The 42,760-nt window shown below is 48.6% G+C and carries 37 protein-coding genes, 1 tRNA gene and 3 pseudogenes; 14 read left to right on the plus strand and 27 right to left on the minus strand.

Annotated features, from left to right (window positions below; all coding sequences use genetic code 11):
* Window positions 1-79: 79 nt before the first annotated feature.
* From mnmA to gshB, 4 genes are all read right to left on the minus strand, one after another.
* Window positions 80-1,195 carry a tRNA 2-thiouridine(34) synthase MnmA gene (mnmA, locus tag ACFPVS_RS08710; RefSeq protein ID WP_096295399.1) on the minus strand — a complete coding sequence of 372 codons (1,116 nt, stop codon included), beginning with the start codon at window positions 1,193-1,195 and terminating at the stop codon, window positions 80-82.
* Between the two features lie 133 nt (window positions 1,196-1,328).
* Window positions 1,329-1,802, minus strand: a complete 474-nt coding sequence (locus ACFPVS_RS08715; RefSeq protein WP_096295398.1) for a copper chaperone PCu(A)C — start codon at window positions 1,800-1,802, stop codon at window positions 1,329-1,331.
* Between the two features lie 85 nt (window positions 1,803-1,887).
* Window positions 1,888-2,292 (minus strand): diacylglycerol kinase, encoded by a 405-nt coding sequence (locus ACFPVS_RS08720; protein WP_096295397.1) that lies wholly within the window; start codon window positions 2,290-2,292, stop codon window positions 1,888-1,890.
* A 79-nt stretch (window positions 2,293-2,371) separates the two neighbouring features.
* Window positions 2,372-3,328, minus strand: a complete 957-nt coding sequence (gene gshB, locus ACFPVS_RS08725) for a glutathione synthase (RefSeq protein WP_096295396.1) — start codon at window positions 3,326-3,328, stop codon at window positions 2,372-2,374.
* A 143-nt stretch (window positions 3,329-3,471) separates the two neighbouring features.
* Between gshB and ACFPVS_RS08730 the strand changes: the two genes are divergently transcribed.
* Entirely contained in the window at window positions 3,472-3,657 is a 186-nt protein-coding gene (locus tag ACFPVS_RS08730) for a hypothetical protein (protein WP_096295395.1), read from the plus strand.
* Window positions 3,658-3,746: 89 nt separating this feature from the next.
* Here the strand turns inward: ACFPVS_RS08730 and recN are convergent, their stop codons facing one another.
* From recN to gudD, 3 genes are all read right to left on the minus strand, one after another.
* Window positions 3,747-5,408 carry a DNA repair protein RecN gene (gene recN / locus ACFPVS_RS08735; protein WP_378595646.1) on the minus strand — a complete coding sequence of 554 codons (1,662 nt, stop codon included), beginning with the start codon at window positions 5,406-5,408 and terminating at the stop codon, window positions 3,747-3,749.
* Window positions 5,409-5,618: 210 nt separating this feature from the next.
* Complete coding sequence (locus ACFPVS_RS08740; protein ID WP_096295394.1) at window positions 5,619-7,004, minus strand: GntP family permease; 1,386 nt, start codon at window positions 7,002-7,004, stop codon at window positions 5,619-5,621.
* 131 nt (window positions 7,005-7,135) lie between these two features.
* Window positions 7,136-8,464 carry a glucarate dehydratase gene (gudD, locus tag ACFPVS_RS08745; RefSeq protein WP_123804507.1) on the minus strand — a complete coding sequence of 443 codons (1,329 nt, stop codon included), beginning with the start codon at window positions 8,462-8,464 and terminating at the stop codon, window positions 7,136-7,138.
* 665 nt (window positions 8,465-9,129) lie between these two features.
* Here gudD and garL point away from each other — a divergent pair.
* The 4 genes from garL to ACFPVS_RS08765 all read left to right on the plus strand — a co-directional run bounded on the left by garL (window position 9,130) and on the right by ACFPVS_RS08765 (window position 13,361).
* Complete coding sequence (garL, locus tag ACFPVS_RS08750) at window positions 9,130-9,900, plus strand: 2-dehydro-3-deoxyglucarate aldolase (RefSeq protein ID WP_096295393.1); 771 nt, start codon at window positions 9,130-9,132, stop codon at window positions 9,898-9,900.
* A 96-nt stretch (window positions 9,901-9,996) separates the two neighbouring features.
* Window positions 9,997-10,887: a 2-hydroxy-3-oxopropionate reductase gene (gene garR, locus ACFPVS_RS08755; protein WP_123804506.1), complete on the plus strand. Its 891-nt coding sequence runs from the start codon at window positions 9,997-9,999 to the stop codon at window positions 10,885-10,887.
* A gap of 156 nt (window positions 10,888-11,043) precedes the next feature.
* Complete coding sequence (locus ACFPVS_RS08760) at window positions 11,044-12,186, plus strand: glycerate kinase (RefSeq protein ID WP_096295392.1); 1,143 nt, start codon at window positions 11,044-11,046, stop codon at window positions 12,184-12,186.
* Between the two features lie 14 nt (window positions 12,187-12,200).
* A complete protein-coding gene (locus ACFPVS_RS08765; RefSeq protein WP_378595647.1) occupies window positions 12,201-13,361 on the plus strand; it encodes a CdaR family transcriptional regulator in 1,161 nt (386 codons plus the stop codon).
* A 62-nt stretch (window positions 13,362-13,423) separates the two neighbouring features.
* Here ACFPVS_RS08765 and ACFPVS_RS08770 read toward each other — a convergent pair whose 3' ends face one another.
* The 8 genes and pseudogenes from ACFPVS_RS08770 to ACFPVS_RS08805 all read right to left on the minus strand — a co-directional run bounded on the left by ACFPVS_RS08770 (window position 13,424) and on the right by ACFPVS_RS08805 (window position 22,245).
* Complete coding sequence (locus ACFPVS_RS08770; protein ID WP_123804503.1) at window positions 13,424-14,314, minus strand: NAD(+) kinase; 891 nt, start codon at window positions 14,312-14,314, stop codon at window positions 13,424-13,426.
* Between the two features lie 33 nt (window positions 14,315-14,347).
* Window positions 14,348-14,917, minus strand: a complete 570-nt coding sequence (locus tag ACFPVS_RS08775) for a ubiquinone biosynthesis accessory factor UbiJ (protein WP_096295391.1) — start codon at window positions 14,915-14,917, stop codon at window positions 14,348-14,350.
* Window positions 14,918-14,958: 41 nt separating this feature from the next.
* Window positions 14,959-15,732: an SDR family oxidoreductase gene (locus ACFPVS_RS08780; protein ID WP_096295390.1), complete on the minus strand. Its 774-nt coding sequence runs from the start codon at window positions 15,730-15,732 to the stop codon at window positions 14,959-14,961.
* Window positions 15,733-15,745: 13 nt separating this feature from the next.
* A pseudogene (locus ACFPVS_RS08785) lies at window positions 15,746-16,338 on the minus strand (LOG family protein).
* A gap of 69 nt (window positions 16,339-16,407) precedes the next feature.
* Entirely contained in the window at window positions 16,408-17,052 is a 645-nt protein-coding gene (locus ACFPVS_RS08790; RefSeq protein WP_096295389.1) for a TetR/AcrR family transcriptional regulator, read from the minus strand.
* A gap of 24 nt (window positions 17,053-17,076) precedes the next feature.
* Complete coding sequence (gene murB / locus ACFPVS_RS08795; RefSeq protein ID WP_378595648.1) at window positions 17,077-18,114, minus strand: UDP-N-acetylmuramate dehydrogenase; 1,038 nt, start codon at window positions 18,112-18,114, stop codon at window positions 17,077-17,079.
* 102 nt (window positions 18,115-18,216) lie between these two features.
* Window positions 18,217-19,593 carry an MATE family efflux transporter gene (locus ACFPVS_RS08800; protein ID WP_096295387.1) on the minus strand — a complete coding sequence of 459 codons (1,377 nt, stop codon included), beginning with the start codon at window positions 19,591-19,593 and terminating at the stop codon, window positions 18,217-18,219.
* 426 nt (window positions 19,594-20,019) lie between these two features.
* On the minus strand, window positions 20,020-22,245 hold the full coding sequence (locus ACFPVS_RS08805; RefSeq protein ID WP_096295385.1) for an NADP-dependent isocitrate dehydrogenase: 2,226 nt from the start codon (window positions 22,243-22,245) through the stop codon (window positions 20,020-20,022).
* A 323-nt stretch (window positions 22,246-22,568) separates the two neighbouring features.
* On the opposite strand from ACFPVS_RS08805, the gene ACFPVS_RS08810 reads away from it, so the two are divergent.
* Window positions 22,569-22,661 (plus strand) — tRNA-Ser (locus ACFPVS_RS08810).
* Between the two features lie 146 nt (window positions 22,662-22,807).
* Window positions 22,808-23,368, plus strand: coding sequence for a pseudouridine synthase (locus ACFPVS_RS08815; RefSeq protein WP_096295384.1), 561 nt, complete (start codon window positions 22,808-22,810; stop codon window positions 23,366-23,368).
* 95 nt (window positions 23,369-23,463) lie between these two features.
* On the opposite strand, the gene ACFPVS_RS08820 is transcribed toward ACFPVS_RS08815, so the two are convergent.
* The 4 genes from ACFPVS_RS08820 to grxD form a co-directional block, all read right to left on the minus strand.
* Window positions 23,464-24,267 (minus strand): DUF4198 domain-containing protein, encoded by an 804-nt coding sequence (locus tag ACFPVS_RS08820; protein ID WP_096295383.1) that lies wholly within the window; start codon window positions 24,265-24,267, stop codon window positions 23,464-23,466.
* A 140-nt stretch (window positions 24,268-24,407) separates the two neighbouring features.
* Window positions 24,408-24,725, minus strand: coding sequence for a DUF2322 family protein (locus ACFPVS_RS08825; protein WP_096295382.1), 318 nt, complete (start codon window positions 24,723-24,725; stop codon window positions 24,408-24,410).
* 233 nt (window positions 24,726-24,958) lie between these two features.
* Window positions 24,959-25,585 (minus strand): uracil phosphoribosyltransferase, encoded by a 627-nt coding sequence (upp, locus tag ACFPVS_RS08830; RefSeq protein ID WP_096295381.1) that lies wholly within the window; start codon window positions 25,583-25,585, stop codon window positions 24,959-24,961.
* Window positions 25,586-25,704: 119 nt separating this feature from the next.
* Window positions 25,705-26,013, minus strand: a complete 309-nt coding sequence (gene grxD / locus ACFPVS_RS08835; protein WP_096295380.1) for a Grx4 family monothiol glutaredoxin — start codon at window positions 26,011-26,013, stop codon at window positions 25,705-25,707.
* A gap of 116 nt (window positions 26,014-26,129) precedes the next feature.
* On the opposite strand from grxD, the gene ACFPVS_RS08840 reads away from it, so the two are divergent.
* Window positions 26,130-26,342, plus strand: a complete 213-nt coding sequence (locus ACFPVS_RS08840) for a hypothetical protein (RefSeq protein ID WP_096295379.1) — start codon at window positions 26,130-26,132, stop codon at window positions 26,340-26,342.
* Between the two features lie 48 nt (window positions 26,343-26,390).
* On the opposite strand, the gene ACFPVS_RS08845 is transcribed toward ACFPVS_RS08840, so the two are convergent.
* The 3 genes from ACFPVS_RS08845 to ACFPVS_RS08855 form a co-directional block, all read right to left on the minus strand.
* Window positions 26,391-27,647 (minus strand): RsmB/NOP family class I SAM-dependent RNA methyltransferase, encoded by a 1,257-nt coding sequence (locus tag ACFPVS_RS08845; RefSeq protein WP_096295378.1) that lies wholly within the window; start codon window positions 27,645-27,647, stop codon window positions 26,391-26,393.
* Window positions 27,648-27,754: 107 nt separating this feature from the next.
* Window positions 27,755-28,609, minus strand: a complete 855-nt coding sequence (locus ACFPVS_RS08850) for a DUF1853 family protein (RefSeq protein ID WP_378595649.1) — start codon at window positions 28,607-28,609, stop codon at window positions 27,755-27,757.
* Window positions 28,610-28,662: 53 nt separating this feature from the next.
* Window positions 28,663-29,469, minus strand: coding sequence for an RNA methyltransferase (locus ACFPVS_RS08855; protein WP_096295377.1), 807 nt, complete (start codon window positions 29,467-29,469; stop codon window positions 28,663-28,665).
* Window positions 29,470-29,668: 199 nt separating this feature from the next.
* Between ACFPVS_RS08855 and ACFPVS_RS08860 the strand changes: the two genes are divergently transcribed.
* The 4 genes from ACFPVS_RS08860 to ACFPVS_RS08875 all read left to right on the plus strand — a co-directional run bounded on the left by ACFPVS_RS08860 (window position 29,669) and on the right by ACFPVS_RS08875 (window position 35,597).
* Complete coding sequence (locus ACFPVS_RS08860) at window positions 29,669-30,454, plus strand: inositol monophosphatase family protein (RefSeq protein WP_123804494.1); 786 nt, start codon at window positions 29,669-29,671, stop codon at window positions 30,452-30,454.
* Window positions 30,455-30,845: 391 nt separating this feature from the next.
* Complete coding sequence (locus tag ACFPVS_RS08865) at window positions 30,846-32,039, plus strand: TolC family protein (protein ID WP_096296131.1); 1,194 nt, start codon at window positions 30,846-30,848, stop codon at window positions 32,037-32,039.
* A 39-nt stretch (window positions 32,040-32,078) separates the two neighbouring features.
* Window positions 32,079-34,298, plus strand: coding sequence for a type I secretion system permease/ATPase (locus ACFPVS_RS08870; RefSeq protein ID WP_232507397.1), 2,220 nt, complete (start codon window positions 32,079-32,081; stop codon window positions 34,296-34,298).
* A gap of 69 nt (window positions 34,299-34,367) precedes the next feature.
* Window positions 34,368-35,597, plus strand: a complete 1,230-nt coding sequence (locus ACFPVS_RS08875; protein WP_096295376.1) for an HlyD family type I secretion periplasmic adaptor subunit — start codon at window positions 34,368-34,370, stop codon at window positions 35,595-35,597.
* Window positions 35,598-35,823: 226 nt separating this feature from the next.
* On the opposite strand, the pseudogene ACFPVS_RS08880 reads toward ACFPVS_RS08875, so the two are convergent.
* A pseudogene (locus ACFPVS_RS08880) lies at window positions 35,824-36,880 on the minus strand (S-(hydroxymethyl)glutathione dehydrogenase/class III alcohol dehydrogenase).
* 184 nt (window positions 36,881-37,064) lie between these two features.
* On the opposite strand from ACFPVS_RS08880, the gene mpl reads away from it, so the two are divergent.
* The gene (mpl, locus tag ACFPVS_RS08885; protein WP_096296130.1) at window positions 37,065-38,444 is read left to right on the plus strand and encodes a UDP-N-acetylmuramate:L-alanyl-gamma-D-glutamyl-meso-diaminopimelate ligase; all 1,380 of its coding nucleotides are present in this window, start codon (window positions 37,065-37,067) and stop codon (window positions 38,442-38,444) included.
* 374 nt (window positions 38,445-38,818) lie between these two features.
* Here the strand turns inward: mpl and ACFPVS_RS08890 are convergent, their stop codons facing one another.
* From ACFPVS_RS08890 to gloA2, 4 genes are all read right to left on the minus strand, one after another.
* On the minus strand, window positions 38,819-39,214 hold the full coding sequence (locus ACFPVS_RS08890; protein WP_198345249.1) for a Dps family protein: 396 nt from the start codon (window positions 39,212-39,214) through the stop codon (window positions 38,819-38,821).
* On the minus strand, window positions 39,174-39,341 hold the full coding sequence (locus ACFPVS_RS08895) for a hypothetical protein (RefSeq protein WP_198345248.1): 168 nt from the start codon (window positions 39,339-39,341) through the stop codon (window positions 39,174-39,176). Before ACFPVS_RS08895 ends, ACFPVS_RS08890 begins: the two co-directional genes overlap by 41 nt.
* Window positions 39,342-40,017: 676 nt before the next feature.
* Window positions 40,018-41,922, minus strand: coding sequence for an ATP-binding cassette domain-containing protein (locus ACFPVS_RS08900; protein WP_096295374.1), 1,905 nt, complete (start codon window positions 41,920-41,922; stop codon window positions 40,018-40,020).
* Window positions 41,923-42,069: 147 nt separating this feature from the next.
* Complete coding sequence (gloA2, locus tag ACFPVS_RS08905) at window positions 42,070-42,447, minus strand: SMU1112c/YaeR family gloxylase I-like metalloprotein (RefSeq protein WP_096295373.1); 378 nt, start codon at window positions 42,445-42,447, stop codon at window positions 42,070-42,072.
* 99 nt (window positions 42,448-42,546) lie between these two features.
* Between gloA2 and ACFPVS_RS08910 the strand changes: the two are divergent.
* Window positions 42,547-42,699: pseudogene (locus tag ACFPVS_RS08910) on the plus strand (helix-turn-helix domain-containing protein); the annotation flags it as partial.
* Between the last annotated feature and the right edge of the window lie 61 nt (window positions 42,700-42,760).

Here is a 42,760-nt window from a genome sequence, read left to right on the forward strand (position 1 = left end):
TTGTGCGATTAGTTCCTGAGCCTGTTGCAAAAAAGCGTGGTCCTTACAAGAAGAAAAGCGAATCACAAAAAATAAAATTTTAAAGTGAGACACTACCTTTGATGATAACCGGTTTATCCGTTGACATAATAATCCCGCCGCCCAAGCAAACATCGCCGTCGTAAAGCACGGCAGATTGGCCGGGAGTCACCGCCCATTGCGGTTCATCAAACACCAATTCGATGGTGTCATCATCGAGATAACGTAATTGGCAGGCGGCATCGGCCATACGGTAGCGGGTTTTGCAACTGTAGCGGCCCGGTTGCGGACGCTCGGGCAGGGTAAAGCTTAGATCGTTCATGATCAGGCTGTTGGTGTAAAGCAGCGGATGTTCGTGGCCTTGCACCACGATTAATTCGTTTTTGCTCAGATCCTTGGCGGCAACAAACCACGGCTCCCCCGCGCCACCGATACCCAAGCCTTTGCGTTGGCCTAAGGTGTAAAACATCAAGCCGACATGTTCGCCGACTACTTTGCCTTCAGGAGTAACCATTTTGCCGTTGTTGGCCGGTAGGTATTTTTGCAGAAATTCGCGAAAAGGGCGCTCACCGATAAAGCAGATGCCGGTGCTGTCTTTTTTCGCAGCGATCGGCAGCTCAAATTCGGTAGCCAAGCGACGTACTTCGGGCTTTTCCAAATCGCCCAACGGGAAAATGGCACGCTTGAGTTGATGTGGCTTTAAGCGGTAAAGGAAATAGCTTTGATCTTTGTTCTGGTCAAGGCCTTTGAGCAGGTAATGCACGCCGTTGCGCACTTCCTTGCGCGCGTAGTGGCCGGTGGCAATGGTGTCCGCACCTTGCCCGATGGCGTAATCCAAAAAACATTTGAATTTGATTTCGGCATTGCACAATACATCGGGATTAGGTGTGCGGCCGGCACTGTATTCTTTTAAGAAATAGGCAAATACATTGTCTTTGTATTGTTCGGCAAAATTCACAATATCAATGTCGATGCCGATAATATCGGCCACGGCAATGGCATCGAATGAATCTTGCTTGATGCTGCAATATTCGTCGTTGTCGTCGTCTTCCCAGTTTTGCATAAATACGCCGTTGACTTGATGACCTTGTTTTTTCAACAAAGCAGCAGTCACGGACGAATCGACGCCGCCGGACAGGCCGACGGTGATGTTTTGCGGGGTGTGTTGAGTATTCATGCAGGTAGATATAGGGTAGAAACGGAAAATTTAAAGCGGAATTATAGCATATTTAGTAGTGTTAATTAAAAACAGGCCGCCTGAAAACCATGATTTTCAGACGGCCTGTTTTCAATCATCAACACATTGCAAATTAGTGTTTGTGTGCGCCTTCGCCGTGGTTGTGTTTATCTGCGGCAGGCATAGGGGCGGTTTTTACCGGCACATTAATGGTCTGCGCTTTCTCGTTTTTGAATTTCAGCGTTACCGGAATGGTTTCACCGTCTTTCAGCGCGCGTTTCAAACCCATAAACATAATATGGTAGCTGCCTGGTTTCAATTCTGTGTTGGCTTTGCTTGGCAATGGCACACCGCCTTTGACTTCGCGCATACGCATCACACCGTTGTCGTTGATGTGGGTATGCACTTCAACACGATCCGCCACTTCACTGCTGCCACCAATTAGGAAATCTTGCTTGGCATTGTCATTGTGGATGGTCATGAATGCACCACTTATGTGCATGCCTTCTACGGTGGCACGAGCCCATGCATCTTTAACCTGAATGCCTGCGGCTGAAGCGGAGGTTGCCAAACCGGCGATGATTAAGGTTGCTAAAAGTTTTTTCATATCATATTCCTTGGTGAATGATGGTAATAGAATAATGTTACAAGAAAAGGCTGGCTGAATACTTTGATATGGGTTAAAACGCAGGTTAAAACAGGTTAAACCCGTATTCGCGCCACAGTGACATCAGCCAGGCCAGCGCCAGCAGGGTTAAAGCCAGAAGCTGAGCGGCCGAACCGGCATCTTTGGCGCGCTTGGCCAGTTCGTGTTTTTCGGTGGAGGTATGGTCAACCGCGGCTTCGATAGCGGTGTTGAACAATTCGGTAATCAAAGAAATAAACGAAGCCATAATCAGCAAAATACGCGTGGCGGGGCCGAAGTTCAGCAAAAAGGCGGTGATAATCAAAATGGCGTTGAGCAACACCAATTGGCGGAACGCGCTTTCAAAGCGGTAAGCGGCTTTCAGGCCGTCTTTGGAATAGCCGAACGCATTGATAATGCGTTGCAGGCCGGTTTTGCCTTTTTTGGCGGCGGCGTAAGAGTCGTTTTTCATGGTGATATGGATTTGTTGTCAGCAAGATAAATAGGCCGTCTGAAAAGGGGAAATAATTTCAGGCGGCCTTGATGGTTGGTTAAGCTTTCGACCAATATTCAACCGCGTCGGCAAACATTGCTGCCACATCAAAGCCTTTTTGCTTCATGATTTCTTGGAAACCGGTCGGGCTGGTGACGTTGACTTCGGTCAGGTTGCTGCCGATCACATCCAAACCGGCCAGCAGAATGCCGCGGCGTTTGAGTTCGGGTGCAAGCGTTTCGGCGATTTCACGATCTTTCTCGCTCAATTCTTGCGCCACACCACGGCCACCGGCAGCCAAGTTGCCGCGTGTTTCGCCGTTTTGCGGAATACGTGCCAAAGCGTAAGGCACAACTTCTCCGCCGATAATCAGAATGCGTTTGTCGCCATCGGCGATTTCAGGAATGTAGCGTTGCGCCATAATGGTGCGTGAATCCAGCTGCATTAAGGTTTCCAAAATGCTGCCGATATTGGGGTCTTGCCAGGTTAAGCGGAAAATGCCCATGCCGCCCATGCCGTCGAGCGGTTTGACGATGATGTCGCCGTGTTCTTTCAAAAAGGCGCGCACGTCTGCCGAGCGGGTAGTGACCAAAGTCGGCGCGGTAAACCGGCTGAAATTCAAAATCGCCAGTTTTTCATTGAAATCGCGCATGGCTTGACCGCTGTTGAAAACCTTTGCGCCTTGCTCAGCGGCCAAGGTCAGAAATTGGGTGGCATAAAGGTATTGCATGTCAAACGGCGGGTCGGTGCGCATAATCACGGCATCGAAATCTTTTAAGGCCGTCTGAATTTTATCGCCGTTTTGAAACCATGAATGATCGTGATCGTCTTTCGCGCCCAAAAATTCAAACGGTGCCGCTTGTGCCACCACCAAACCTTGCTGCACCGACAATTCGCCGCTTAAAGTATGAGCAAGCTGCCAGCCGCGTTTGGCCATTTCGCGCATCATGACGTAAGTAGTGTCTTTGTAGGTTTTGAAAGCAGACATCGGGTCGGCGATAAACAGAACGTTCATGGGGATTCCTTAAGATGAGATAGTACCATCATACACTTATTGAGACCGTCTGAAAATTTTCAAAGCAGGATTTATTTTTATATTTTAAGTAAGAGTAATGTTTGTTATTATATAAGAGGTTTAACCATGAAAAGGGAATAGAAATGAATAAAGTGATGTTTGCATTTTTGGCCTTTGGATTATTGTCGGCGCCGGTTTGGGCAAATGATTATGCCAACTATACCAATGAAGAATTACGTAAACTATGTGAGTTTCAAAAGCAGAGCCTGCAAAGAAAACACAACGGTACGCCTGCTTGCGAAGCTTTGAGAAAACGAGGCCGTAAATAAAGTAGGGGCATGGCGAAGATTAAATAGGCCGTCTGAACGCCGATAGATGTTCAGACGGTCTGCTTTTTGGTTGCCAAATTTAAAAGCGATCAAGCAGCGGCTAGTGTTAACAATTCAGCAGCGTGATGACGGGTGGTATCGGTGATGATTTCACCGCCCAGCATACGGGCAACTTCTTCCACGCGTTCTTGTTTGTCCAACACGCGGATTTCGCTGACGGTTTGCTCACCTTCGCTGTGTTTGCGCACTTGCCAATGGTGTTCGCCGCATGAGGCAACTTGCGGTAAATGGGTCACGGCCAAGACTTGGTGTTGTTTGCCTAAGGCGCGTAAGGCTTTGCCGACCATTTCGGCCACGCCGCCGCCGATGCCGGTATCAACTTCGTCAAAAATCAGGGTCGGTACATGGGTGTATTGGCTGGATACGACTTGAATGGCCAAGCTGATGCGCGCCAATTCGCCACCGGAGGCAACTTTGTTTAACGGACGCGATACACTGCCTTTGTTGGCGGCGACTTGGAATTGAACTTGCTCCAGGCCGTGTGCGGTTGGTGATGATGGCAGTAAAACGATGTCGAACCGCGCGCCTTTCATGGCCAAGTGCTGCATGTGTTCGGTAGTTTCTCCGCTCAATCGGCCGGCAGCTTGGTGGCGCATGGCCGAAAGTGTGTGCGCAGCTTCTTGGTATCCGGCAAATTGTTGCGCCACGGCCGCTTCCAAGGCTTTCAAATCGGCGGCTGCATGTAAGCTTTCCAATTGATCGGAGATTTCTGCTAATTTATCCGGCAGGGCTTCCGGCCCGATGCGGTATTTGCGCGCCATGCTCATGAGTTCGGCCATACGGCGTTCTTGTTCGGCCAATTCATCGGGATCAATGTCGGTGTGGCCGGCGACATCGCGCATATTGGCACTGATTTCGCCCAATTCGGCTTCGATGCTGGCGAGCATATTCAGGCTCTCGGCAAAGCGCGGTTCGATGTTTTGCAGGTTGCCGAGCAGTTTTTGGCATTGGTAGATTTGGCGCTGAATGCCGTTGTCGCCATCGATTTTTTCGCCGATTTGTTCGGCTGTTTGCAACAATTCGGCGGCATGCGCCAAGCTGTCGTGGTTATGGCTGAGGGTTTCCCATTCGCCGGCTTGCAGCTTGAGCTGGGTTAACTCGTTAAATTGCCATTCCAAACGTTCGCGCTCGATGGCGATATTTTCGGATTGCTCGTGCGCTTCTTGCAGCGATTTTTTGGCGGCAACCCAGCTTTGGTATTGCTGGCGCACGTTTTCCGCTTGCTCTGACGCACCGGCAAAGGCGTCCAAAAGCTGGCGTTGGGCGGATTCTTGATTTAAGGAATGATGGGCATTTTGGCCGTGAATATCGATTAATTGCTCGCCGATGGTTTTGAGCTGCGCCAAGGTGGCCGCTTGGTTGTTGATGTAGCTGCGGCTTTTGCCTTTGGCATCGATGATGCGGCGGATGTTGAGCTCTTCCGCGTCGTCTTCCAGCAAGCCTTGTTCGCGTAACTGGGCTTGCAGTTGCGGCAGGCTGCCGATATCAAATAAGGCGGAAAGTTGCGCTTCTTTGGCACCGTTGCGCACTTGGCTGTAATCGGCTTTGTCGCCTAAAAGCAGGCCGAGCGCGTCGAGTGTGATGGATTTGCCGGCACCGGTTTCGCCGGTTAAGACGGTAAAGCCGTTTTGGAAATCGAGATTGAGCTGTTCGACAATGACGAAGTCGCGCAATGAAAGTGCCATCAACATAAGTTTTCCTCACTGGGCGGTGTTAAATATGATTTGGTTTAGGTTTTTTGAATTATAACTAAGATTTTATATAGTTTGAATAAGTTTTTTTGTATTTTTATTTGATAGATATTGTGGTTTTGTTCATGGTTTTGAATTTATTGATTTTATTTTGTTGGAAAAAGGCCGTTTGAAAACATATTTTCAGACGGCCTTTGTGTAAAGTCAGGATTAGATAAAGATGTCAACAATCAGAACCAATGCCAGTGCGGAGAAGGCACCGATAAAGGAAACCATCGTTTTGGCCATGAATTGGTCTTTTACATCTTTGAGTCCGTAGAGGCCATTGAACACCCAGAAGCCGCTGTCGTTAAAGTAGCTGAAGGATACCGCACCTGCACAGGTGGACATTGCAACTAATACTGGATTCAAGCCCAATTGCGGTACCAAAGGAGCGGTAAGGGTGGCGGCGGTAATCAGTGCCACGGTCGCGCTACCTAAAGAGATACGCATCAGCGCTGCAATCACAAACGGAATGAGGATACCCGGGATACCGATGTTCAATACGGCTTCTCCTAAGGCGTTGCCGATGCCGGCATCGCGTACTACATAACCCAGCGCACCACCTGCACCGGTAATAAACAGAATCATGCCGGTTGATTTTACGCCGTCTTCGATAGCGTCGGCGGATTCTTTGGCGGTCAAACCTCGGCCTAAGCCGTAGAGTGCAATCAGGAGGCCGACAATCAGTGCAATCACCGGATGGCCGATCATTTTTAAGAATGAGGCAAATGTGCCTTCCATCTTCATGAAATCAACCGTGGTATTGCCCAAAATCAGGAGCAGCGGAATCAGAATTGGAGCAAAAGACAAACCGGCACCAGGTAGGTTTTTATCTTTGTAGATTTGTTCCATGTTTTCAATGGATTTGATGTACTCTTGTTTGAAGTCGGTACGGATAAAATCGGTACCGTCTTCTGTAGGGATTTGGTAGATTCTTTTACCCAGCCATTTGGAATAGAGTGTAGACATAATCAATACTGGTAAAGTCATGACCAAACCCCAGACAATCATCATACCCATATCGATTTCCAAGATGCCGGCCACAGCAAGCGGACCAGGAGTCGGCGGGATGAAAACGTGTGCCAGCTGCAAACCGGTAGCCATTGCTAAACCCAAGCCGATGACACTTTTACCGGTCATGCGTGACAGGGATTTGGCCAGCGGAGTCAGAATTACCAGGCCGGAATCGGCAAAGACGGGAATGGCCACTACATAGCCGGTAAGTGCCAGTGCCCATTCCTCTTTCGCCTTACCAATCAGTTTGATGATAGAAAAAGCCATTTGTTCTGCGGCGCCAGAACGTTCCAAGATCGCACCCATCATCACGCCCAAGCCAATGATGATACCGGTACTGCCCAAAGTGCTGCCGAAACCTTTGGTAATCGAACTGATGACGTCGGCGAAAGGCAGGCCGCCGATCAGGCCGGTTACCAAAGACGAGATAATCAGGGCGACAAATACGTGGATACGGGTTTTCATTGCTAAGATCAATAGCAGGATAATCCCCACGGCCAAGCCGATTAACATTTGGCCGCTGCTTACGGTGGCTTCCATAGTTTTTCCTTTATGTATAAAAGTAGCAAATGCAGTTAGTTGCTTATTAATTGGTCGGATAAGCTTGCTAAAGCGGCAGACCGCTTTTCAGACGGCCTGCATTACCGACCCGTCAAACAGGTATTGTTGTTTTAGCGCACCAAGCAAGGTTTTTTGTTGTCGAACTCCCAGCCCGGAATCAGGTATTGCATGGCCATCGCGTCGTTGCGCGCACCCAAGCTCATATTTTTGTACAACTCATGCGCTTTGGCCACTTGATCCATATCCAATTCCACGCCCAAGCCCGGTTTTTTCGGTACTTCAACCAAGCCGCCTTTGATTTGCAGTGGCTCTTTGGTTAAGCGTTGGTTGCCTTCCTGCCAAATCCAGTGGGTATCGATGGCGGTGATGTCGCCCGGTGCCGCCGCAGCAACGTGGGTAAACATCGCCAAAGAAACATCAAAGTGGTTGTTAGAGTGCGAACCCCAAGTCAAGCCCCATTCGTGACACATTTGTGCAACGCGAACGGAGCCTTGCATGGTCCAGAAATGCGGGTCAGCCAACGGAATATCTACGGATTGCAGCGAAATGGTGTGACCCATTTGACGCCAGTCGGTGGCAATCATGTTGGTGGCGGTCGGCAAACCGGTTGCGCGGCGGAATTCAGCCATGACTTCGCGGCCTGAGTAGCCTTGTTCGGCACCGCAAGGATCTTCCGCATAAGCCAATACGCCTTTCAATTCTTTACCGATTCGGATGGCTTGTTCCAAAGACCAAGCGCCGTTCGGGTCAAGGGTTATGCGTGCTTCAGGGAAACGTTTGGCCAAAGCTTTAATCGATTCGGCTTCTTCAAAACCATCCAACACGCCGCCTTTCAATTTGAAATCGTTGAAGCCGTATTTTTCGTAAGCCGCTTCAGCCAAGCGAACCACAGAATCAGGGGTCATCGCCATTTCGTGACGCACACGGTACCAATCGCAAGGGTCGTTTCCTTGGTTTTGGTATGGCAGGTCGGTTTTCTTGCGGTCACCGATGAAGAACAAATAGCCGAGCATTTCTACGGCATCACGTTGTTGGCCGTCACCCAGCAAAGAAGCCACGGTAACATTCAGGAATTTGCCTAATAAGTCCAACATGGCCGCTTCAATGGCGGTGACTACGTGGATGGTGGTGCGCAAGTCAAACGTTTGCAAACCGCGGCCGCCGGCATCGCGGTCGGCAAAGTTATTGCGCACGGCATTCATCACATTTTTGTATTCGCCTAAGGTTTTACCGATGACCAAAGGTTTGGCGTCTTCCAAAGTTTGGCGGATTTTTTCTCCGCCCGGCACTTCGCCGACACCGGTGTTGCCGCTGTTGTCTTTCAAAATCACGATATTACGGGTGAAATAAGGTGCGTGTGCACCGCTCAGGTTCAACAGCATGCTGTCGTGGCCGGCTACGGGAATCACGGTCATTTCGGTAATTACTGGGGTAGACATGGTACAACTCCTTAAACGAATGGGTTTGAAATCAGGGGTTTCAGACGGCCTTTCAGTGATTAAGCCGTCTGAAAGAAATACTGTGTCATTCAATTTGTTTATGGCTATTATAGGCAAATGCATTAGGCGGGGAACTGGCCGAATTCATCAATCTAGTTTGATGTAGTCGGTAATTTTTGTGCAAATGTACAAAACTTGACAAAAAGCAAAGTACTTTCTTTACAAAATATTAACGAACGGTATGAATAAAAGATAAGGGTTAATCAGGTTTTCTATAGGTGTTGAGATGATTTGAATACTTATCTTGGATATCGGCCGCCTGAAACTTTTATTGCAGACGAAATAGGGTATGTTGAGATTAAATTACGCTTAATGTTGCCAGTCAAAGTAATATTAATAGAATAAAAAGAAGGTATTGTGACCAAATGCTATTTTTAGGAAACAGGCCTTCTGAAGGAAATAGCGGTCGGATTGGTTGATCATGTATTGGTATATAAGTTGGCGGGAAAGATTGAAAGAAGCCTTATTCAGCATAATCAACAAAACCCGACCTGCCAATGCACATAATTTTGCCAAATCAGCCGCTGTTTTTTAGGCATTTGCACGATGATAAAACAGACGGAAAATTTTAGACTGTTTCAAATTTCAAAATAAGGAGCCGTAGCATGAATGAGAAATATTTTCCTAACCCGTTGCGTCAGCGTTTGCTGAACCATGAAAAATTAATCGGTTGCTGGAGCGCCTTGGGCAGCCCGATTACTACTGAAGTATTGGGTTTGGCCGGATTCGATTGGATTTTATTGGATGGCGAACATGCGCCGAATGATGTGTTGTCGTTTATCCCGCAATTGATGGCTTTAAAAGACGGCAACAGCATGCCGGTGGTGCGTCCGCCGCAAAACGACCCTGTGGTGATTAAGCGCCTGCTGGATATCGGCTTTTATAATATTCTCGTGCCTTATGTTGAAACAGAAGAAGACGCCGTTCAGGCGGTGGCTTCTACCCGTTATCCGCCGGTGGGTATCCGCGGTGTATCGGTCGGCCACCGTAACAACGGCTACGGCACCATCCCGGATTACTTCAATAAAATCAACGACAACATCGGCGTGCTGGTGCAAGTGGAAAGCCGCTTGGGTGTGGAAAATGTCGACGCGATTGCTGCGGTGGAAGGCATTGACTGTATCTTTGTCGGCCCGGGTGATTTGTCGGCGGCTTTGGGTTATCTCGGCCAGCCTAACCATCCGGAAGTGCAAAAAGTGATTCAGGATATTTTTGCGGCAGCCAAACGTCATGGCAAAGCCTGCGGTATCTTGGCACCGGTTGAAGAAGATGCCCGCCGTTATCTCGAATGGGGTGCAACTTTTGTCGGTGTCGGCAGCGATTTGGGCGTATTCCGCGGTGCGAGCCAAGCCTTGGCAGACAAGTTTTTAAAATAAGTTTCAGACGGCATTCAATCATGAATGTCTTGTTTCAGACGGCATTCATTAGGCCGTCTGAAAACCAATGAGTAAATGCGAACAGAAAGGAAGATTATGAAAATCGGTTTTATCGGCTTAGGTATTATGGGCAAACCCATGAGCAAAAATCTGTTGAAAGCAGGTTACGAACTGGTGGTATTGGATTTTAATCAAGAAGCCGTAGCTGAAGTAGTGGCTGCCGGAGCGAAAAGCGCAGCAACCCCGAAAGAAGTGGCAGAGCAAGTGGGTGTGGTGGTGACCATGTTGCCAAACTCGCCACACGTGAAAACGGTGGTATTGGGTGAAAACGGCGTGATTGAAGCCGCCCGCGAAGGCTTGGCCGTGATTGACATGAGCTCGGTTGCGCCTCTGGCCAGCCGTGAAATTGCCGAAGCTTTGGCAGAAAAAGGCGTGCAAATGTTGGATGCGCCGGTGAGCGGCGGCGAACCTAAAGCCATCGACGGCACGTTGTCGGTAATGGTGGGCGGCTGCAAAGATGTATTCGACAAATACTACGACGTCATGAAAGCCATGGCAGGCTCGGTGGTATACACCGGCGATATTGGCGCAGGTAACGTAACCAAATTGGCCAACCAGGTGATTGTGGCCTTGAACATCGCCGCCATGTCCGAAGCCTTGGTATTGGCGACCAAAGCCGGTGTGGATCCGGAATTGGTTTACCAAGCGATTCGCGGCGGTTTGGCCGGCAGCACCGTATTGGATGCCAAAGCCCCAATGGTACTCGACCGCAACTTCAAACCGGGTTTCCGTATTGATTTGCACATCAAAGACTTGGCCAATGCCCTGGATACGTCACACGGCGTGGGTGCCAGCCTGCCGCTGACCGCAGCGGTGATGGAAATGATGCAAGTGTTGAAACAAGACGGTCACGGCCAGTCAGACCACAGTGCATTAGCGCGCTATTATGAAAAATTGACCAATACCGAAGTTAAACGTTCAAATTAATCTCGGCACGATAAAAAGGGGGAAGAGATTAGCCCCCTTTTTTCAATCGTGGGGAAAGCGAAGCGACGGAATCATTTCGCCACTGCGGTATTTCGTTTGCGTTTCCCACTGTCTTTCAGACGGCCTGAGCCGGAACCAACAGAGAGAGCAGAGCAAATGAAAATTGTGATTGCACCGGATTCTTATAAAGAAAGTTTGTCTGCCATGCAGGTGGCCAACCTAATCGAACAAGGTTTTCAATCGGTTTTCCCTGAAGCCAAGTATGTAAAAGTACCGGTTGCCGACGGCGGCGAAGGCACAGTCGATACCATGATTGAAGCGACCGACGGCAAGAAAATCACCTGTGAAGTGGTCGGCGCATTGGGTGAAAAACAAAGCGCGTTTTGGGGCTTGTCCGGCGATGGCAAAATTGCTTTTATCGAAATCGCGTCAGCCAGCGGTTTAGAACAGGTGCCGTCTGAAAAACGCAATCCTTTAATCACCACGACATACGGCGTCGGCCAATTGATTTTGGAAGCGCTGGATCAGGGCGTGCGCCATTTTATCATCGGTTTGGGTGGCAGCGCGACCAATGATGGCGGAGCAGGTATGTTACAGGCATTGGGCGTCTCGTTAACCGATAAAGACGGTAAAGAGTTGGCTTATGGTGGTGCAGCATTGGCTGATTTAGACAAGATTGACGTGTCCAACCTTGATGGCCGTCTGAAAGAATGCCGCTTTGATGTGGCCTGTGATGTGACTAACCCTTTGGTTGGTGAAAAAGGCGCCTCTCATGTTTTTGGCCCGCAAAAAGGTGCCACGCCGGAAATAGTGGAAGAACTGGATGCCGCATTGAATCATTATGCCGATATTATCCAGCGCGATTTGAAGGTTGAAGTTAAAGAATTGCCGGGTGCCGGTGCGGCAGGTGGTTTGGGCGCGGCGTTTGCCGGTGTGCTGAAAGGCAGTTTGCAAAGCGGTATCGGCATTATTACCCGTTTGCTGGATTTGGAAGAAAAAATGCGCGGCGCATCTTTGGTGATTACCGGTGAAGGCCGTATCGACCATCAAAGCATTAACGGCAAAGTACCGGTAGGCGTGGCGCAATTGGCGAAGAAACAAAATATTCCGGTGATTGTGATTGCCGGCAGCTTGGGCAAAGACGTCGAAGTGGTGCATGATTACGGTATTGATGCGGTGTTCAGCATTCTTAATAAATGCTGCTCTTTCCCTGAAGCAGCTGCTGAAGCGCCTGAAAATTTAGTTCTTTCTGCGTGCAATATTGCTGCAATCCTGAAAATCAACCTGTCGGATACTTAAAGAAAGGGAGGCCTATGTCGGTTTATTCATTGGATAAAAATCTGGCCCAGCAAATTGTCGAACGCACGATGGACATCATCGGCTGCAACATCAATATTATGGATGCCAAAGGCAGAATCATTGCCAGCGGCGATGAAGAACGCATAGGTGAAACCCACGACGGTGCGCTGTTGGCACTCTCGCAAGAGCGTACCGTCGATATTGACGAGCAGATTACCAAAAACCTGCATGGTGTTCGCCCGGGCATTAATTTACCCTTGCGCTTAGATGGCGAAACGGTCGGCGTAATCGGTTTAACCGGTGAGCCGGATAATTTACGCGAATTCGGTCGTTTGGTGTGTATGACTGCCGAAATGATGCTGGAGCAGGCACAGTTGTTTGAAATGCTGGCGCAGGATGCGCGTTTGAAAGAAGAGCTGATTCTTAACCTGGTTTCAACGGAGAAAATCAGTCCGTCAATGAACGAATGGGCGAAACGCTTGGGTGTAGATTTAGCGACACCGCGCGTGGTGTGTATCATTGAAGTCGATACCGGCCATCTGGATATCGAAGCCATCAGCAACGAATTACATAATCTGCAAAACCTGCTGCATTACCCCGAACGCGATAATTTAGTGGCGATTTTGTCGCTAACGCAAATCGTGATTCTCAAACCTGCCCTAGATTCGCTTGGCCGCTGGGATGTACACAATCACATGGAGCGGGTGAAGTTACTGGTGTCGCGCATGAGTGAACAAACGTCATTAAACGTGCGCATCGCCTTGGGTAACTATTTCCCCGATTGTGAGGAAGAGACCAACAGTATCGCCTTGTCTTACCAGACGGCCAATACGACTTTGCAGGTGGGAAAAAATCGGTTTCCCAAGCAGCGCATTTACAATTATCAGGAGCTGATTTTGCCGGTATTGCTCAACCAGCTGAAAGACGGCTGGCAGCGGCGCGAATTGGAGCGGACGCTGAATAAACTCAAGCAGGCAGATAAAAACGGCCTGCTGACCAAAACATTGCTGGCTTGGTTTAATCACAACATGCATTCGGCGGAAACGGCTAACGCATTGTTTATTCACCGGAATACCTTGGAATACCGTTTACACAAAATCGCTGAATTGACGCGCTTGAATCTTGATCATACCGATGACCGTTTTTTGCTGTATATCGCAGTACACATGGTATGATTTATGTCTAAATAAAAGGCCGTCTGAAAAACATTTCTGCTTTTCAGACGGCCTTTCGTCAATTAAACCAGTTGTTCGCCCCAGTGCAATTTCTGGCGCAGGGTTTTGAAATATTGGTAATCGGTGGTGTGCAGCACACGCAGCGGATTGTGGTAGCGGCGGATAATCAGGCGGTCAAGGTTTTGGATGTCGTGGAATGATTGCCCGTCGAAATGTACGCGGGCATCGCCGCTTTTGGTTACCAAAATTTCGATTTCACTGGTGTCGGCCACGGCAATCGGGCGGTTGGTCATGGATTGCGGGCAAATCGGTACCAAGGTAAAGGCGCGCAAACTGGCCTGTAAAATCGGACCGCCGGCAGCCAAGGCATAAGCGGTCGAACCGGTCGGGGTGGAAACAATCAGGCCGTCTGAACGCTGGGTGTACACGAATTCTTGATTGATAAATACTTCAAATTCAATCATTTGCCCTGCCCCGCCGCGTGACAGCACGGCATCGTTTAACGCCAGCGAGCGGTGAAGAATTTCACCGTCGCGGATTAAATCCACTTCCAACAAAATGCGCTCTTCCGGCAGATACTTGCCTTCCAAAACCGGCCGCAAATCTTCGACCATTTGCTCGCGCGGGATTTGGGTCAGAAAGCCGAGATGGCCTTGGTTGACGCCAATCATCGGAATACCGCGCCCAGCCACTTCACGGGCGGCGGAAAGGAATGTACCGTCGCCGCCCAATACAATCACCAAGTCGCAATATTTGCCTAAATCGGCTTTGCAGCAGGTGGTGCAGAGCGGAATATCGTCGGCAAGGATGCTGTGTTCGACGATGGTTTCTTCGTCTAGATAAATCGAAAAGCCGGATTGGCATAGAAATTCCACCAAGGTATGCACGGTGGCTTGGATTTCGGGGGTGTTCGGGCGGGTGACAATGCCGATGTTTTTGAATGGACTGTTCATGGCGGTGGGATGAAAGTAGGAGGCCGGCTGAAATCAGAGCCGGATATCGCGCTCAAGCCGGTCAAGGCGGGCGTGTAGGCGGGCAACATCGTCGCGCAGTTGGTCGACTTCTTCCATCCACGTGGCCAGCGTGGCTTGGTCGATGACCGGCGATTTCGGTTCGCGGGAAAACTCGCTGATTTGCTCGGCGATGCTTTTGCCGATTTGTTTGACCGTATGGCCGATAACGGCGGCGCGGGTGGCAATGCTGCCGGCTGCGGCATCACCGAAAATGCGGCTTAAATCATCGTTGGCATAATAGCGTAGTCCGCCGAGAATCGGCAAAAGCGACATACCCAAAATCAAATCGCCATCGATGGCAATATCGCCTACACCGGGCTGCCCGCCTTGCAGGATTTTTTGAATGGCGCTGTTGTGGAAAGTGATTTCGGTATCAGGCGCATGGGAGGCGGCTTCTAAAAAGCCTTTTTCGCTGATGCGGCCGTGAATACGGAAACCGGCAATCTGAACGCTCAGGGTTTTACCTGCAAATCCGGCCAGATCATATTGATGCTCGGGATTCTGCTGAATCAGGTGGTTGATCACTGGAAGGAGGGCGGACATGGTTTTCTCTGAGGCCGTCTGAAAATAAAACAAGCTTGATTTTACAGACTTAAGCCGCGCACGCAAACGGTATTTACAATTTTTCCGCTGCTTTGGCCGTCGGGATTGAAATCGGGTGCGGGCAAACCAAGCTTGGCGGCTTCGGCGGTATAGAATTCGGCGCGGGTCGGATGATTCGGTTCGACCACGTTTTTGATACGCTTGCCGTCGGGATTCGAGGCCGTCTGAAGCAACGCGGCCACGGCCAAATCCTGATGCACCACATTTACCGGCTGTTTGCCACCGCTGATATTGCGTTTCAAGAGTAATCGTGTTACCGGATGGCGTTCGGCCGAATAAAGGCCGCCCAGGCGCAAAATATCGACATTGGGAATGCGGCTGTCGAGCAGCAAGATTTCCACCGCGGCAATCTGCCTGGCGTTGTCGGTCTGCGGGTTCAGCGGGCTGGTTTCATCGCACTCGCGCGCTTCGTCGCCGTAAACGCTGGTGCTGCTGGTGAAAATAATGTGTTGCACATCAAGCGATTCGGCCAATTGCAGCCATTGTTGCAGCGTGGCGGTGTAATCGTTGAGCGAAGACGGCGGCAGCAGGCAGAACCATGTCGGTTTGTCTGCCCAATGGTGCAAGGCCGTCTGAAAAGCATTGGGTTGGTTTAAATCGATGGCATCAAGCTGAATCGGCAGGTTGATATCATCGGAAGTAAGGTGGCGTTTGATGGCGGCCACTTCACAGCCGTTTTCATAGAGTTTCTGCGCCAACGGGCGGCCGAGATAGCCCAGCCCGAGAATGGCGCAAGCAGGAAGTGTTTTGTTCATATTAGACGGCCTTTTATTTTTGCCAGCCCGGCTGCACCCACTTAGGCACATCGACAAACTTATACGCCGTCATTTGGGCTGGCAAATCTGATGGATTATCCGCCACGCAGAGCAAGCCCAGATTGGCTTTAGGCATAAATCCTTGCGCGGCGGTTTGCTGCATTAAGCTTATCAACGGATTAAAAAAGCCTTCGATATTCAATATGCCGATGGGTTTGACATGAAGGCCAGCTGGGATAGCGACAAGACTTCAAACAATCCTTCATACGTGCCGATGCCGCCGGGCATGGCGATAAAGGCATCGGATAGGGTAATCATTTTGGTTTTGCGTTCGGTCATGTCGGCCGTTTCGATAAGCTCGGCCAAAGCCTGGTGGGCGACTTCTTTTTCACGCAAAAAAGTCGGAATCACGCCAATGACTTCGCCGCCATGAGCCAAAACCGCATCGGCAACCGTGCCCATCAGACCGACTTTACCGCCGCCGTAAACCAGACGGCTGCCACGCTCGGCAATGGTTTTACCCATGTCTTGGGCAGCTTGATAAAAAGCAGGCGATTCCCCTAAATTTGAACCGCAATAAACAGCGATATTTTTCATGTTATTCATTTTCTGAGTAAAAGCCGAGGCCGTCTGAAAATCAATTCTTTTTCAGACGGCCTGAACAAAAGTAAAAAATCAAACCGGCAGGTTGCTGATTTTTTGGTCGAATTCAACCATGTAGTCCGGTAACAGATAAGGGCGCAACAGGCTCAATGAGCGTTGTACGCCGCGTGCTTTGGAGTCTTCGGTTAATTTTGTGCGGCCTTGCAGTGAGCCATCGAAATCAAACCAGTATTTGGTCATTATCCACATATTCACGGCCAAGTCGTCAATGGCGGTCTTGTCGGCGCAAATGATGCCGTGGTCGTTGAGTTCGTTCAATAATTTTACCAATAGTGGTGACACTTTGGCGTGGGTAAAGTTGTTGTGTTCGCCCAATAATTCGGCGCTGCGTGCCAAGAGGGTGTTCACATCGCTAAATAAGAAACGATATTCCCACATTACATTGTAAATACCGGCCATGTAGGTAATCGCGCCTTCAACATCTTTAGGCAGCTCCGCTTCTTGCAGGTATTGCAGCAAGGCTTCGCTGTAGCGCTTGAAAAGCTGGATAATGATTTCATCTTTATTGCGGAAATGGTAATACAGATTGCCGGGGCTGATGCCCAAGTGCGCTGCGATGTGATTGGTGCTGATGTTTCGCTCGCCTTCTTCATTAAATAAAACAAGGCTGGCATTGATAATGCGGGTATAAGTATTGATTTTGGGTTCTCGTACCACGTGATTATTCCTTAATGGTATAGCTTACAAACTGTATGAAGCCGGAAGCCAGTTGGGTTCGGCATGTAATGTAACTTGGAATTTTTCTTCAATTACGTGACAAATGTGTTGCGCCAAACGGTAAACATCTTCGGCTTGGGCGTTGTTTTTGTTCACCAACACCAAAGCCTGTTTGTCATGCACGGCCGCACCGCCGATTTGGAAGCCTTTCAGACGGCATTGGTCAATCAGCCAGCCTGCAGCCAGCTTAACGGTGCCGTCGGCTTGCGGGTAATGCGGCATATTAGTGTATTCGCTCGATAATAATGCAGCTTGCTCCGCACTGACAATCGGATTTTTAAAGAAACTGCCGACATTGCCGAGAATGTTCGGGTCGGGCAGTTTACTGTTGCGGATTGCGCACACGGCATCAGACACGTCTTTTGCCGTGGCTTCCCGGCCTTGGCAGATGGCTTCGACTGCGGCGGCTAAGTCGCCGTATTTCAGGTTGGGCGTGAAATGCTCTTTGAGGGCAAACACTACCGACACAATCACATAGCGCCCTTTGCCGGTCTGCTTGAAAAAGCTTTCACGATAAGAAAATCGGCAATCGGCATTGCTCAATTCGACAAAGTTTTCGTTGTCCAAATCAAAGCAGCGTACGCTGTGAATGACGTCTTTCACTTCCAAACCGTATGCGCCGATGTTTTGCACCGGAGAAGCGCCGACTGTGCCCGGAATCAGGCTTAGGTTTTCCAAGCCGCTTAAGCCTAAATCCAGCGTGTGCAATACAAATTCATGCCAAATTTCACCGGCTTGCGCTTCGATATACACAAGGCCGTCTGAACGGGCGATTTCGCGCACGCCTTTATTCGCCATGTGCACCACCAAACCGGAATAGTCTTCCATCAGCAGAATATTGCTGCCGCCACCCAGCCACAAGACGTTGTGGCGACTGAATTCAGGCAGGCGGATAATTTTGCGGATATCTTCAGCCTGTTCCAAAACGGCAAAGGCATGGGCATTGGCTTTAAGGCCGAAGGTGTTGTAGGGAGTCAGGTCGGTTTGATAACTGAGTTTCATGATAAAGCCTGAGAAAAGGTTTCAGACGGCATAGGATAAGGCCGTCTGAAAAAAATAAATATGATGGTTTTCAGACGGCACGTGATTCGCGCCGTCTGAAATTTATCGTGCATAAGATTTCACCAATGATTTGCTACACAATTCCAAACACCAAACCAATGCCATCGCGGCAATGCTGAGCGATACGATTAGGGCCGCCCAAAAACCGTTCAAGCCCATGTCGAAGCGGTAAGCCAAGATATAGCCCGGTAGCAGACCGCACAGCCAAAAGGCAATGGCATGGATATACATCGGCACTTTGGTAACTTTATAGCCGCGTAGGGCGTAGGAAGCAATGCACTGGGTCGAGTCAGACAATTGGAACACCGCCGCCAACAGCAACACACCTGCGGCAATGTTCAGTACCGCCGCATCGTCGGTGTACATGCCCACCAAAGGATAACGCAATGATATCAAAGCCAAGGCGGTGATGACAGCCAATGCCCAGCCTAAAATCAACGATACGCCGGAAATATATCGGGCGCGGGCAAATTGGCGGCGGCCGAGTGCAAAACCCACACGCACGGTCGAAGCTGCGCCGACACTTTGCGGCACCATATAAATAATGCCGGTCAGGCTGATGACCACCTGTTGCGCCGCCACGTAATCTTCGCCCAAACGCGCTACTAAAAACACAATGAAGGTAAACGCGCTGGCTTCCAAAAAGTAAGACAAACCAATCGGTGCGCCCAGTTTCCAAAAATTTTTAAAAGCCGCCCAATCCGGCTTGCTGAAGCGGTCAGTCAGCTTGAATTTTTTGAAATAATCCTGTTTGGTAACATACAGCCATAAAGCGATGGCGTTGAACCAAAACACCAAAGCTGTCGCCAAGCCGCAACCTGCACCACCCAAAGCCGGCATGCCGAATTTGCCGTAGACAAATATATAATTGAGAGGCACATTCAGAAAAAACGCTGCCACGCTGACCCACATAATCACGCGCGGGCGGTTGAGGCTGGAGGCATACGCGTGCAGCGCGCGGTGTATCATCGCCGCGGGCATGCCCAAACCGGTAAAAATCATATACAGCGCCATCGTGTCTTCGATGTAGCCGCTCAAATCCAACCAGTTGCGAAACGGCATAATCACCGTCCACATCAGCAGCATACCGATTATGCCCAAGGTCAGCCCGAACCACAAACCTTGGCGGCCGGTTTCACCCACTTCATCAAATTTACCCGCACCATTAAGCTGGGCGATGATGGGGTTCAGCGCAGTCATGATGCCGATAAAAGTGATGAAAATGGTGGCAAATGCGCCGCTGCCCAAAGCCACGGCGGCTAAATCTTCCTTACCCGCACCACCGGCCATCACGGTATCTACGAAACCGATGCCGATCTGCGCCACCTGTGCCAACAGCATCGGCACCGCCAGCAAAATCAAGTGGCGGATTTCTTTTTTGAAAACGGGAAAAGGATAACGGTTGATATCGAGAAGCATGACAATAGCGCAGAAAATAAAACAGGCCGTCTGAACATTCAAACGGCGCGGAATCGTTAAACATGCATTATAGGCTAAATAAGGCAAAGCGGATAGATTGTTCGGGTGGATTGCCAGGCAATAATCTTATCCCGTTTGCAGGTCGTCTGAACCATAAAGCAACATATAAAAAGGCCGTCTGAAAGTGTGGTTAACTTTCAGACGGCCTTTGATGAATGTCAGCAGCCAAATTCAATGAATGTGACACATGTTACAAAAAATTCGGCCTGAGCCCTCTGCAAAATCTTCATCCTTGGCACATTTCTTCGTTATGCGCAGCTCGAAATCTTGTCTATCTTCATGATATGTCTGCGCTTTCTGCGCTGCTCTAACTTCGAACTGTACTCAAATCCGAAGTTTTGCAAAGGTCTCGGCCTCGCTTTCATTTTACAGTGCAGCCAAAGCCGCGTTCAAAGTGGTGCTTGGGCGCATTGCTTCAGAAGCCAACTCTTCGTTCGGGCTGTAGTAGCCTTTGATGTCCACAGCTTTACCTTGACCGGCGGCCAATTCTGCCACGATTTTATCTTCGTTGGCCGTCAGGGTTTCAGCCAATGGCGCAAATTTGGCTTTCAACTCAGCATCTTTGTCTTGATCGGCCAATGCTTGTGCCCAGTAGAGCGCGATGTAGAAGTGGCTGCCACGGTTGTCGAGTTCGCCGGCTTTGCGTTTTGGAGACTTGCCGTTCAACAGCAATTGCTCGGTAGCGGCGTCCAAAGTGTCAGCCAGAACTTGCGCTTTGCTGTTGCCGGTTTTTTGAGCCAAATGCTCAAATGATACCGCCAAGGCCAAGAATTCACCCAAAGAGTCCCAACGCAAGTGGTTTTCTTCCAAGAATTGTTGCACATGTTTCGGTGCAGAGCCGCCCGCACCGGTTTCAAACATGCCGCCGCCGTTCATCAAAGGCACGATAGACAGCATTTTTGCGCTGGTACCCAATTCCAAAATCGGGAACAAGTCGGTCAGGTAGTCGCGCAATACGTTACCGGTTACAGAGATGGTGTCTTCGCCATTTTTGATGCGTTCCAAGCTGAACTTGGTCGCTTCTACGGGAGACAGAATGCGGATATCCAAACCATCGGTATCCAAGTCTTTCAGGTAGGTTTCCACCTTGTTGATCAGGCTCTTATCGTGCTGGCGTTTTTCATCCAGCCAGAATACGGCAGGGGTGTTGCTCAAGCGGGCACGGTTTACCGCCAATTGTACCCAGTCTTTCACCGGAGCATCTTTGGTTTGGCACATGCGCCAGATGTCGCCGGCTTCAACTTCGTGCTTCATCAACACTTCGCCCGAAGCATTAACTACTTCAACCACACCGTCGGCTTCGATTTCAAAAGTTTTGTCGTGCGAACCGTATTCTTCGGCTGCTTGTGCCATCAGGCCGACGTTTGGCACCGTACCCATGGTGGTCGGGTCGAATGCGCCGTGTTCGCGGCAGAAATCGATGGTGGCTTGGTACACGCCGGCGTAGCTGCTGTCAGGAATCACGGCTTTGGTATCTTGCTGCTTGCCTTCTTTATCCCACATTTGACCGGAATTGCGGATCATCGCCGGCATAGAGGCATCGACAATCACGTCGCTTGGTACGTGCAGGTTGGTGATACCTTTGTCGGAATCCACCATCGCCAAATCAGGGTTGGCCGCGTATACAGCAGCGATTTCGGCTTCAACCGCAGCTTTGGTTTCAGGCGGCAGTTTGTCCAAGTTGCCTAACAAGTTGCCGAAACCGTTGTTTACGTTGACACCGGCAGCGGCCAATTCGCCACCGAATTTTTCAAATACAGGGGCAAAGAAAGCTTTCACGGCGTGACCGAAGATAATCGGGTCAGACACTTTCATCATGGTCGCTTTCATGTGCAATGAGAACAGCAAACCTTGCTCTTTGGCTTCTTTCACTTGCTCATTCAAGAAGCTCACCAAGGCTTTTTTGTTCATCACGGTTGCGTCGATGATTTCGCCGTCTTTCAGGTTAACCGGTTTGCGTAATTCTTTTTTGTTGCCTTGTTTGTCGGTGAAGACAATAGAAACAGAAGTGGCGGCCGGTACGGTAACCGATTGTTCGTTATGGAAAAAGTCGCCGCTTTGCATGGTGGCAACGTGGGTTTTGGAATCTTTAGACCAAGCGCCCATGCTGTGTGGGTTTTTCTTGGCAAAGTTTTTCACGGCTTTAGGCGCGCGGCGGTCAGAGTTGCCTTCGCGCAAAACAGGGTTTACCGCGCTGCCTTTGATTCGGTCATAGCGCTCGCGGATGGCTTTTTCTTCATCGGTTTTCGGGTCGGTCGGGAAATCCGGCACAGCAAAACCTTGCGCCTGCAATTCTTTAATCGCAGCAGTCAGTTGCGGTACAGACGCGCTGATGTTCGGCAGCTTGATGATGTTGGCTTCTGGTTTTTTCACCAGCTCGCCCAACTCGGCCAAAGCATCCGGCACGCGTTGCTCTTCTTTCAAAAAATCCGGGAACGTGGCCAAAATACGGCCGGCCAATGAAATATCTTTGGTTTCTACGTTGATGTCGGCGAATTGGGTAAACACACATACGATAGGCAGGAATGATTTGGTTGCCAAAGCAGGTGCTTCATCGGTGTGGGTATAGATAATGGTGGCTTTGTTAGTCATAGAGATTCTCTTGTAGGTTAAGGTTTTTCTTTTCCATGCCAAGCGGTATGGCACACCTTATTATGGCATAATTTAAAGAAATTGGGGAATGCAGTCATTATCAATAAGCTAGTTTTTTGGTATAGCAAACGCTGCCTAATCAAAGATGGGCGAGTGAGCGATGAATATCGGCTGCGGAGGTAAACCGAGCAAGGTGAAATCAGATTGGTCTTAACTATCCGGAGTAATTAATTTTGTTCCCAATTAATTCAGATGTTTATTGAACCGTTCTTTTTTCATGCTTGACAGCCCTGCGGCAAACCAGTATAGTTCAGGTTTCCTTAGGAGTAATGGCTGAGAGGCTGAAGGCACTTCCCTGCTAAGGAAGCATGTGGGGTCAACCTGCATCGAGGGTTCGAATCCCTCTTACTCCGCCAGAACAAAACAAAACCCGCTGATAAATCAGCGGGTTTTGTTTTGTTCTGGTGGAGATTTATTGTGTTATCAACCATCATGATGCAAACGTGTTGCATTGGTTTACGGTTGTTGCTTGAATATCCAAAACAATATTGAGGCCGTCTGAATGAATGATTTGATTGTTTTAAACAAACCTTATGGCGTGATTTGCCAGTTTTCACCGCATGAGAAACACCCATGCCTGAAAGATTATGTCGAGCAGCCGGGTTTTTATCCAGCTGGGCGCTTGGATACGGATAGTGAAGGTTTGTTGTTGTTGACGAATAACGGGCGTTTGCAGGCCAGAATTGCGGATCCCAAGTTTAAACAGGAAAAAACTTACTGGGCGCAGGTAGAAGGCGTGCCGGATGAGGCAAAGTTGGATTTTTTGCGCCGTGGTGTGGATTTGGGTGATTTTGTGACGGGGCCTGCCAAGGTGCGTGTATTGGCCGAGGGGGAAGCGGATAAACTGTGGCCGCGTCAGCCGCCGATTCGGATGCGTAAAACAGTGCCGGATTTTTGGTTGGAAATTAAGATTACTGAAGGTAAAAACCGCCAAGTGCGACGCATGACGGCGAAGGCCGGTTATCCGTGTTTGCGTTTGGTGCGGGTAACGATTGGGTGCTTGGATATTTTTGAATTGGATTTGGCTTTGGGTGAATGGCGGTTTTCGCCTCGTCGGCCTTGAGTTTTTGATTGAAAAAAAGGCCGTCTGAATGTTCAGACGCCCTTTGACGTTTGCAATGTATTGCCGCGTATTTCGGCAGTTTTTAGACGTATGGATTAGTGGTTCGTATGGCCGATTTGGAAGGTGAGCGTGGAGTAGTTAGACTCTTTTTCGCAGACTTTTTGGTCGCGGAAGTCGGTTTTGTGCTCAACATTGACTTTCCAGAAGCCTTGGCGCAATGGAATGATGTCTACTTCGCCTTTGTCGTTGGTCACATCATAGAATGCTTGCGCTTCTACTTTGTGGGTTTTGCTGCGGTCACTGTTGTCAAAGCCGTCGAAGGTTGCGGTTACCGGATGGTTGGCCAACGGTTCGCCACGATAGAGTACGCGTACTTTAAAGCGTTCGCCGGCGTGAACGTTAGCCGGATTGTCGAGCGGTACGATTTCTAAGTTTTGGCCGACTTGTTTGGTGATGATGGCGGTGTCTGCACTTTCATGGCCGACGTTGACGATGTTTTTGCCGTACATACGGCTTTCTTCGCAGTAAGCGGCATCGGCCATTTCGGTTTTATTCACACGTTTCCAACCAGCGGCGTTTTTCGACCAGAAAGTCGGTTGGTATTCGGCAATTACTAAGTAGCTGCCGTCTTTAACCGGACGGTTGCTGCGGTATTGGTAGTTGAATTGGCCTTTTTGAATCAGGTTTTCTTTGCCTTTTTCGGTCACCAGTTGCAATGGTTTGAAGATGTTGAGGCGGTCTTTGGCAATCGGCTCTAATTCTGGAAATTCGCCGTAGCCCAATTCGGCGGTCAGGTGTTCGCCGCCGTGGGTGTGGGCAGTTTCAACCCATACGCGGTGGGCGTGTGCGGCGGTGGATAGGAACAATACGGAAGTAATCAGCAAAATAGATTTTTTCATGATGGCTGTTCTCTAAAAAGTAAGGTGGTTCAAGTAAACGATTAGTTATGGTATAACATATTTTAAATAATGTAAACGATTTTGTTACGGGGTAACAAAATGCCGTCTGAAATGGTTTTTCAGACGGCATTTATCTTCAATTAAGCTTGTAATGGTTTCAATTGATAAACCAAATTTTCGGCTTTTACTTTAAAGAGCAAATCGATGTTAGGGTGTTTGCCCGGATTGGCTTCGGCATCGGCCACATGCTCTGCAAACAAGGCCAAACCGCGTTCGGCGGCAGTGGTGTTTAATTGGTTATCAAATTCTTGCGCCAGCGCGTGATAGAGTTTTAATGATCCGATCTTGCCCGGTGCGGCAGGAATATGATGAACAGTTTCGCCTTGTTCGGTATTAACGTCCAGACCGCTTAAGTGGTCGATTGCAGGCATGGCAGCCAGATTGTCTTGAAAGCCCATGGTGTTCCTTAATTTGATGTGGTGAAGAAAGGGGGAAACAGGCTGAGACCTTTGCAAAATCTTCATCTTTGGTACATTTCTTCGTTGCGCGCTGCTCGAGAGTTTGCCTATCTTTATGATAGGTCTGCGCTTTTTATGCTGCTGCAACTTTGAACTGTACTCAAATCTAGGGTTTTGCAAAGGTCTCAGGCCGTCTGAAAGCTGATATTTTTCAGACGGCCTGCTTATTTGAATCATCGTGTGCCGAAAATCTTATCGCCGGCATCGCCCAAGCCCGGGATAATGTAGCCGTCTTCGTTCAGATGGCTGTCGAGCGCGGCGGTGTAGATGGTTACATCGGGATGCGCATCATTGACGATTTTCACGCCTTCGGGTGCGGCAACCAATACCAAGGCTTTGATGTTTTTGCAGCCTTTGGCTTTCAATAAATCAATGGTGGCAACCATCGAGCCGCCGGTGGCCAGCATAGGGTCGATAATCAAGGCAGGGCGCTCGTCCATGCTGTCGACGAATTTTTCAAAGTAGGAAACCGGCTTTAAGGTTTCTTCGTCGCGTTGCAGGCCGACCACGCTGATTTTGGCAGTGGGAATCAAATCCAATACACCGTCGAGCATGCCCAAGCCGGCACGCAAAATCGGTACCACGGTTAAGGTTTTGCCTTTGATGCGCTCGCCTTCAATACGGCCGCACCAGCCGTCGATGATGTATTTTTCCATGGTGAAATCGCGGCTGGCTTCGTAGGCCATCAGGCGGGCGAGTTCGGTGGCGAGTGCGCGGAATTTATAGGTGCTGCATTCAGCTTCGCGCATCAGGGTTAATTTGTGTTTGACCAAGGGATGGTCGATGACGGTCACATTCATTGCTTCTACTCGGTATCTGGTAAAGTGAGCTTATTATACTTTTTTTTAGGTGTCGCGCAAACAGTGTAAACCATGAAAAAGGCCGTCTGAACAGGGTTTCAGACGGCCTTTGTTAATAATTAGGCTTTTAACACTTCTTCCAATTCGCCGGCTTCGAACATTTCCATCATGATGTCGGAGCCGCCGACAAATTCACCGTTGACATACAGTTGCGGAATGGTCGGCCAGTCGCTGTATTCTTTAATGCCTTGGCGCACTTCGTCGTTTTCCAACACGTTAACCGTTACATAATCGGTGCAGTTAACTGCATTCAAAATTTGTACGGCGCGCGAAGAGAAGCCGCATTGCGGGAATTGCTTGGTGCCTTTCATAAACAAGACAACACGGTGGGTGGTGACAACTTCTTTGATTTGATCATGAATGCTCATGTATGGTTCCTTTAAAACAATCGGATTGATTCGGTTTGAATGTCATCATTATACGCAAGTTGCGGGAATTTAAAATGACTCTTTTGGCAATACGGTGAGTAAATAGGACGTAAAGGATGAAATTCAAGCAACGGCCATCTGAAAATAAAGTTGGCGATCTTTGCAAAGTTCCTTCAAAAACCAGTATATACAAACGCGACGTCATTCCCGCGCAGGCGGGAATCACCGCAAAATCTAAGAAACCTATTTTATTTAACAGTTTGCTATGCTCGAAAATGGATTCCCGCCTGCGCGGAAATGACGTCGGTTTTGTGCGTATTAGCTTTTGAAAGACTTTTGCAAAGGTGTTTCAGTTTATATTTTCAGACGGCCTATTGTCATTTGCGCTGCAATACCGCCGCAAAGAAACCATCGGTATGGTGAACCGCAGAATTCATACGCAGGTATTGACCGGTGTTTAAGTCCACTTTGGCGGCGGCGAGCAATTCGCTGCTGTCGAGCAATTCAAACTCGGGATTTTCGGCCAAGAAACGCTCGACCTGATGTTCGTTTTCTTCCGGCAAAATGCTGCAGGTGGCATATACCAAGCGGCCTTTCGGTTTAACCAATTTGGCAGCTGCGGTGAGAATGCTGTGTTGTTGTGCCAATAAGTCGGACACGGTTTCCGGCGATTGGCGGTATTTCAAATCGGGGTTGCGGCGCAATGTGCCCAAGCCTGAACACGGTGCATCAACCAAAACGCGGTCGGCTTTGCCGGTGAGGCGGGCGATGCGGCTGTCATGTTCGCTGCTGATGCGCTCTGGGTTGATGTTGGTCAGGCCGGCGCGGGTCATTCGCGGTTTGAGATTAGCCAAGCGTTTTTCGGCGATGTCGAAGGCGTAGATGCGGCCTTTGTTTGCCATTTGTGCACCAATGGCCAAGGTTTTGCCGCCTGCTCCGGCGCAAAAATCGACTACGATTTCCCCGCGTTTGGCACCGACCAGTAAAGCCAGCAATTGGCTGCCTTCATCTTGCACTTCGACCGAACCGTCAAGAAACAAATCGTGTTTGTTTAAGGCGATTTTGTTTTTCAAACGGATGCCCCACGGTGAAAACGGCGTGGCTTCGGCGCTCGGTTCTTCGGCTTGCAAGACGGCCAAGACTTTATCGCGCTTGTTTTTCAAGGTATTCACGCGCAAATCCAGCGGCGCGGGTTGGTTGATGCTGCGGCCGAAAGCGAGAATTTCTTCGTCGCTGTAATGGGTTTGCAATTGTGCAATCAGCCATTCCGGTAATTCGGCAGCGGTATGCAGGCCGTCTGAAAACTCGGCTTTGCGCGCTTTTAAATGGCTGAGAAACTCAGTTTGTTCTTCATCGAGCAAATCTTGGATTTTGCCGATGTTGACGCTGCGGCCGAGCACCAATGCCGCCAGCGCGGCTTTGCGCGATTGGGCGTGGGGGCGGCGTAACACGGCGGCGATTTTTTGATAATGACGCAAAGCGGCAAAGGCGGTTTCGGCGATTTCGTGGCGGTCTTGGCGGCCGAGCTTTTTGTGCTCGCGGAAGTAGGCGGACAAAACCGCATCGGCAGGTTGCTTGAAAGTCAGCATGTCGGCCAGCAATGCGGCGGTGTGTTCGAGTTGAATCGGTGTCATGGGCGGGTTACTTTAAATCATGAAATAGGTCGATTATACGGGATTTTCAGACGGCCTGAAGACGATGCCGTCTGAAAAAGAAGCTAGGCAACAGATTGAAGCGGCACTTACACGCTTTTCATGATACGCAATATTTCGTGCCAATAGCCGTCGGGACGACGCTCGAGTACGGCGACTAAGCCGCTGTCGATTTGGCGCACGGCTTCGGTACTTAAGGTTTCTGTTTCAGTCACACGGGCGGGTGCGAGATAGGCCATGCGCTCGAGCAGGTAATAACGCGTGTCGGTGCGGCTGAAATCGTGTGCGTTCCAATCGCTCAGATACACGCCGCGCCAAGCGTAAGGATTGAGCGGCGCTTGGAAATCAGTAAAGCCTTCGGTAAAAAAGCCGATCCCGCGCACAATTGAGGCCGGTTGCAAATGGTTCGGTAATTGATGTTGCTGCAAGGTTTTGAGGCCGTCTGAAAATTTCAGCAGCATCAGTTGCTGCGGTAATTTGTTGGCTTTATCGGCCAAGCGGTCTTGCCGGTTTAAACCGCATAAATCATTAAATTGTCCGCTGGTACTGCCATAATATTTACACGTTAATTCAAGATGATAAGCCTTACCGTTGAGTTTGACGATAAAATCCGCTGCGCCGACGGTGAGGCCGTCTGAAACCACTTGCAGGTTTTGTGCCAACAATTCGGCATGCGGCGCGCGGTTGAACCAAAAGGCCAGCAAATGTTCGGCATATAAACCCAAACGGCGGCCAAACGGCGCGTGTTGCGCCAGATAATCGGTGAGCGGCTGGGGATTTTGATCGAGCGAGAGCAGGTAGCGGAAACCGTGTTCGCCCAGCAATTCGCGCACCGGTAATTCTGCTCCGCTGTGCCACAGGGGCGGGGCGGTAAGCAAGCTTGCCAGCTCGCGCACGGACTGGCTGGTGAGTTTCCACCATAAGGCATCAAGGGCGTAATTCATGAGTCTATTTTGATTCAGACGGGCGTTTTAGGAATGAAGGCCGTCTGAAAAAATTAATCTTTCAAACGTTGTTTCAAGGTATTGAAAAAACCGCGCAAAATGTCGATGTCTTCTGTTTGCGTGTTGGCGCGGCCGAACAGGCTTTGCATACGGCGCATCAGGCGTTCGCTGTTGCGGCGTTTGAAAAAGTCTACGTCATGCATCAACGATTCCATGTGTGACACCATGCCTTTGATTTGCTCGTGGGTGGCGGCGTGGTCTTCCTGCTGCAAGTGCGTCATCGGCACATCGGTTTGGCTGAAAATCTCATAGCAAACCACTTGCACGGCTTGGGCGAGATTCAGCGAGAAATAATCAGGATTGCCGTTGATGGTCATCAAGCGGTTGCAGGCCTGCACTTCTTCAATCGACAGGCCGAAGGTTTCGTTGCCGAACACTAAGGCCACTTGTCCGCCGTTGGCCGCTGCTTGTAATAATTCGGGCACTAATTGACGAGGGGTTTGCAGCGGCGCAGTGATTTCACGGCGGCGGCTGGTGAGCGCGCAACTGATGGTCGTGTCGGCCAAGGCCTCATCTAAAGTAGCAACAATTTTGGCGTTGGCCAATACATCGGCCGCACCTGATGCCAGTGTGAAGCTTTCTTCCGGTAATTGGAAATTTTGCGGGTTTTGCGGGTCGAACACAGGCGGATGTTCCGTCATCGGCGTGGCCATCAGGTTGGGCGCGACAATAGTGAGCTTGTACAAACCCATGGTTTTCATGGCGCGCGCGGCCGAGCCGATATTGGCCGGATGGCTGGTGCGCGTGAGAATGATGTGGATGTGGTTTAAATAGTCGGGCAGGGTGGGTTTGGCAATCATGTTTGTTTCGGTTTCAAAGCTAATCGGTTATAATGCGGCATACTTCCATTTCTCCATTTCTTTCAGACGGCCTTTATCAAAACAGGCCGTCTGAAAATCTGAAACGTTCTTTAACAACATTGGAAACGTGAAAACGTTGCGCTTGGCGTGCGGTTACTGTGCGCCAAGCGGTATTGTACCTTATTCTAGAAAGAAACCCATGAACCCGATTTTAAATACTGCCTTTAAAGCTGCCCGTCGCGCCGGCCAGATGATGACCCGTGCCGGCGGCAATCTGGATACTGTCAAAGTCGACAGTAAAGCCTTTAACGATTTTGTTTCCAATGTTGATCGTGAATCAGAAATGATTCTGGTGGGCGCGCTCAAAGAAGCCTACCCACATCACAAAATCACCTGCGAAGAAACCGGTTCCCACGGTAAAGACAATGCCGAATACGAATGGATTATCGATCCTTTAGACGGCACCACCAATTTCTTGCACGGTCATCCACAATATGCGATTTCTATGGCGCTGCTGCACAAAGGTGTGTTACAAGAAGCCTTGGTTTACGCGCCTGAACGCAATGATTTATATATGGCATCGCGTGGCAAAGGCGCATTGCTGAATGATCGCCGTATCCGTGTTTCCAGCCGCGTTGAATTAAACCGTTGCTTAATTGGTACAGGTTTTCCGGTGGTTGATCAAAGCATGATGGACAAGTATTTGGCTATCTTGAAAGATTTTTTGTCGAAAACCGCCGGTGGTCGCCGTGAAGGTGCGGCTGCGTTGGATTTGTGTGCCGTGGCTTGCGGACGTTTGGACGGTTTTTTTGAATTTAACTTAAAACCTTGGGATATTGCTGCTGGTGCATTGATTTTACAAGAAGCGGGTGGTATCGTGACTGATATGAAAGGAAACGAAAGCTGGTTGGAAACCGGTGATGTAGTGGCCGGCAATCCGAAAGTATTGGGGCAAATGTTGCAGATTATTTCTTCTCATCAATAAGTTAGAATTATTGCAAGAGTTTGTTTCCAACGACCTCTTGTTTTGTCTGGTTTGCATTAATTAGCAAACGATACATACGGTTCATAGATTCTGATGATAAACAAATAGTCACTTTATTGACAGTATAAAGAAACGTGTACTTTTGGTAGCGTATCGATACCTTTTATCTGAGAAATGATGAGAAATGTTAAATATGATGATATGCTGTGAACATTAATAGAATAGGCTGTCAACCAATTAAATTGCAAGAATTTTTTAGCCCATAACAAACACATATACGGATACACTTGTTGTGAATCATATGCGCCCCCCACTTTCCCATCTTATGCCGTTCAGCGCCCGCCAATCGGGGTTTCTGAAAAAAATTTCCTTACTTTCGATTGTTTGTATGATGTCTGCGCAAACTGTTTCTGCGCAGGATCTCAAAGATATTCTCAAAGCATCCATGCTTTCCGACCCGACCGTGTTGGAAGCGAAAGCTACGGAAGAATCTGCCAAAAGCACCACCAAAGCCACCCGTGCCGGCCACTACCCGATATTGACCTTGACCGGAGTCCAGGTATTGGCTGAAAAAAACCAAGACAAAAGCGATGATATGGACGGCGGCTTGGGTGTGCGCGGCACGCTCAATCTGTATTCTTGGGGCGGTATCGAAGCCGCTGTGCGACGTGATAAAAACAAAGAAAAATATTACAAACACAAATATTTCGAAACGCAAGAACAATTGGGCAGCGAAGTGGGCAAGTTATACCTGACTGCTTTACGTGCCAAAGAAATGTTGCTGGTGAATCAGCAGAGCCTGGTTCGCCATAATAACCTTTTGAAAGATTTGAATGTTATTGCGAAGTATGACAGCGGCCGCCGTTCTGAGCTGATTGAAGCCAGAGCGCGTCAATTGCAAGTAGAAACCACCATTTCGCAACAACGCCGTACCATGGAATTGGCCTTGAGCCGTTTATCGCGCTATACCGGTAAGAAAATGACAGAAGCGGATTTGACTGATCCATTCCGCAGCGATACGTCAACCAGCTTGGTACAAACCTATCAGAATCCGGATAAAAACATTAATCCGTCTTATCAGGCGCAAATCGCTGAGCAGGAGAGTGTAAAAGCCGAGTTGGATGTTTCCAAATCGCAACGCCTCCCAGCCATCAATTTGGAGGGCAATGCTACCAAAGAAACCAAGCAACTTTATTTAAATGTGGCTTGGAATGTGTTGGATATTGCTGCCCGTCATAATGTGCAAAAAAATGCGCATGCTTTGATTGCGGCTGAATCTAAATCCGAACAAATACTGCGTGATGTCAACGAAAAAGCACAAACTGCTGAAATTGACATGAGACAAAGTGAGCAGCGTGCCGAAATCACATCACAACACATCGCGGCGCAAAAAGACGTAGTGAAAACCTACGAATTGCAATTCCGAATTGCCCGTCGCACTTTGACTGACGTATTGGGTGCCTATACCGAGTTATCGCGCATCGAGCAGGAAAACATTACCGCGCACAACGATTTCCGTGATGCCGCTTTGGAATACCTTGTCACACAGTCACAAGTGGCCAATTGGGCCGGCGTGAAGCAATAAACATCAGAAAATTTATCATCATTACGTGAATCCATCATCATGAAAGCTATTATTGAACATGTTGCATTAGTTACCCGCTTATTAGGGGCTCCTGTGTCGGAAGCAGCGCTTTCGGCAGAGGTGGTGCGGGATCAAAAACTGAATGTCAACTATCACTCTCTTACTGAAGTCTTACGCAGCCACGGCTTTGAAAATACCTTGTCCAAACGAAATTTGGAAGACATTCCGTCTTTGGCGGCGCCTGTGCTGATTATTTTGCACAATGAAGAAGCCGCCGTGATTACCCAAATCGAAGGTGCGGGTAAGGGGCGTAAATATCACATCCGCCAGGTGGATGGTTTAGAGCAAGAACTGGATCATGAGCAATTATCGGTGCTGTATTTGGGCTATTGCTGGTTTATTAAACCAAAAATGGTGTCGGATACCCGCTCGGAATTGCCAGAGTACCATCTGCCTAAAGCATGGTTTTGGAAGGTGATTTGGCGTTTCCGCGGTTATTATTACCAAGTGATTTTAGCGACCTTCATCATTAACTTTTTGGCTTTGGTCAGCTCGTTATATGTGATGAATGTTTACGACCGCGTGATTCCCAACCAAGCTTATGAAACCTTATGGGTATTGAGTATTGGTGTGGTCTTGGCGATTACATTTGAATTTGCCGCAAAGATGATTCGCGGCCATCTAACTGATATTGCCGGTAAAAAAGCCGACTTAATCATCAGCTCGGCTTTGTTCCGCCGCGTGATGGCTTTACGTTTGGCTGACCGTCCGGCTTCTTCAGGTTCATATGCGAATAACTTGCGCGAATTTGAATCAGTGCGTGAATTCATGACCAGCGCCAGTTTGCTGACTTTGGTGGATTTGCCATTCTTGCTGTTATTTATTACTGTAATCGGCATTGTTGGCGGCAAATTGGCTTTGGTGCCTTTGGCCATCATTCCGATTGTGATTATTGTCGGCTTTTTGGTTCAGCGTCCCTTATCACGCCACATCAATGAATCAATGAAAGAAGGTTCGCAACGTTCGGGCTTGGCCGTTGAAGCCATTGAAGGCATTGAAACACTTAAAACCAACAATGCGACTTCTTGGGCGCAACAACGTTGGGATGAATACACTGCCAAAACATCGGCATCTGCGATTAAGGTTAAAGATACCAGCAATTTCATGGTTAATTTTGCCGTGGGTATGCAGCAGTTGAATACTGTATTTTTGGTATTGGTGGGCACGTATCTGATTCATGCGGAAAATACTGCTGACCGTATCACCATGGGTGCGTTGATTGCTTCGGTAATTCTATCGGGTCGTGCGTTGGCACCATTGGCACAAATCGCCGGCTTGGCAACCCGCTTCCAGCAAGCAAAATTAGCATTGCAGGGCATCAATGAAATTGTTGAGCGTCCTATTGAGCGCAGCCCGGAACGCAAATACATTACTTTGGATAATGTCCAAGGTGCGATTACCTTTGAAAACGTATCATTTAAATATCAAGACGATGCAAATGCCGCCGTAAGCGACTTGCGCGTTACCATCAAACCGGGTGAAAAAGTCGGTATTTTGGGCCGTATCGGTAGCGGTAAGAGCACCATGCTGAAATTGGCAAGCGGCCTTTACGACACAGATAAAGGCAATGTGACCTTAGATGGCGTAGATATGCGTCAATTGGATCCGAATTTTCTGCGTAATCAAGTGGTTTTGCTGAGTCAGGCGCCACGTTTGTTCTTGGGTACTTTGCGTGAAAACATGGATTTGGCGCGTACCGATGGTTATTCTTCCGACCAAGATTTGCTGAATGCCTTAAAACGTTTCGGCTTGGATAAAATTATCCGCAGCCACCCACGCGGTTTGGATATGCCTTTGGGCGAAGACGGCTTAGGTTTGTCAGGCGGCCAAAAACAAATTATCGCCTTGGCGCGCATGACGTTGCGCAATCCCAAAGTGGTGTTGTTGGATGAGCCGACGACCAGTCTTGACCAAGCTACCGAGCGCATGGCCTTGAATGCGATCGCACAATGGGGTAAAGACCGTACCATGGTTTTGGTGACGCACCGCCCGCAAGTATTGCAAATTGTCAACCGCATCATTGTCATGGATAACGGTAAAGTGGTGATGGACGGTCCGCGTGATTTGGTATTGCAAAACCTGATGCAAAATGAGCAAAACAAAAACAAAGCGGCGCAACAAGGCAATAATAATGCACCTGCACACCAAGCAACTGCCAATGTTCAGGTAAGCGCGCAAGCTTCGGCCAATCAGTCGTAAAAACCGATTCACATAATAAAAAGGTTTCAGACGGCCTTTAATAAAAACACCCAATTGAGGTTTATCATTATGAGTAGTGAAAACAACGTCAAACATAAGGATTTGCATTTAATCAATGATTTGAATGCAGCCTTGCAAAAAGAAAAACACAGCGGGCAATTTTGGGTCATTATCCTGTTTTTCCTGTTTCTGGTGGTCTTCGTGATTTGGGCTTATAACAGCCCGATTGAAGAAGTGACCCGTGGTAACGGCAATGTGATTCCCAGCAGCCGTGAGCAAGTGATTCAAAGTTTGGATCCGGGCATCATCACCGAAATCTCGGTGAAAGAAGGTGATATTGTCGAAAAAGGCCAAATCTTGCTGAAATTAGACGATACACGCAGCTCGGCTGTATTGCGCGAAAGCGAAGCTAAAGTGGCCAACTTAGAAGCCATGGTAGCACGTTTGAAGGCAGAAGCTTACAACACAGCGTTGACTTTTCCAAAAGGCATCAGCAACGAATTGCGTGCGCGTGAACAGGCTGCTTACAATGCCCGCCGTCGTGCAGTGACTGATGCGATTCAAAGCCTGAGCTTGAGCAAAGCAACGTTGGATAAAGAAATTGAAATCACTGCACCAATGGTGGCGCAAGGCGTGGTTTCGGAAGTGGAATTGTTGCGTATGCAGCGTCAATCCAGCGAATTGACTTTGCAAATTGCTGAGCGACGCAACCGCTATATGGCTGATGCCAATAATGAATTGGTGCAGGCTGAATCTGAATTGGCTCAAGCCAAAGAAAACACAGCCATGCGCGCCGACCCAGTAGAGCGTTCGCAAATCCGTGCACCGATGCGTGGTATTGTGAAGGATATTCAAATCAATACTGTTGGTGGTGTGGTGAATGTGGGTCAAGACATCATGCAAATCGTACCTTTAGACGACAAATTGTTGGTAGAAGCCTATATCCGCCCGCAAGACGTAGCCTTTATGAGCCCGGGTTTGCCGGCTGTGGTGAAAATCAGTGCGTATGATTATGCCATTTACGGTGGTTTAGACGGTAAAGTGACCTTAATCAGCCCAGATACCGTAAGTAACTCTATGCAAAACCGTGCCAATGATTTGAAGCTTGATCCGAACCAAGTGTATTACCGTATTTTGGTACAAACGGACAGCAACAGCTTGACGGACAAAAACGGCAAAGAAATGCCGATTATCCCGGGTATGGTGGCAACAGTTGATGTGAAAACCGGTGAAAAAACCGTATTCCAATACTTAATCAAACCAATTACCCGTATGAAACAGGCTTTAAGCGAGCGTTAATTGGATAATCAATAATTTGGAACGGTTTGAAATATGCGTTTCTATAAAAAGCTTACTTAATCGCTTAAGTAAGTTTTTTTGTGGGAAATGCACAAATCGTTTCGGTGTGAAAATAATCAAAATGTCAGATTTTTAAAATTCACTGAAATTAATATTCCATGAATAAGGCCGTCTGAAAGTAAGCAATTACTTTCAGACGGCCTATCTTTTTATTCATATTGCCCGATTAATAATGAATCACGCTGCGAATCGATTTACCTTCGTGCATCAAATCAAACGCGGTGTTGTCCAAAGGCATGGTGTGAGTAATGAAATCACTCAAGGCAAATTCGCCGCGCATGTTGGTCGATAATGCCCGGCAATTCGCTGCGGCCTTTTACGCCGCCGAATGCTGAACCGCGCCATACGCGGCCGGTAACCAATTGGAACGGACGGGTGGAAATTTCCGCTCCGGCCGGTGCCACACCGATAATGATGCTTTCCCCCCCAGCCTTTGTGGCAGCATTCCAAAGCCGCGCGCATTACTTCCACATTGCCGATACATTCAAACGAATAATCCACACCGCCATCGGTCATCTCGATAATTACTTCTTGAATCGGTTTATCGAAATCTTTCGGGTTGATAAAATCGGTAGCACCAAGTTTCTCTGCCAAAGCAAATTTAGACGGATTGGTGTCGATACCGATAATGCGGCTTGCGCCACTCATGCGTGCGCCGATAATGGCAGCCAAGCCGATGCCGCCCAAGCCGAAAATCGCTACAGTGTCGCCGCGTTTTACTTTGGCCGTGTTCATCACTGCGCCCATGCCGGTGGTCACGCCACAGCCGAGCAGGCAGACTTCTTTTAAATCGGGGCTTCAGGTTGGATTTTGGCTAAAGACACTTCGGCAACAACGGTGTATTCCGAGAAGGTCGATGTGCCCATATAGTGATAAATCGGCTGGCCGTCTTTGAAAAAGCGCACTGTGCCATCGGGCATCAAACCTTTACCTTGGGTGGTGCGGACAGACGAACACAGGTTGGTTTTTCCTGAAGTACAGAATTTGCATTTGCCGCATTCGGCGGTGTAAAGTGGAATCACATGATCGCCAACGGCAAAACCGGTAACACCTTCGCCGACTGCTTCGACAATACCGGCACCTTCATGCTCTAATACGCAAGGGAACACGCCTTCCGAATCTTGTCCGCTAAACGTATAAGCGTCGGTATGGCACACGCCGGTGGTGACAATGCGCACCAACACTTCGCCTTTTTGTGGCGGCATTAAATCTAATTCTTCGATTTTTAAGGGCTCATTGGGCGCCCAAGCAACGGCAGCGCGGGTTTTTGATAAATTTCATGGTTGGCTCTCTCTGTTGTGATTATGTCTGAACATTATACTCCATATAAACGCTTCTCATATTTTCAGACGGCCTTTTAAGCCGATTTCCGCTATAATGAGCGTTTTTGAACAAGATATTTGCATCATGAAACACATTCACATTATCGGAATCGGCGGCACATTTATGGGCGGCGTAGCAGCCATTGCCAAAGAAGCAGGTTTTAAAGTCAGCGGCTGCGATGCCAAAATGTATCCGCCGATGAGTACGCAACTTGAAGCCTTGGGCATTGATGTGCACGAAGGTTTCGATGCCGCGCAGTTGGATGAGTTTCAAGCCGATGTGTATGTGATTGGTAATGTCGCCAAGCGTGGCATGGACGTGGTTGAAGCGGTGTTAAACCGTGGCTTGCCATATATTTCCGGCCCGCAATGGTTGGCAGAAAACGTGTTGCATCATCATTGGGTCTTGGGCGTGGCAGGTACACACGGCAAAACCACCACAGCATCTATGCTGGCTTGGGTGTTGGAATATGCAGGTTTGGCGCCGGGCTTTTTGATTGGCGGCGTGCCACAGAATTTCAGCGTGTCGGCGCGTTTACCGCAAACTCCGCATCAAGACCCAAACAGTAAATCGCCGTTTTTCGTGATTGAAGCCGATGAATACGATACGGCGTTTTTCGATAAACGCAGCAAATTCGTGCATTACCGCCCACGCACGGCGATTTTGAATAATCTCGAGTTTGACCATGCCGATATTTTTACCGATTTGGGCGCAATTCAAACCCAGTTTCACCACTTAGTGCGCACGGTGCCTTCAGACGGCCTGATTGTTGCCAACGGTCGCGAAGAAAGTATTCACGAAACCTTAGACAAAGGCTGCTGGACACCGGTCGAACTATTCGGCAACCAAGCCGGTTGGCAAATTGGTGAAGCAGACGAGCAGGGTGGCTTTGACGTATTTTTCAAAGGCGAACAAGTCGGCCACATTGCATGGGCATTATTGGGCGAACACAACCGCATGAACGCATTGGCCGTGATTGCTGCCGCACGTCATGTCGGTGTGGATGTTCAGACGGCCTGCGAAGCCTTAGGCCAATTCCAAAACGTGAAGCGCCGCATGGAAATCAAAGGCACGGTTAACGGCGTGACTGTTTACGACGATTTTGCCCACCATCCGACCGCGATTACCACCACCGTGGCCGGTTTGCGCCAAAAGGTGGGTAACGCCCGCATCTTAGCCGTGCTGGAGCCACGTTCCAACACCATGAAACTGGGCACCATGAAAGCCGCGCTGTCCGAAAGCCTGCGCGAAGCCGACCAAATATTCTGCTATGCCGGTGGCGTGGATTGGGATGTAGCTGAAGCGTTGGCGCCGCTGGGCGACAAACTGCATGTTGGTCAAGATTTTGATGCCTTCGTAGTCAAGATTGTGAAACACGCGCAAAGCGGTGATCAGATTTTGGTGATGAGCAATGGTGGCTTTGGTGGCATTCACGATAAAATTTTAGCAGCGTTAGCGGCGTGAATTTTTTCTGATAGATTGGTTTGAAGGATGTGAAACATCATATTTAGAAAATATATCAGAAGTAATTGATTGGCTTTTTTGTAGTTGCTATTTGTACAATTGACAGATTGTTAACAGTAATTTTTGATTAGGTGGTTAGTTAATACATACACCCTCAATCTGAAATGGATGCATTATTTGGTGGATTTATAGGGGCTGAACCAGTCATAATTGCTTTACTGACGATTAATTCTGATTAAGCTTCTTAAAATGAAGTCCAATGAAAATCAAATAAGCTAATTTCTCAAATTTCTTAAATCAATGTTTTAAAAGTAAAAAAAAGCCGTCTGAAAATTTCAGACGGCTTTTCATCTATTTAAAAAACAATATATTAGTTACTTCTTCACGCCTAAGAAAGCGTTATACATCCAAATCAATTTCTCTTGCGCCTGTACATAGCCGGTAATCAAATCAACCGTGCCTTCATCACCGGCTTCGCCTGCCGCTTCAATCACAGAGCGTTGCTCTTCAATCAGTTCCTGTAAGCCACTGACCAGACCTTCTACACATTCGCGGCCGTCAAACACATTCTTATCTTCTTTGATAGAAGAATATTTCGTAAAGTCGCTGTAAGCATGCAGCGGTGTGCCTGCCAGCGTCAAAATGCGCTCGGCAATTTCATCAATCTGCAATTGCAGCTCGGTATAGAGTTCTTCAAATTTGGTGTGCAGTGAGAAAAAATGCTCGCCTTTAACATTCCAATGATAGCCGCGCACATTTTGATAAAACACATGATAGCTTGACAACAGAGCAATTTAACTTCTCATTAATCGGTGCAGTTTCGCTTTTTTCCAAACCGATTTGGTTGGTTTTCACTTTTTCTTCTGCAGCAGTTTTCTCTTTTTTTGCTTTAGCCAAGATGATTTTTCCTTTAAGTAAATAGATAAACAGATGTAGCCGCTAAACTTCATTGATTCTTGAAATATAAGGTTAATGTAGTCCTATGGCTTGGACTTATCAAGGATTTTTCCAAATCTTAACCTGACAAATTTTCAGTATAAAAATACTTTTTATAATATGATTTACATTAATAATATAGGGGCTTAGGAAGCAAAACCTATTTTAAGGGGCTCTCGGACAACATTCACAACAGCTCTTTGTACAAAATTATGCCGGTCATTGAACCCGAATTCGGTTTCTTTCAGGTGCAGTTAAAACGTATGTTTTGCTGCAGCATTAAATTGTACCAAGCGGTGCTTGGCATTGCCGCAGAAGAATTCGATACCGTTTTATATGCTGCGCACTAAGGGTAAATTCATTGTCACGTTGATGCACTCGGAGATACTTTGCAAAACCCATGTCAATCAATTCCCGATAACCGCATCATCCATCAGCATTGGGACGCCATCAACCGCCCTAATAACCTTTTGCAGCCTTGCTTTGAACGAAGAAATGTGCCAAAGATGGCGATTTTGTAAAGGCCTCAGTTTACGATTATTTTTTAAAGGACTAAGGATGATTTTAAAAGCGATCTTGAAATCAAAACATGCCGTCTGAAACGTTTCAGACGGCATGTTGACTGGAGCGGACAACCTTACTGTACACCATTTTGCTTGGCTTCCAAACGTTCCCACAATTCCAGTTTATCCAACAGCAGCATTTCAATTTCTTCCGAACGTGCTTGTAATGCGCCGGCTTTCTCGTAATCTTTGAAGATGTCGGGGTCGGAAAGCTGAACGTTGAGTTCGGCCTGCTCCTTTTCCAAGGCCGTAATTTCTTCGGGCAGGGCATCGAGTTCGCGCTGTTCTTTGTAGGAAAGTTTGACCGTGCGGTTGGCTTTAGGCTTTTCTTTCACCAGCTCGGCTGCGGCTTTCGGCGCTGAGGCCGTCTGAAGGGTTTGCTCGCGCTTTTTGGCATCGAGATAATCTTCATAGCCGCCGATGTATTCTTTCAGACGGCCGTTTCCTTCAAAAACAATGCTCTGTGTAATCACATTATCGAGGAACATACGGTCGTGGCTGACCAAAAACACCGTGCCTTGATAATCGCGCAGCAGCTCTTCCAGCAATTCTTGCGTGTCGATATCCAAGTCGTTGGTCGGTTCGTCCAGCACCAAAATATTGGCCGGTTTGGTGAATAATTTTGCCAGTAACAAGCGGTTGCGTTCGCCGCCGGAGAGTGAAGAAACCGGTGATTGCGCGCGCGCAGGGTGGAACAGGAAATCTTCCAAATAGCTCATCACATGGCGTTTTTTGCCGCCGATTTCAACAAAATCATTGCCTTGACCGAGCGTGTAAAACACGGTGTCGTTTTCGTTCAATGCGCTGCGGAATTGGTCGAAATAGGCCACTTCCTGCTTGGAACCGATGCGGATGCGGCCGTAAGTAGGCTGCAATTCGCTCAAAATCAGTTTTAAAAACGTGGTTTTGCCGATACCGTTGGAGCCGATTAAGCCGATTTTGTCGCCGCGCTGAATAATGGCGGAGAATTTGTCCATAATGACTTTGTCGCCGTATTGGAAAGATGCGTGTTCCAATTCAGCGATGATTTTGCCGCTTTTTTCACCACTGTCGAGCTTGAAGTTAACTTGGCCTTGCACATTGCGGCGTTCGGCACGTTGGCGGCGTAATTCTTCCAAACGGCGAACGCGGCCTTCGTTGCGCGTGCGGCGGGCTTCAATGCCTTTGCGAATCCACGCTTCTTCTTGCGCGTGTAATTTGTCGAACAAGCGGTTGTGTTCGGCTTCAACGGCCAATTCCTGCTCTTTTTTTTCGCTGTATTTGGAAAAGCTGCCAGGATAGGAGCGCAGCGTGCCGCGGTCGAGCTCGACAATGCGGGTGGCGACATTATCCAAAAAGCGGCGGTCGTGGGTAATCACCACTAAGCTGCCTTCAAAGTTTTTCAGCAGGTTTTCCAGCCAGATAATCGCGTCGATGTCCAAATGGTTGGTCGGCTCATCAAGCAGCAACACATCGGGCTTTTGTACCCATGCTTGCGCCAAGGCCACACGCTTTTTCTGACCGCCGGAAAGGTTGCTGATTTTTTCGTCTTCCGGCAAGCCCAGTTCGCTGATGGTTTGTTTTACCGCTGCATCCAGTTTCCAGCCGTCTTGTGCTTCGATTTTCAGCTGCAATTCGTTGAGTTCTTTTAATAAACTTTCATCGCTGCTGCTTTCCAGCTGATGGCTGACTTGGTGATAACGGCTCAACAGCCCGCGCATTTCGCCCAAGCCTTCAGCCACAATATCAAACACCGTTGCCGCGTTATCGAAAAACGATTCTTGCGACACATAAACGATTTTCAGGTTGTTTTGCAGAATAATCTGGCCATCGTCCAGTTTTTGCGCGCCGGCGAGAATTTTTAAAAACGAAGATTTGCCCGCACCGTTGCGGCCGATTAAGCCGATTTTTTCGCCGCTGTCGAGCTGGAAAGCGGCTTTGTCCAATAAAGCGACATGGCCGACGGCGAAAGAAGCGTTTTCAACTTGCAGAATATTCATAACGGTAGCGGTAAAGTACAGAAAGGGCGTATTTTAACTGATTTTGCAGCGGTTTATAAGGTGACAGGTTGAGCCCTTTGAAAAATCTCCATCGGGGGTTTACAAAGGTCTCAGGCCGTCTGAAAACGAAGTTTTAGACGGCCTAGCCTATTCCTGATAAAACTCAATCGGCAAGCCATCGGGATCTTGGCAGAAGAAAAATGCTTTGCCGGTGTATTCATCGATGCGGATGTCTTCGCACGCAATGCCTTTTTTGCTTAATTCATCGCGTTTGGCGGCAACATCATTTACGGCAAAGGCCAAATGGCGCAGGCCACAGGCTTCGGGATAACTTGGGCGCGGCGGCGGATTGGGAAAGGAAAAAAGCTCCAGCACATAATGCGAGCCGATGCCTAAATCCAATTTGTAGGAATCACGTTCGGCGCGGTAGTGTTCGGCGAGAATGTTTAGGCCTAAGATTTCGGTGTAGAAATGTTTGCTTCGCGGGTAATCAGAGCAAATTAAGGCGACGTGGTGTAGGCGCATGGTTTAATGGTTCTCTTTTTTTAATGAGGCCGTCTGAAAAAGAAGTTTCAGACTAAGAAAAGCTAGCGTTTTTTACAGTATTTGAAAGACAATTCTGCCATGAACATCCACAAAAACACCCGCCTTACTCCGCACCAACGCCAAGCCGTTTGGCGCGCCTATACACAGGATAAAATTACCGTTACTTCACTGGCTCGGCAATACCAAGTCAGCAGGGTCACCATTTACCGTATCCTTAAGGCCGCACGGCTGTAACTTCCCGCACCGCAAAACAGCACCAACAACCGTTTCAAACAAGCCAAATATGGCATGA

Source organism: Neisseria weixii (assembly GCF_042658245.1).
In the GTDB taxonomy this organism is placed as follows: Bacteria; Pseudomonadota; Gammaproteobacteria; order Burkholderiales; family Neisseriaceae; genus Neisseria; species Neisseria weixii.

Bases quoted from the DNA above. Each gene is read 5' to 3' on its own strand.
- murB (WP_378595648.1), bottom strand. From the start codon at position 18,114: ATGAAACTCAGTTATCAAACCGACCTGACTCCCTACAACACCTTCGGC.
- ACFPVS_RS08825 (WP_096295382.1), bottom strand. From the start codon at position 24,725: ATGGGCTTTCAAGACAATCTGGCTGCCATGCCTGCAATCGACCACTTA.
- garL (WP_096295393.1), top strand. From the start codon at position 9,130: ATGAATGAGAAATATTTTCCTAACCCGTTGCGTCAGCGTTTGCTGAAC.
- upp (WP_096295381.1), bottom strand. From the start codon at position 25,585: ATGAATGTGACCGTCATCGACCATCCCTTGGTCAAACACAAATTAACC.
- ACFPVS_RS08875 (WP_096295376.1), top strand. From the start codon at position 34,368: ATGAGTAGTGAAAACAACGTCAAACATAAGGATTTGCATTTAATCAAT.
- ACFPVS_RS08840 (WP_096295379.1), top strand. From the start codon at position 26,130: ATGAAATTCAAGCAACGGCCATCTGAAAATAAAGTTGGCGATCTTTGC.
- ACFPVS_RS08765 (WP_378595647.1), top strand. From the start codon at position 12,201: ATGTCGGTTTATTCATTGGATAAAAATCTGGCCCAGCAAATTGTCGAA.
- ACFPVS_RS08740 (WP_096295394.1), bottom strand. From the start codon at position 7,004: ATGGAAGCCACCGTAAGCAGCGGCCAAATGTTAATCGGCTTGGCCGTG.
- ACFPVS_RS08775 (WP_096295391.1), bottom strand. From the start codon at position 14,917: ATGTCCGCCCTCCTTCCAGTGATCAACCACCTGATTCAGCAGAATCCC.
- ACFPVS_RS08730 (WP_096295395.1), top strand. From the start codon at position 3,472: ATGAATAAAGTGATGTTTGCATTTTTGGCCTTTGGATTATTGTCGGCG.
- ACFPVS_RS08815 (WP_096295384.1), top strand. From the start codon at position 22,808: ATGAATGATTTGATTGTTTTAAACAAACCTTATGGCGTGATTTGCCAG.
- ACFPVS_RS08850 (WP_378595649.1), bottom strand. From the start codon at position 28,609: ATGAATTACGCCCTTGATGCCTTATGGTGGAAACTCACCAGCCAGTCC.
- ACFPVS_RS08860 (WP_123804494.1), top strand. From the start codon at position 29,669: ATGAACCCGATTTTAAATACTGCCTTTAAAGCTGCCCGTCGCGCCGGC.
- gloA2 (WP_096295373.1), bottom strand. From the start codon at position 42,447: ATGCGCCTACACCACGTCGCCTTAATTTGCTCTGATTACCCGCGAAGC.
- gudD (WP_123804507.1), bottom strand. From the start codon at position 8,464: ATGTCTACCCCAGTAATTACCGAAATGACCGTGATTCCCGTAGCCGGC.
- ACFPVS_RS08870 (WP_232507397.1), top strand. From the start codon at position 32,079: ATGAAAGCTATTATTGAACATGTTGCATTAGTTACCCGCTTATTAGGG.
- ACFPVS_RS08855 (WP_096295377.1), bottom strand. From the start codon at position 29,469: ATGATTGCCAAACCCACCCTGCCCGACTATTTAAACCACATCCACATC.
- ACFPVS_RS08800 (WP_096295387.1), bottom strand. From the start codon at position 19,593: ATGCTTCTCGATATCAACCGTTATCCTTTTCCCGTTTTCAAAAAAGAA.
- ACFPVS_RS08900 (WP_096295374.1), bottom strand. From the start codon at position 41,922: ATGAATATTCTGCAAGTTGAAAACGCTTCTTTCGCCGTCGGCCATGTC.
- ACFPVS_RS08845 (WP_096295378.1), bottom strand. From the start codon at position 27,647: ATGACACCGATTCAACTCGAACACACCGCCGCATTGCTGGCCGACATG.
- ACFPVS_RS08805 (WP_096295385.1), bottom strand. From the start codon at position 22,245: ATGACTAACAAAGCCACCATTATCTATACCCACACCGATGAAGCACCT.
- garR (WP_123804506.1), top strand. From the start codon at position 9,997: ATGAAAATCGGTTTTATCGGCTTAGGTATTATGGGCAAACCCATGAGC.
- grxD (WP_096295380.1), bottom strand. From the start codon at position 26,013: ATGAGCATTCATGATCAAATCAAAGAAGTTGTCACCACCCACCGTGTT.
- ACFPVS_RS08760 (WP_096295392.1), top strand. From the start codon at position 11,044: ATGAAAATTGTGATTGCACCGGATTCTTATAAAGAAAGTTTGTCTGCC.
- ACFPVS_RS08770 (WP_123804503.1), bottom strand. From the start codon at position 14,314: ATGAACAGTCCATTCAAAAACATCGGCATTGTCACCCGCCCGAACACC.
- ACFPVS_RS08865 (WP_096296131.1), top strand. From the start codon at position 30,846: ATGTCTGCGCAAACTGTTTCTGCGCAGGATCTCAAAGATATTCTCAAA.
- ACFPVS_RS08820 (WP_096295383.1), bottom strand. From the start codon at position 24,267: ATGAAAAAATCTATTTTGCTGATTACTTCCGTATTGTTCCTATCCACC.
- mpl (WP_096296130.1), top strand. From the start codon at position 37,065: ATGAAACACATTCACATTATCGGAATCGGCGGCACATTTATGGGCGGC.
- mnmA (WP_096295399.1), bottom strand. From the start codon at position 1,195: ATGAATACTCAACACACCCCGCAAAACATCACCGTCGGCCTGTCCGGC.
- ACFPVS_RS08715 (WP_096295398.1), bottom strand. From the start codon at position 1,802: ATGAAAAAACTTTTAGCAACCTTAATCATCGCCGGTTTGGCAACCTCC.
- recN (WP_378595646.1), bottom strand. From the start codon at position 5,408: ATGTTGATGGCACTTTCATTGCGCGACTTCGTCATTGTCGAACAGCTC.
- gshB (WP_096295396.1), bottom strand. From the start codon at position 3,328: ATGAACGTTCTGTTTATCGCCGACCCGATGTCTGCTTTCAAAACCTAC.
- ACFPVS_RS08780 (WP_096295390.1), bottom strand. From the start codon at position 15,732: ATGAACAAAACACTTCCTGCTTGCGCCATTCTCGGGCTGGGCTATCTC.
- ACFPVS_RS08720 (WP_096295397.1), bottom strand. From the start codon at position 2,292: ATGAAAAACGACTCTTACGCCGCCGCCAAAAAAGGCAAAACCGGCCTG.